The organism is Streptomyces sp. NPDC008139 (assembly GCF_042957025.1).
Classification (GTDB): domain Bacteria; phylum Actinomycetota; class Actinomycetes; order Streptomycetales; family Streptomycetaceae; genus Actinacidiphila.
Window position 1 is genome coordinate 195870 of sequence record NZ_JBIBHM010000005.1, and the last position, 57523, is coordinate 253392.

At 73.1% G+C, this 57523-nt stretch carries 51 protein-coding genes (1 of these 51 running past the window's edge); 30 read left to right on the top strand and 21 right to left on the bottom strand.

Translation table 11 applies throughout. The features are described 5' to 3' along the window. Positions 1 to 288: 288 nt before the first annotated feature. Positions 289 to 879, bottom strand: coding sequence for a MarR family transcriptional regulator (locus tag ACFZBB_RS12170; RefSeq protein ID WP_355336394.1), 591 nt, complete (start codon positions 877 to 879; stop codon positions 289 to 291). A gap of 98 nt (positions 880 to 977) precedes the next feature. On the opposite strand from ACFZBB_RS12170, the gene ACFZBB_RS12175 reads away from it, so the two are divergent. The 5 genes from ACFZBB_RS12175 (at position 978) to ACFZBB_RS12195 (ending at position 10615) form a co-directional block, all read left to right on the top strand. Continuing rightward, positions 978 to 1523 carry a YceI family protein gene (locus tag ACFZBB_RS12175; protein WP_355336395.1) on the top strand — a complete coding sequence of 182 codons (546 nt, stop codon included), beginning with the start codon at positions 978 to 980 and terminating at the stop codon, positions 1521 to 1523. Between the two features lie 281 nt (positions 1524 to 1804). Continuing rightward, positions 1805 to 2518 carry a hypothetical protein gene (locus ACFZBB_RS12180; RefSeq protein WP_391120449.1) on the top strand — a complete coding sequence of 238 codons (714 nt, stop codon included), beginning with the start codon at positions 1805 to 1807 and terminating at the stop codon, positions 2516 to 2518. A 210-nt stretch (positions 2519 to 2728) separates the two neighbouring features. Further along, positions 2729 to 4852, top strand: a complete 2124-nt coding sequence (locus ACFZBB_RS12185) for an SPFH domain-containing protein (protein ID WP_391120451.1) — start codon at positions 2729 to 2731, stop codon at positions 4850 to 4852. 11 nt (positions 4853 to 4863) lie between these two features. Then, positions 4864 to 9792: a DNA repair ATPase gene (locus ACFZBB_RS12190; protein ID WP_391120453.1), complete on the top strand. Its 4929-nt coding sequence runs from the start codon at positions 4864 to 4866 to the stop codon at positions 9790 to 9792. A gap of 76 nt (positions 9793 to 9868) precedes the next feature. Then, complete coding sequence (locus ACFZBB_RS12195) at positions 9869 to 10615, top strand: phosphotransferase (protein ID WP_391120455.1); 747 nt, start codon at positions 9869 to 9871, stop codon at positions 10613 to 10615. A 111-nt stretch (positions 10616 to 10726) separates the two neighbouring features. Here ACFZBB_RS12195 and ACFZBB_RS12200 read toward each other — a convergent pair whose 3' ends face one another. The 3 genes from ACFZBB_RS12200 to ACFZBB_RS12210 form a co-directional block, all read right to left on the bottom strand. Further along, complete coding sequence (locus ACFZBB_RS12200) at positions 10727 to 12145, bottom strand: hypothetical protein (RefSeq protein ID WP_391120457.1); 1419 nt, start codon at positions 12143 to 12145, stop codon at positions 10727 to 10729. Between the two features lie 75 nt (positions 12146 to 12220). Next, positions 12221 to 12823 carry a phosphatase PAP2 family protein gene (locus tag ACFZBB_RS12205; protein WP_391120459.1) on the bottom strand — a complete coding sequence of 201 codons (603 nt, stop codon included), beginning with the start codon at positions 12821 to 12823 and terminating at the stop codon, positions 12221 to 12223. Continuing rightward, on the bottom strand, positions 12820 to 13542 hold the full coding sequence (locus ACFZBB_RS12210) for a VTT domain-containing protein (RefSeq protein ID WP_391120461.1): 723 nt from the start codon (positions 13540 to 13542) through the stop codon (positions 12820 to 12822). The genes ACFZBB_RS12205 and ACFZBB_RS12210 overlap by 4 nt, the downstream gene beginning before the upstream one ends. Positions 13543 to 13655: 113 nt before the next feature. Here ACFZBB_RS12210 and ACFZBB_RS12215 point away from each other — a divergent pair, with 113 nt between their 5' ends. The 3 genes from ACFZBB_RS12215 (at position 13656) to ACFZBB_RS12225 (ending at position 16561) form a co-directional block, all read left to right on the top strand. Next, positions 13656 to 14090, top strand: a complete 435-nt coding sequence (locus ACFZBB_RS12215) for a BlaI/MecI/CopY family transcriptional regulator (protein ID WP_391120463.1) — start codon at positions 13656 to 13658, stop codon at positions 14088 to 14090. Beyond that, positions 14087 to 15013 (top strand): M48 family metalloprotease, encoded by a 927-nt coding sequence (locus ACFZBB_RS12220; RefSeq protein WP_391120465.1) that lies wholly within the window; start codon positions 14087 to 14089, stop codon positions 15011 to 15013. Before ACFZBB_RS12215 ends, ACFZBB_RS12220 begins: the two co-directional genes overlap by 4 nt. A gap of 486 nt (positions 15014 to 15499) precedes the next feature. Then, positions 15500 to 16561 carry a DUF2786 domain-containing protein gene (locus ACFZBB_RS12225; RefSeq protein ID WP_391120467.1) on the top strand — a complete coding sequence of 354 codons (1062 nt, stop codon included), beginning with the start codon at positions 15500 to 15502 and terminating at the stop codon, positions 16559 to 16561. 64 nt (positions 16562 to 16625) lie between these two features. Here ACFZBB_RS12225 and ACFZBB_RS12230 read toward each other — a convergent pair whose 3' ends face one another. From ACFZBB_RS12230 to ACFZBB_RS12245, 4 genes are all read right to left on the bottom strand, one after another. Then, complete coding sequence (locus ACFZBB_RS12230) at positions 16626 to 17873, bottom strand: amino acid permease (protein WP_391120469.1); 1248 nt, start codon at positions 17871 to 17873, stop codon at positions 16626 to 16628. Positions 17874 to 18251: 378 nt separating this feature from the next. Beyond that, a complete protein-coding gene (locus ACFZBB_RS12235; protein ID WP_391120471.1) occupies positions 18252 to 19292 on the bottom strand; it encodes a rod shape-determining protein MreB in 1041 nt (346 codons plus the stop codon). Next, positions 19289 to 19804 (bottom strand): hypothetical protein, encoded by a 516-nt coding sequence (locus tag ACFZBB_RS12240; protein ID WP_391120473.1) that lies wholly within the window; start codon positions 19802 to 19804, stop codon positions 19289 to 19291. The genes ACFZBB_RS12235 and ACFZBB_RS12240 overlap by 4 nt, the downstream gene beginning before the upstream one ends. A 324-nt stretch (positions 19805 to 20128) precedes the next feature. Then, positions 20129 to 20356: a dodecin gene (locus ACFZBB_RS12245; protein ID WP_355336410.1), complete on the bottom strand. Its 228-nt coding sequence runs from the start codon at positions 20354 to 20356 to the stop codon at positions 20129 to 20131. A gap of 161 nt (positions 20357 to 20517) precedes the next feature. Between ACFZBB_RS12245 and ACFZBB_RS12250 the strand changes: the two genes are divergently transcribed. Continuing rightward, positions 20518 to 21621, top strand: a complete 1104-nt coding sequence (locus ACFZBB_RS12250) for a SpoIIE family protein phosphatase (RefSeq protein WP_391120475.1) — start codon at positions 20518 to 20520, stop codon at positions 21619 to 21621. Positions 21622 to 21637: 16 nt separating this feature from the next. Here ACFZBB_RS12250 and ACFZBB_RS12255 read toward each other — a convergent pair whose 3' ends face one another. The 4 genes from ACFZBB_RS12255 to ACFZBB_RS12270 all read right to left on the bottom strand — a co-directional run bounded on the left by ACFZBB_RS12255 (position 21638) and on the right by ACFZBB_RS12270 (position 25640). Then, positions 21638 to 23038 (bottom strand): glutamate decarboxylase, encoded by a 1401-nt coding sequence (locus tag ACFZBB_RS12255; RefSeq protein ID WP_391120477.1) that lies wholly within the window; start codon positions 23036 to 23038, stop codon positions 21638 to 21640. Between the two features lie 134 nt (positions 23039 to 23172). Beyond that, complete coding sequence (locus ACFZBB_RS12260) at positions 23173 to 23697, bottom strand: DUF664 domain-containing protein (RefSeq protein ID WP_391120479.1); 525 nt, start codon at positions 23695 to 23697, stop codon at positions 23173 to 23175. 115 nt (positions 23698 to 23812) lie between these two features. Further along, positions 23813 to 24178 carry a heavy metal-binding domain-containing protein gene (locus ACFZBB_RS12265; RefSeq protein ID WP_391120481.1) on the bottom strand — a complete coding sequence of 122 codons (366 nt, stop codon included), beginning with the start codon at positions 24176 to 24178 and terminating at the stop codon, positions 23813 to 23815. A 55-nt stretch (positions 24179 to 24233) separates the two neighbouring features. Continuing rightward, the gene (locus ACFZBB_RS12270) at positions 24234 to 25640 is read right to left on the bottom strand and encodes an ATP-binding cassette domain-containing protein (protein ID WP_391120483.1); all 1407 of its coding nucleotides are present in this window, start codon (positions 25638 to 25640) and stop codon (positions 24234 to 24236) included. 165 nt (positions 25641 to 25805) lie between these two features. Between ACFZBB_RS12270 and ACFZBB_RS12275 the strand changes: the two genes are divergently transcribed. Both ACFZBB_RS12275 and ACFZBB_RS12280 read left to right on the top strand, forming a co-directional pair. After that, positions 25806 to 26540, top strand: a complete 735-nt coding sequence (locus ACFZBB_RS12275) for a VTT domain-containing protein (protein ID WP_391120486.1) — start codon at positions 25806 to 25808, stop codon at positions 26538 to 26540. Positions 26541 to 26620: 80 nt separating this feature from the next. Next, positions 26621 to 28303 (top strand): threonine/serine exporter family protein, encoded by a 1683-nt coding sequence (locus ACFZBB_RS12280; RefSeq protein ID WP_391121077.1) that lies wholly within the window; start codon positions 26621 to 26623, stop codon positions 28301 to 28303. Positions 28304 to 28386: 83 nt separating this feature from the next. Here ACFZBB_RS12280 and ACFZBB_RS12285 read toward each other — a convergent pair whose 3' ends face one another. After that, positions 28387 to 28881, bottom strand: coding sequence for an inorganic diphosphatase (locus ACFZBB_RS12285; protein WP_188283474.1), 495 nt, complete (start codon positions 28879 to 28881; stop codon positions 28387 to 28389). A gap of 87 nt (positions 28882 to 28968) precedes the next feature. Here ACFZBB_RS12285 and dacB point away from each other — a divergent pair, with 87 nt between their 5' ends. The 15 genes from dacB to ACFZBB_RS12360 all read left to right on the top strand — a co-directional run bounded on the left by dacB (position 28969) and on the right by ACFZBB_RS12360 (position 44875). Beyond that, complete coding sequence (dacB, locus tag ACFZBB_RS12290; RefSeq protein ID WP_391120488.1) at positions 28969 to 30378, top strand: D-alanyl-D-alanine carboxypeptidase/D-alanyl-D-alanine-endopeptidase; 1410 nt, start codon at positions 28969 to 28971, stop codon at positions 30376 to 30378. A 420-nt stretch (positions 30379 to 30798) separates the two neighbouring features. Beyond that, positions 30799 to 31968 carry a zinc-dependent metalloprotease gene (locus ACFZBB_RS12295; RefSeq protein WP_391120490.1) on the top strand — a complete coding sequence of 390 codons (1170 nt, stop codon included), beginning with the start codon at positions 30799 to 30801 and terminating at the stop codon, positions 31966 to 31968. Positions 31969 to 32137: 169 nt separating this feature from the next. After that, positions 32138 to 33133, top strand: coding sequence for a tRNA lysidine(34) synthetase TilS (gene tilS / locus ACFZBB_RS12300; RefSeq protein WP_391120492.1), 996 nt, complete (start codon positions 32138 to 32140; stop codon positions 33131 to 33133). 54 nt (positions 33134 to 33187) lie between these two features. Then, positions 33188 to 33742 (top strand): hypoxanthine phosphoribosyltransferase, encoded by a 555-nt coding sequence (hpt, locus tag ACFZBB_RS12305; RefSeq protein WP_355337280.1) that lies wholly within the window; start codon positions 33188 to 33190, stop codon positions 33740 to 33742. Between the two features lie 258 nt (positions 33743 to 34000). Continuing rightward, positions 34001 to 36052: an ATP-dependent zinc metalloprotease FtsH gene (gene ftsH / locus ACFZBB_RS12310; protein ID WP_355337283.1), complete on the top strand. Its 2052-nt coding sequence runs from the start codon at positions 34001 to 34003 to the stop codon at positions 36050 to 36052. A 145-nt stretch (positions 36053 to 36197) separates the two neighbouring features. Then, positions 36198 to 36806 (top strand): GTP cyclohydrolase I FolE, encoded by a 609-nt coding sequence (folE, locus tag ACFZBB_RS12315; RefSeq protein WP_391120494.1) that lies wholly within the window; start codon positions 36198 to 36200, stop codon positions 36804 to 36806. A 199-nt stretch (positions 36807 to 37005) separates the two neighbouring features. Next, entirely contained in the window at positions 37006 to 38850 is a 1845-nt protein-coding gene (locus ACFZBB_RS12320; protein ID WP_391120496.1) for a phosphatidylglycerol lysyltransferase domain-containing protein, read from the top strand. Between the two features lie 23 nt (positions 38851 to 38873). Next, a complete protein-coding gene (gene folP, locus ACFZBB_RS12325) occupies positions 38874 to 39743 on the top strand; it encodes a dihydropteroate synthase (RefSeq protein WP_391120498.1) in 870 nt (289 codons plus the stop codon). Further along, complete coding sequence (locus ACFZBB_RS12330) at positions 39740 to 40273, top strand: nuclear transport factor 2 family protein (RefSeq protein ID WP_391120500.1); 534 nt, start codon at positions 39740 to 39742, stop codon at positions 40271 to 40273. Before folP ends, ACFZBB_RS12330 begins: the two co-directional genes overlap by 4 nt. A 136-nt stretch (positions 40274 to 40409) precedes the next feature. Further along, positions 40410 to 40769, top strand: coding sequence for a dihydroneopterin aldolase (folB, locus tag ACFZBB_RS12335; RefSeq protein WP_355337295.1), 360 nt, complete (start codon positions 40410 to 40412; stop codon positions 40767 to 40769). Then, on the top strand, positions 40766 to 41389 hold the full coding sequence (folK, locus tag ACFZBB_RS12340) for a 2-amino-4-hydroxy-6-hydroxymethyldihydropteridine diphosphokinase (protein ID WP_391120502.1): 624 nt from the start codon (positions 40766 to 40768) through the stop codon (positions 41387 to 41389). The genes folB and folK overlap by 4 nt, the downstream gene beginning before the upstream one ends. Before the next feature lie 106 nt (positions 41390 to 41495). After that, positions 41496 to 41990 (top strand): DUF3180 family protein, encoded by a 495-nt coding sequence (locus tag ACFZBB_RS12345; protein WP_391120504.1) that lies wholly within the window; start codon positions 41496 to 41498, stop codon positions 41988 to 41990. A gap of 465 nt (positions 41991 to 42455) precedes the next feature. Next, complete coding sequence (locus ACFZBB_RS12350) at positions 42456 to 42983, top strand: cysteine dioxygenase (protein ID WP_391121080.1); 528 nt, start codon at positions 42456 to 42458, stop codon at positions 42981 to 42983. Beyond that, positions 42980 to 43420, top strand: a complete 441-nt coding sequence (locus tag ACFZBB_RS12355; RefSeq protein WP_391120506.1) for a rhodanese-like domain-containing protein — start codon at positions 42980 to 42982, stop codon at positions 43418 to 43420. The genes ACFZBB_RS12350 and ACFZBB_RS12355 overlap by 4 nt, the downstream gene beginning before the upstream one ends. Before the next feature lie 420 nt (positions 43421 to 43840). Continuing rightward, a complete protein-coding gene (locus tag ACFZBB_RS12360; protein WP_391120508.1) occupies positions 43841 to 44875 on the top strand; it encodes a hypothetical protein in 1035 nt (344 codons plus the stop codon). 13 nt (positions 44876 to 44888) lie between these two features. On the opposite strand, the gene ACFZBB_RS12365 is transcribed toward ACFZBB_RS12360, so the two are convergent. From ACFZBB_RS12365 to ACFZBB_RS12375, 3 genes are all read right to left on the bottom strand, one after another. Beyond that, positions 44889 to 45857 (bottom strand): sigma-70 family RNA polymerase sigma factor, encoded by a 969-nt coding sequence (locus tag ACFZBB_RS12365; RefSeq protein ID WP_391120510.1) that lies wholly within the window; start codon positions 45855 to 45857, stop codon positions 44889 to 44891. Positions 45858 to 45937: 80 nt separating this feature from the next. Beyond that, on the bottom strand, positions 45938 to 47080 hold the full coding sequence (locus ACFZBB_RS12370) for an NADH-quinone oxidoreductase subunit D (protein ID WP_391120512.1): 1143 nt from the start codon (positions 47078 to 47080) through the stop codon (positions 45938 to 45940). Between the two features lie 60 nt (positions 47081 to 47140). Next, positions 47141 to 48121 carry an SAM-dependent methyltransferase gene (locus tag ACFZBB_RS12375; protein ID WP_391121083.1) on the bottom strand — a complete coding sequence of 327 codons (981 nt, stop codon included), beginning with the start codon at positions 48119 to 48121 and terminating at the stop codon, positions 47141 to 47143. A 224-nt stretch (positions 48122 to 48345) separates the two neighbouring features. Here ACFZBB_RS12375 and ACFZBB_RS12380 point away from each other — a divergent pair, with 224 nt between their 5' ends. Further along, positions 48346 to 49353 carry a carbohydrate-binding protein gene (locus ACFZBB_RS12380; protein WP_391120514.1) on the top strand — a complete coding sequence of 336 codons (1008 nt, stop codon included), beginning with the start codon at positions 48346 to 48348 and terminating at the stop codon, positions 49351 to 49353. Between the two features lie 19 nt (positions 49354 to 49372). On the opposite strand, the gene ACFZBB_RS12385 is transcribed toward ACFZBB_RS12380, so the two are convergent. From ACFZBB_RS12385 to ACFZBB_RS12395, 3 genes are all read right to left on the bottom strand, one after another. Then, positions 49373 to 50332 (bottom strand): hexose kinase, encoded by a 960-nt coding sequence (locus ACFZBB_RS12385; protein WP_391120516.1) that lies wholly within the window; start codon positions 50330 to 50332, stop codon positions 49373 to 49375. Positions 50333 to 50478: 146 nt separating this feature from the next. Beyond that, positions 50479 to 51639 carry an N-acetylglucosamine-6-phosphate deacetylase gene (gene nagA, locus ACFZBB_RS12390; RefSeq protein ID WP_391120518.1) on the bottom strand — a complete coding sequence of 387 codons (1161 nt, stop codon included), beginning with the start codon at positions 51637 to 51639 and terminating at the stop codon, positions 50479 to 50481. After that, the gene (locus ACFZBB_RS12395) at positions 51639 to 52571 is read right to left on the bottom strand and encodes an ROK family protein (protein WP_355337325.1); all 933 of its coding nucleotides are present in this window, start codon (positions 52569 to 52571) and stop codon (positions 51639 to 51641) included. Before ACFZBB_RS12395 ends, nagA begins: the two co-directional genes overlap by 1 nt. Positions 52572 to 52953: 382 nt before the next feature. Between ACFZBB_RS12395 and ACFZBB_RS12400 the strand changes: the two genes are divergently transcribed. From ACFZBB_RS12400 to otsB, 3 genes are all read left to right on the top strand, one after another. Continuing rightward, entirely contained in the window at positions 52954 to 54204 is a 1251-nt protein-coding gene (locus ACFZBB_RS12400; protein WP_391120520.1) for an extracellular solute-binding protein, read from the top strand. 74 nt (positions 54205 to 54278) lie between these two features. Then, positions 54279 to 54515, top strand: a complete 237-nt coding sequence (locus tag ACFZBB_RS12405) for a DUF3263 domain-containing protein (RefSeq protein WP_391120522.1) — start codon at positions 54279 to 54281, stop codon at positions 54513 to 54515. Between the two features lie 71 nt (positions 54516 to 54586). Beyond that, on the top strand, positions 54587 to 55429 hold the full coding sequence (otsB, locus tag ACFZBB_RS12410) for a trehalose-phosphatase (protein WP_391043051.1): 843 nt from the start codon (positions 54587 to 54589) through the stop codon (positions 55427 to 55429). A 15-nt stretch (positions 55430 to 55444) separates the two neighbouring features. On the opposite strand, the gene ACFZBB_RS12415 is transcribed toward otsB, so the two are convergent. After that, the gene (locus ACFZBB_RS12415) at positions 55445 to 56866 is read right to left on the bottom strand and encodes a trehalose-6-phosphate synthase (protein ID WP_391120524.1); all 1422 of its coding nucleotides are present in this window, start codon (positions 56864 to 56866) and stop codon (positions 55445 to 55447) included. A 117-nt stretch (positions 56867 to 56983) separates the two neighbouring features. Further along, a protein-coding gene (locus ACFZBB_RS12420) for a glucosyl-3-phosphoglycerate synthase (protein ID WP_391120526.1) crosses the window boundary here: on the bottom strand, positions 56984 to 57523 show its 3' portion. 429 nt of this gene lie beyond the right edge of the window; the window shows 540 of its 969 coding nt (coding positions 430-969); its start codon lies off the right edge, out of view; the stop codon is at positions 56984 to 56986.

Here is a 57523-nt window from a genome sequence, read left to right on the forward strand (position 1 = left end):
TGCCCGAGAGCCGTGGCCACCCGGCGGGCGGGACGGCTCGACCGGCGGGGTGGCTCGGTGGGTGCGCTGACGTGGCTGGTGTGCCGACGCGGCGGGTGCGCTGACGTGGACGGGCACGCCTGCCCGAGAGCCGTGGCCACCCGGCGGGCGGGACGGCTCGACCGGCGGGGTGGCTCGGTGGGTGCGCTGACGTGGCTGGTGTGCCGACGCGGCGGCCGTGGCCACGCGCGGGCGGGACGGTTCGGCGGGTGCGCTGCCGTGGCTGGTGTGCCGACGCGCGGGCCGGGGCTACGCGGCCGGCGGGGGCGGTGTCGCGCCGGTGGGTATCGCGGCCGCTCCGGCGGCGCGGGCGGCGGCCACTTCGGCGGCTTCCGCCTCCTGCGTCGGGCAGCTCCGGTCCTCCTCCGAGCGGGCCTCCTCGCACTCCGTCTTGAGCCCGGCGCTGATCGCCCGGCCCGCGTCGCGCAGCGTGGCCAGCTGCTCGGGGGTCAGCACGTCGAAAAGGTGCTCGCGGACGGCCGTCACATGCCCGGGGGCCGCCGCTTCCAGCGCGGCGAACCCGGCGTCGGTGAGCGTCGCCACCCAGCCGCGCCGGTCGCAGTCGGCGGGGCTGCGCACCACCCAGCCCTGTTTCTCCAGCGCGGACACCGCGTGCGAGAGGCGGCTGCGCGAGGACTGCGAGGCCTCCGCCAGCTCGCTCATCCGCAGGCTGCGTCCGGACGCCTCCGAGAGCCGCACCAGAATCTCGTAGTAGGCCATGGGCATGCCGGACTCGCGGCGGAGCTGGCGGTCGATATACGCCGAGAACTCCACGCTCGCGGTCATATACGCACGCCAGATCTCCTGCTCGTCGTCGCTCAGCCAGCGCACATCGTCCATGCCCACCAGCATACGGGTGGTTGAACTCTCAACACCATGGCGTTATGGTGGGTGAGCGCTCAATCAAATACCCCGGTTCACCGCTCAAGGAGCCCCACATGTCCTCCCAGACCGAAGTGATCGACGGCTACGTCGCCGGCAAGTGGACGATCGACGCGGTCCACTCCGATGTCTCCTTCTACGTCCGTCACCTCGGTGTCTCCAAGGTCCGCGGCAGCTTCGACAGCTTCGAGGGCACCATCGAGACCGCCGAGAACCCGGTGGACTCGAAGGTCTCCGCGGTGATCAAGACCACCTCGGTGAGCACCAACAACGAGATGCGCGACAACCACGTCCGCAGCGCGGACTTCCTGGACGTGGAGAAGTTCCCGGAGCTGACCTTCACCTCCACCGCGATCCGCCCCAAGACCTCCGAGCTGTTCGAGGTCGACGGTGACCTGACGCTGCACGGCGTCACCAAGACCGTCACCCTCCAGCTCGAACTGAACGGCTTCGGCACGGCCCCCCAGGGCCACGCCATCGCCGGCTTCTCGGCCGCCACCGAGATCAGCCGCAGCGACTTCGGCGTGACGGGCGGCGCCGCCGGCGCGGCCGTCAGCGACAAGATCCGCATCGCCCTGGAGATCGAGGCCGCCCAGGGCTGAGGCCCCCCCGCGCCCGCTCCTCGCACGGCACGGCGGCTCGCGCCTCCGCAGCACGGCAGATCACGCGTTCTCGCGCCTTCGCACGGCGTATTTCACGGCTCCGGCCGCCTTCCGTACGGGTCACTCCGCGCGGACGGCGGCCGGAGCCGTTTCGGTTGCGGTCGGTTCAGGACGTGTAGACGCGGTGAAGACTGCCGGGAACCGGCAGTGCGACAAAGGTTCCCGGACTGCGACAATCATCGCGGGGCGGGGGAGAGCCGCACAGGGGGGAGGTGTTGGGGATGGGGGAGTTCACCGGCATCGTTCTCGGCTTTCCGACCGTCCTGTTCGGCGGGGCCTTGGTGGTCGTGGTCTGCTTCTGGCTCGTTGTGCTCCTCGGGGGGGCCGATGCCAACGGACCCGGACACCACGGCCCCGACGCCGACTTCGGGGGCGCCGGACACGGCGGCCTCGACGCACACGCGCACGACGCCCCGGACGGCGGCCACGAGGGCCACGGCGGACTCGGCGGCCTGCTGGCCGCCACGGGACTGGACGGCGTGCCCGTCACCGTCGTCTTCTCGCTGCTCACCGCCCTCGCCTGGTTCCTGAGCCTGGCCGGTTCCGCGGCGCTCGACGGCGCCGACCTGCCGGGCCTGGTGCGTACGCTGCTGTCCTTCGCCGTCCTGTGCGGCGCCGTGATCGGCTCCTGGTCACTGACCTGGGTGCTGGTCCGCCCGCTGCGACGGCTCTTCCCGCACGAACGCCCGCCCTCACGCGAGGACTTCGTCGGGCAGCCCTGCGTGATCCGCACCGGACGCGTCACCGGCGCCTTCGGCCAGGCCGAGGTCACCTCGCCGGACGGCTCCACCGCGGTGGTCCAGGTCCGGCAGAGCGGCGAGGACAGGTACGCGGCGGGCAGCACCGCACTGATCTACGCGTACGAGCCCGACGGCGAGTTCTTCTGGGTCGCGCCGTTCGACCCTTACGAACGCATCGGCCCCGCGACGGTCTGAGCGGTTCAACCCCTGAAGGCCGCGACGCCCGAAGGCTTCACCGCCTCAGGGCCGCGACGCCTCGCCGCGCCCGCCCGTCCGCACCCCCCGCCTGAACGTCCCCGCCGGCCGGACCACTTCGGCCGGTCCGCCTCGCCGCGCGGCACCACCCCGCCGTACGGCGGCACATCGTCCCTGCACCACCAGACCCGTAGAACCTGAGGATCTGCCATGGATGCCACCGCTATCGGAATCGGCGTGCTCTTCGGAGTGCTTCTGCTCATCGCCCTCGGAACGCTGTTCACCGTGAGCCGGCTGTTCCGAAAAGTCGCCCAGGGCCAGGCGTTGATCATCTCCAAGGCGAAGCACGTCGACGTCACCTTCACCGGCGCCGTCGTGCTGCCCGTCCTGCACAAGTCCGAGCAGATGGACATCTCGGTGAAGACCATCGAGATCCAGCGGACCGGCCGCGAGGGCCTGATCTGCCAGGACAACATCCGCGCCGACATCCACCTGACCTTCTTCGTCCGCGTCAACAAGACGAAGGAGGACGTGATCAAGGTCGCGCAGGCGATCGGCACCGAACGGGCCAGCCACCAGGGGACGTTGCAGACGCTATTCAACGCGAAGTTCTCCGAGGCGCTGAAGACCGTCGGCAAGCAGCTCGACTTCGTCGACCTCTACACCCACCGCGAGAACTTCCGCGACCGGATCATCCAGGTCATCGGTACCGACCTCAACGGCTACCACCTGGAAGACTGCGCGATCGACTTCCTTGAGCAGACCCCGATGACGCAGCTCGACCCGGCCAACATCCTGGACGCGCAGGGTATCCGGAAGATCACCGAGCTGACGGCGATCGAGCACGTGCGCACCAACGAGTTCCAGCGCACCGAGCAGAAGGAGATCACCCGGCAGAACGTCGACGCGCGCGAGACCATCCTGGAGCTCGAACGCCGTCAGGCCGAGGCCGAGATCAAGCAGCGCCGCGAGGTCGAGACGCTGCGCGCCAAGGAAGAGGCGGCCACCGCCCGCGTGCAGGAGGAGGAACGGCTGGGCGCGCAGGGCGCGTTCATCCGCACCGAGGAAGTGCTCGGCGTCCAGCGCGAGAACCAGCAGCGCGAGATAGCGGTCGCGCAGAAGAACCGCGAGCGGGTCATCGCCGTGGAGAACGAGCGGATCGAGAAGGACCGCGTCCTCGAAGTCATCGCCCGCGAGCGGGAGACGGAGCTGTCCCGGATCTCCAAGGAGAAGGAGGTCGAGTCCGAGCGCCGCGAGGTCGCCGACGTCATCCGGGAGCGGATCGCGGTCGACCGCACGGTGGCCGAGCAGGAGGAGTCGATCAAGGCGCTGCGGCTGGTGCAGGAGGCCGAGCGCGAGCGGCAGGCGCTCATCATCACCGCGGAGGCGCAGGCACAGGAGCAGCTCGTCAAGGACATCAAGGCGGCGGAGGCGTCCGAGCAGGCCGCGCACCACAAGGCGCGCGAGTCGCTGACCATGGCCGAGGCCCGCAAGCAGGCCGCGGAGCTGGACGCCGCCTCCAAGATCCGGCTGGCCGAGGGCATCCGGGCGGAGGCCGCGGCGGCCGGGCTCGCCGAGGTCGAGGTGCGCGAGCGCAGCGCGGAGGCGATCACCAAGGTCGGTCACGCCGAGGCCGAGGCCACCGAGGCCCGGCTCAAGGCGGAGGCGGAGGGCTCGCGGCTGCTGGCGCTCGCCAACGCCGAGGGCACGACCGCGCAGGCCAAGGCCGACGCGGCGATGATCGGCGAGAAGCTGAAGGCGGAGGCCGAGGGCCTGACGGAGAAGGCCGCCGCGATGGCGGCGCTCGACGACGCCTCGCGCGGCCACGAGGAGTACCGGCTGCGGCTCGCCGCGGAGAAGGACATCCGCATGGCCGGGCTCGACACGCAGCGCTCCATCGCGGAGGCGCAGGCGAAGGTGCTGGCCACCGGCCTGGAGCACGCCGACATCCAGATCGTCGGCGGCGACAGCGTCTTCTTCGACAAGCTGCTCGGCGCGGTCTCGGCCGGGCGCAGCGTCGACAACTTCGTGGCGAACTCCGAGACCGTCAAGACGCTCGCGGGTACCTGGCTCGACGGTTCGGGCAACAGCTTCACCGAGGACGCCACGCGCGTGCTGTCCTCGCTCGGGTCCGGTGACGTCGCCAACCTCACCGTCTCCGCGGTGCTCGGCCGTCTGATCGCCGAGGGCGGTCCCCAGGCGGGTTCGCTGAACAAACTCCTCGACCAGGCACGGTCGTTGGGCCTGGCTGACGCGCCGCTGAGCGCTCTGCGCGGTGCCGCGCCCGACGCCCAGCCCGCGGCCTCCTCGGCCAACGGCCTCGTCAAGAAGTGAGGGGGCCGGGCGTGAGCGGGGCGCAGGAGTCGCGGGGCGCGGCACCCGAGAGTTCGCCGGGCGCGGCCTCAGGGGGGCCGCGCCCGGCGGGCGGGTCAGCCGCGGGCGGGCTCGACGGGGACGCGTACGAGGTGCTGCGCGCGCGGCTCACCGCGTCCGCGCGGCTGCTCGCGGACCGGGCGGGGGCGCTCAACTCCCGCCGCCAGGAGGTGTTCGGCACCACCGAGCTGCGCCTGGACGGCACCGAGCGACTGCGCACCGCCCACCCCGCGCAGGCGGCGGACGTGGCCGCCGTCGGCCCGTACCTGCTCTTCGCCTCGAACCCGCCGGAGGTCACCTCGGTCGGCGACGTCTTCCAGGCGCTCCCGGCGGCGTCGGTCGGTGAGGGCGGTGCGAGCGGCGAGAGCCGTGCGGGCGGCGAGGGCGGTGCGAGCGGCGGCTACGCGGGTCCCGTTGGGCTGCTCGACGACCCCGTGTTCGTACGGGAGTTCGGCGAGCTGTACCGCTACTACCGGCAGACGCGGCTGCTACGGCTGCGCGTCGCCGAGGGGCGGCTGCTCGCGGTCTTCAGCACCGGGCCCGGCGTCGGCGACGTCCGCGTGGTCGGCTGGCGGGTCGCGCCCGACGGGAGCTGCGCGTACGAGGGGACCGCGCGCGAGGAGTGGGCCGACTCCGACGGCGGCGTCTACACCGTCACCTGGGCGGCCGTCACCCGCGAGGACCAGGTCGCGGGGCGCGACCCGCACCTCGCGCTGACGGCGGCAGACGGCGGCACCGTCACCGTCGCCACCTCCGGCGGCACGCTCGCCATCGGCGCCGACGAGGCGTCGTACGAGGAGCCCGTCGAGGACGCGCTCCAGGCCCTCGCGGACGCCGACGTCGCCTACGCCACCGTCGGTCCGCTGGTGCTGCTGCGCGTCCGGCCGTACCGCGAGGACGCCGACCGGCACTTCGCGGTCAACACCAGGACCGGCGAGATCGAACGGCTCGACGCCCTCGGCCAGGCGTGCCTGCGGCTCCCCGACGACCAGGGCGTGGTCTTCCCCGGCGGCTACGCGCTCGCCACCGGCGGCACCCGCGCGTACGAAACCGGCCCGGAGGAGCTGGAGTTCGAGCGGATCGTGCGGTCCGCGAACGGCGAGGACGTGCTGTACGTCTTCCTCGCCGCAGACGGCCGCCGCCTGCTGCTGCCGTACAACCTCATCCGCAAGGAGGCCGCGGCGCCGCTGCACGTCCAGGGCGCCGCGCTGTACGAGGACGGCACGCTGCTGACGCTGCGCCCGGCCGACGGCGGCGAGGCGGCCCGGGTGCACATGGTGCAGCGCTGGGAGACGCCGTTCCTGTCCGACGCCTACGCCGCCGCGCAGCCGGTGGGCGGCGGCCCGCTGGAGCGGATCGGCAACCCGGACCTGGTGCGGGCCGTCGCGGACACGCTGTCGGTGGCCCGTACCGCCCTGGCCCTGGAGGCCGCGCCCGCGCTGCCCGGCTACGAGGCGCTGGTCGGCGAGTGCGAGCGGGTGCTCGACCGCTACCACTGGCTCGGCGACATCGAGGAGGACTCCGCTTCGGGGGACGCGGCCTCCGGCGACCTGGTCGCGCCGCTGGCCCAGGTCCGCGACACCGGACGGCAGGTGCTCGCCGAGTACGCGCGGGTACGCGACCTGACCGCGCGCGCCGCGACCGCCGTCGACGAGAGCGCCGCCCGTATCGCCGTCCTCGTCCGGCAGGCGCGCGGCGAGGCCGTGAAATCCGCGGACGAGTGGGTCGAACGGCTCACCGAACTGCGGCGCGCGCAGGGCCACTTGATGTCCCTGCGCGAGATGAGGTACGTCGACGCCGAGCGCCTGGACGCGCTCACCGCGAGCCTGGCCAAGGACCTGGCGGACGCCGCGCGCCGCGCGGCGGGGTACTTCGCCGACGAGCACGCCTTCGACGGCTACCGCGACAGGGTCGCCGCGACCGCCGCCGACGCCGAGGCCATCGGGGCCGCGGCGGACGCGGCCGAGGTCGCCGCCGTCCTGGACGAGCAGGCCACCGGGCTCGCCACCGTCACCGAGATCGTCGGCACCCTGGAGATCGACGACGCGACCGTCCGCACCCGCATCCTGGCCGCCGTCGCCGACGTGCTCGGCGCCGTCAACCAGGCGCGGGCCGTCCTCGACGGCCGCCGCAGGGAGCTGGCCGCCGCCGAGTCCGAGGGCGAATTCGCCGCCGAGAGCGCGCTGTTGGCGCAGAGTGTCAGCGGGGCGCTGGCCGCCGCCGACACCCCGGAGAGCTGCGAGGAACAGCTCGGCCGGCTGCTGGTCAGGATCGAGAACCTGACCACGCGCTTCGCCGCCGACGACACCCGGCTCGCGGCCCTGGACGAGCGCCGCGAGGAGATCCACCAGACCTTCGCCGCCCGCAAGCAGGCGCTCGCCGACGAACGCGCCCAGCGCGCCCAGCGGTTGGCGGCCTCCGCCGAGCGCGTCCTGGCCGGGGTGCGGCGCCGCGCCGCCGCGCTGCCCAGCCTTGACGACGTCAACACCTACTTCGCGTCCGACCCGATGGCCGCCCAACACCGGCGGATCGCCGCGCAGTTGCGGGACCTCGGCGACCCGGCGCGGGCCGCGGAGGCCGAGGCCGCACTGGCCGCGGCCCGGCAGGACGCGGGCCGCTCGCTGCGCGACCGGCTCGACCTCTACGACGCCGACGGCACGGTGATCCGGCTCGGCCGCCACCGCTTCGCCGTCAACACCCAGCCGCTGGAACTCGCCCTCGTCCCGCACGCGGACGGCCTCGCCTTCACCATCTCGGGCACCGACTACCTCGTGCCGGTCGCCGACCCGGCCTTCGCGGCCACCCGCCGCTTCTGGGACCGCCCGGTCGTCTCGGAGTCGCCCGACCTCTACCGCGCCGAATACCTCGCCGCGACCCTGCTGCTCGACGCCCCCGGCGCTCTGACCGACATCCCCGCGCTGGTCAAGGAGGCCGCCGCGGCCCGGCTCGACGAGGGTTACGAGCGCGGTGTCCACGACCACGACGCGACACTGCTGCTGACCGCGCTGCACGAGCTGGACACGGCCGCGGGCCTGCTCCGCCACCCCGCGGCCGACCGGGCCCTGGCCCAGCTCTTCTGGACCCACGGCGCCGTCCCGGCCGCCCGCCTGGCCTGGACCACCAGGGCCCGCTCGCTGAGCAGAGCCGCGTCCGCCTTCGGGGACTCCGCCGCCGCCGTGCCCGCGCTGACCGAGCTGGCTGCCGAACTCGACTCCGCCGTACGGGACTTCGCGGCCCGTGCCGGACTCGGCCGGATCGGCGCGGTGGGGGAGGGGACGCCCGTCGGCGACTACCTGGTGGCCGAACTGGCCGCCGACCGGACCGGTTTCGTCGGCGGCGCCGAGGCGCGGGCGCTGCGGGAGCGGTTCGTCTCCGCGCTCGGCGGCGCGCAGGGCGTGCCGAACAAGGAGTTCCTCGACGACCTCGGGGCGCTCGGCGACGACCTGGGCGCGCGCTGGCAGCTCGTGACGGGCTGGCTCGGCGCCCATGCCACGAGCTCCTCGGTCTCTTCGGCCTCTTCCGTCTCTTCCGTCTCTGCCGCGGATGGTGAACTCGCCGAGGCCGCCGCCGCGTTCGTCTGTGGTCCCGACCTCGCGGTCTACGCCTCGGAGGCCGCCGTCGGCACCACCGTGACCGGGCTGCTGGGCACCCACCCCCGGATCACCGCGCGGCGGATGGCCGTACGCCTGGACGAAACCCTCACCCGTGTACGGCGGTTCAGGGCCGAGGACGTCCCCGCCTACCGCACCTACCAGCGGCACCGCACCTCCGTGGTGGCCGCCGAGCGCGACCGCCTCGACCTGGACGCCTACCGCCCGCGGCCGTTGACCGGCTTCGTCCGCAACCGGCTGCTCGACGAGGTGTCGCTGCCGCTCATCGGCGACAACCTCGCCCGCCAATTCGGCCCGTCCGGCGGCCTGTTGATGCTGATGTCACCGCCCGGCTACGGCAAGACCTCGCTCGTGCAGTACGTGGCCGCGCGGCTCGGCCTCGCCCTGGTGACCATCGACGGGCCCGCGCTCGGCACCGGCGTCACCTCGCTCGACCCCGAGCGCGCCCCCGACGCCACCTCACGCCGCGAGGTCGAGAAGATCAACTTCGCGCTGGAGCTGGGCTCCAACGTGCTGCTCTACCTGGACGACATCCAGCACACCTCGCCCGAGCTCCTCCAGAAGTTCATCACGCTGTGCGACGCGCAGCGCCGCGTCGAGGGCGCGGCGGGCACGTACGACCTGCGGGGCAAGCGGTTCGCGGTCTGCATGGCGGGCAACCCGTACACCGAGTCCGGCCGCCTCTTCCGCGTCCCGGACATGCTCGCCAACCGCGCCGACGTCTGGAACCTCGGTGACGTCCTGACCGGCAGGGAGGCGCTCTTCGCGCTGAGCTACGTGGAGAACGCGCTCACCGCCAACGAGACGCTCGCGCCGCTGGCCGGGCGCGAGCGCGGCGACCTCGAACTCCTCATCCGGCTCGCCGAGGACGACCCCACCGCCCGCGCTGACGACCTCGCCCACCCCTATCCGGCCGCCGAGCGCGAGGACATCGTGGCCGTCCTGCGCCATCTGCTGCGCGCCCGTGCCACCGTGCTGGCCGTCAACGCCGCCTATATCGCGTCCGCGGCCCGCACCGACGCCTCGCGCACCGAGCCGCCGTTCCTCCTCCAGGGCTCCTACCGCACGATGTCCCGCCTCGCCGCCCGTATCCAACCCGCCATGAACGAAGCCGAGTTGGAGGCCGTCATCGACGACCACTACCGCGCCGAGGCCCAGACCCTCGCTTCCGGCGCCGAATCCGCCCTCCTCCACCTCGCCGCCCTCCGCGACCGGCTCACCCCCGCCGAGGCGGCCCGGTGGTCCGCCATCAGGTCCGCCTACGCGGGGGGCGGTACGGCCGTGGGGTAGCGGGACGCGGTCGGCCGCGTCGGCCCACGCGGCAAATCCGGTGACGCCGGGGCCCTCCCCCCGGATACTGCCGCCCATGGACGAGGTCAATGTGGTGGTCGCCCACTCCGAGCGCGCGACCCTGCGCGTCGGCGACGTGTTCTTGAAGGTGGACGCCGATCAGGCGCGTACCGACGTCGAGGTCGAGGCGATGGCCCTGGCGCCGGTCCCGACCCCGGAGGTCCTGTGGCGCGAGCCGCCCGTGCTCGCGCTCGCCGCGGTCCGGGGCACGGCGCTCGGCCGCCTCGGTGAGCCGTCGCCCGCGTCCCCGGCCGCGTGGGCCGCGGCGGGCGCCGCCGTCCGGCGGCTGCACGACGCGCCGTTGCCGCCCTGGCCCGGCCGCCGCCGCCGCGACCCCGGCGAGTTGGCGGTGGAACTCGACGGCGAGTGCGAGGCGCTGGTGACGAGCGGTGTCCTGCCCGCCGACCTGGTCACCCGCAACCGCCGGGTCGCCGAGGCTGCGCTCCGGGCGTGGACGCCGGTGTTCGCGCACGGCGACCTCCAGATCGATCACGTCTTCGTCGACGGCGCCGAGGTCACCGGCATCATCGACTGGTCGGAGGCGGGCCGGGGCGACGCCCTCTTCGACCTCGCCACCTTGACCCTCGGACACGAGGAGCACCTCGGCGACCTCCTCGCCGGCTACGGCACCGACGTCGACCTCGACGCCCTGCGCGCCTGGTGGTCCCTGCGCGCCCTCCTGGGAGTCCGCTGGCTGACCGCCCACGGCTTCGACCCGTTCGCCCCGGGGTGCGAGGTCGACGTCCTGAAATCCCGCATGTAGCCCCGCATGTAGCCCCGTACGCAGGCCCCCGAGTCCGCCAGCCGCGCACGGCGTTCCGCCGCGCCGCGCGGTTCCCCGCGCCTGGAAAGGCGGCCCCGCGTCAGCGCGGGGTCACGGGGGGCTGAGATAGGCGTGGTAGGCGCGGAAGGAGGGGGAGGAAGGAAGGGCGCGGGAGGGCCAGCGGCGGGCGTAACGGGGCGGGTGGGCGGACGGGGGGACGAGGACGGCCACGGGTCGGGTCCTGGCAGCGGCCACCAGCCCGGAAGGGCTGATGCTGGCGTCGGGCCCACCGACCTGGCGGGACGCGCAGCCGACGTAGAAGGCCAGGGGCACGGCGTGGTCGCCGGTCAGCACGCAGGGCGGCCGTACACCGTCGTGGTGCAGCGCGACGGCGACGGACTCGTACGCTCGCCGCATCGCGCGATTGCCGGCCGCGTCGTGGACGGTCACCGACATCTGCACGGCCACGTGCCCGCACAGGGCGAGGACGACGAGGCCGCTCAGGGCGGGCCGCCACGTGAGGAGCCGCCAGAGCCCGTGGCCGACGGGGATCGCCAGCAGCGCGTACGAGGGCAGCAGGAAGCGCGGCGCCGCGTAGCCGATCAGGAAGAGGTAGGGCACGGCCAGGGACGACGCGACCAGGAGCGGGAGGAGCGCGCCGGCGCGCCGCTGGGCCCAGACGCCGAGCAGGGCAAGCGGCGGCAGCGCGAACCACCAGACGGCTGTGACGGGGTGCCGCCAGGGCACGTCGCAGGGACGGCACAGCGCGCGTCCGTCCAGCGCCCTGATCTGGTCGGCCACGGCGAAGTTCCAGCCGGTGCCGCCCTGGATGGCACTGGCCCGGCTCAGCCGTTCCGACAGGCCGCCGTACCGCGCGTACGCCTCGATCACCCACTCGCCGCAGCCGAGTACGGCGCCCGCCGCGAGCGCGGCCCACACCAGCGGGCGCCGCCCGCCGGGGACGCACAGTGCCGCCACGGCCAGCGGGGCCAGCAGCCACAAGGCGTCCGGCGGTCGCATCAGCCCGGTGACCGTCACGCCCGCGGCGAGTCCGACCGGCGCCCAGCGGTCGGCCGGGTCGCGTACCGCCCGCAGGAAGCAGCCGACGGCGGCCAGGGCCCCGTACGCGCTCCACAGGTTGGGCATCACCTGCGGTCCGTAGAACACCGTGATCCACAAGGTGGCGAACAGCCCGCCCGCGAGCGCCAGCACCGGCGCGGGCACCAGGCCGCGCCACACGCGCAGCGCGAGGAAGAGGCCGACGGCGGAGAGCACCGCCATCCACACCCGCAGCGCGGTCATCGAGGACGTCAACTCCGCCACGGGCGCGGCCAGGAAGGAGATGCCGCGGGCGCGCGGGGCGCTGAAGAACGCGGCGGGCACCGAGCCGCTGACCTGACTCGTGTAGACCGTCTCGTCCCACGCGAGGCCGGTACCCGGCACCACCAGGGCCGCTTGGAGGGCGAGGAAGCCGACGCACACGGCCCCCGCCCAGAGCGTCGCGCGCGCTGCCTCTGTTCGCTCCGGCACGCCGGGCCTCGATTCGCCGAACGGGAAGTGAGCGACTACAGGCGTGTAGACGGAAATTTCCGCCAGGGGGTTGCCTTACTCGGCGGGACGCAGGGCGTGGACCAGGGGGCGGAGTCTGGTGGCGCGGAGGCGGTCGACGGCGGGGGCGGCGCGGGGGGCCAGGAGGGAGACGGGCCAGGCGACGAGGGCGCCGACGAGGAGGCCGACGACGACGTCGTGCGGGTAGTGGACGCCGATCCAGACGCGCGAGGCGGCCATGAGGAGGGCGAGGGGGACGGCGAGGCGCAGTCCCAGGCGCCGGTCGGCGAAGAGCAGGCCGACGGCGGCGGCCGCGGCGATGGCGGAGTGGTTGCTGGGGAAGGACCAGTCGCCGAGCGCCGGACACGTCTCGACCGTGACGGTGTGCAGCGTCTGACAGGGCCGCTGCTCGTCGAAGACCGCCTTGACCCCGTCGTTGACGAGGAAGGCGACCACGACGGTGAACGGCACGGACAGCGCCGCCGCCATGGCGGCGGACCCGGCGGGGCGGGCCCGCCACCAGACGATCAGCATCAGGACGGCGAAGAGGCCGAGCCCGTAGTCGCTGAAGAAGCGGACGGTGTCGTCCACGGGCTGCGGGGTGCGCCCCGCGAGGTCGGTGATCCAGCGGTACAGGCCCGCGTCGAATTGCGAGGTCACGGGCGCTCCGGGTCAGAGGCGGCGGGGGTCTTCACGGCGGGGGCGGACGCGGCGGGTACGGCGTCGGCGTCGGCGGCCTTCGCGCCGTTGCGGCGGCTGCGCCGTACCTCCAGGACCAGCGGCGCCAGCGAGACGACCACGATCACCGCGACGATCGGCAGCAGGTACGTGTCCACGTGCGGGATCGACGAGCCGAGCCCGTAGCCGCCGAGCACCAGGCCGACGGTCCAGACGGCGCCGCCCGCGATCTGCCAGACGGTGAAGGTGCGGACCGGCACGTTCAGCGTCCCGGCGAGCGGGTTGAGCACCGTGCGCACGATGGGGATGAAGCGGGCCAGGACGACGGCCTTGGCGTGGCCGTACCGTTCGAGGAGTTCCGCGGCTCTGGCCGCGCCCTCGTGCAGCTTGGCGTTCTTCGTGCGGTTCAGCAGCGCGGGGCCGCCGCGCCGTCCGATCACGTAACCGGTCTGCGCCCCCAGCAGCGCCCCGGCCACGGCGGCGAGCAGCACCTGCCACAGCGAGAGATGCACCACATCGGAGGCGCCGGGCACGCACAGCAGCCCGGCGGTGAAGAGCAGCGAGTCGCCGGGCAGGAAGAAGCCGATGAGCAGGCCGGTTTCGGCGAACATGATGACCGCGATGCCGATGGCCCCGAAGGACGACAGCAGGGAGGTCGCGTCCAGGACGTTCACGGCCTGATCGAGCGCGGGCAGGGGCATGACGGTGGGGCCCTCCCATAATGGGTCCTGGGGTGCCGCGCGGCACCCCACCCGACTACAGTCGTGTAGTCGGTCTACAGAACTGTAGACGAACGAGCGGGAAGGGGCGATCCATGACGGAGGCCAACGCGTCGGCCCGCCGGCCTTCGGGTGAACTCGAGGCGAGCGTCCTGGCCGCGCTGTGGGCGGCCGACGGCCGCGCCCTGACCCCCGCCGACGTCCAGCGCGACCTGGGCACCGCCCTCGCGCGCACCACCGTCACCACGATCCTCGCGCGCCTCTACGAGAAGGGGTCCGTCAGCCGCACCCGTTCGGGGCGCGGCTACGCGTACCTGCCGGTCCAGGACTCGCCGGGCCTGGCCGCCCGCCGCATGCGCACCGAGCTGGACAAGTCCGGTGAGGACGACCGCGGTACGGTCCTGGCCCGCTTCGTCTCCCAGCTCGACCCGGACGACGAACGGCTGCTGCGCGAGCTGCTGGTCCAGGCGGAGGAGGACGACGGGCCGTCCCCGGCCGCCGGCCCCGCCTCGGAGGGCCGCCGCTCGTGAACCTCGCCGTCTGGGCGCCGCTGCTGCTCCCGCTGCTCGCCGTGCCCGCCGCGCGGCGGCTGGCCGACGCGCTGCCGCCGCGCGCCGCGGCCTGGCTGCTCGCCGGGTCCGCCGTCGCGCTCGCCGCGTGCAGCACCACCGCGCTGCTGCTGCTCGCCGGGGCGGGCGCCCTGCGACTCCCGCCGGTCGCCGCCTTCGCGCACTTCGTGCTGCCGGTCGTCGGCGACCAGGTGACGGTGGCTGCCGCGTGCGTCGCCGCCGTGCTGCTGGCCGCCGTCGTCACGGCGCTGGTCCGCACCTCGCGCCGCCACCTCGTGCTCGCCGCGCGGGCCCGCAGGCGCGCCGTCGCGGTCGGTACGGCGGCCGGTGACCTCACCGTTCTCCAGGACCCCGGGCCCGACGCGTACGCGCTGCCCGGACGGCCCGGCCGGATCGTCGTCACCACCGGCATGCTGCGCGCCCTCGGTCCCGCCGAGCGCGAGGCGCTGCTCGCCCACGAGCGGGCCCACCTCGCCGGGCGCCACCACATCTTCCTTGCCGCCTTCGCCCTCGCCTCCTCCTGCCACCCCGCCCTGCGCGGCCTGCGCGGGCCGCTGTCCTACGCCCTCGAACGCTGGGCCGACGAGTCCGCCGCCCTCGCCGTCGGCGACCGCCGCCTCGCCGCCCGCGCCATCGGGCGCGCCGCCCTGGCCTCCCGGCCCGGCGTCCGGCCGCACGCCGCCCTCCCGGCCGCCACCGGGCCCGTGCCGCGCCGCGTCGCCGCCCTCCTGGCCCACCCCCCGACCACCCCCCACCTCCGCGCCCGCGCCCCCCGCGCCATAGCCCTCGTGCTGGCCTCGTGCCTCGCCCTGTCCGCCGCCAGCGCCCTCCAGGCCGCCCACGACCTCCACGGCTCCATCGAAGTCGCCCAGGGCGAACGCTGACCCCTCGCCCGAGGGCCCCGGCCCTCGGGAGGTGGCCCATTTCCCGCGCACCGGCACGCGGTGACCCGTGCCTTCCGCGTTCATGCGAACGGCACCCCGGCCGGAGGAGCGCGACCGGGGTGCCGTACCGGAATCGCGGGTGGTGCCGCTGTCCGGTCAGGGTGTGCCGAGGGTCAGGAGACCAGGGCCTGCCAGGTGTCGGGGCCGACGATCCCGTCGGCGGTGCGGTCGTCGGCGCTGGGAGTCGGGGTGGGGGTGTCGGACCTGTGAGCGGCCGGTGAGCCCCGGTCCGGGCGGCGTCACCAGAACACGGACAGCACATCAACTCCTCTGCGCGCGGGCTGTGTCGACGCGCGTCAACCTCAGGGGACGGATTGGCATGGCCGCAACACATTCCGGCCCTCGGGGCCCGTACGAGTGACCGCGTACGCGCTCGGTCCGCGGGGGCCGGCGAGCGGCGCGCGCCGCGTCGGCGACCATAGATCCGTGGACGAGTTCGAGCGGGCGTATGCGGCGGCGGTGGCCGCCGGCGCGGGGGCGACGGCGGAGGAAGCCGCCGTGGACGCGGCGGCGTCGGTGCTGGCCGCCGCGGGTGAGCGGTGGGAGGGCGCGGCCGGGAAGCTGGCCGGGCGGGTGGTACGGGAGTGCGGGGCGCGCGGGTGGGAGCCGCGGGACCTCGTACGGATGGCGGGCCGGGAACTCGACGCGCGGCACGAGCGGTTGGCGCGGGCCGCAGGGGACGGCAAGGAACCCTTCCTCGCGGAGTTCGCCCGCACCGAGCGGCTCGACCGCTTCAGTACGGCGACGGCCCTCGTGGAACTGCTCTGCCTGTACGGACGCCTGCCCCGCATCACCCCCCTGACGCCGGGCCCGGCGTCGGCGCCACCGGCCACCGGCCCGCACTCCAAGATGCTCGCCCGCATCCGGGCGCTGCTGGCGAAGGCCGAGTCCACCGGCTTCCCCGAGGAGGCCGAGGCGCTGTCGGCGAAGGCCCAGCACCTGATGGCCAGGCACAGCATCGACGAGGCGCTGGTCGCGGCCACGGGAGCGCCCGGGTCGCCGGGCCGGGGCCCCGGCGCGTGCCGGATCGGGGTGGACCGGCCGTACGAGGGAGCGAAGGCCCTGCTGCTGGACGCCGTCGCGGCGGCGAACCGCTGCCAGGCGGTCTGGGCGGCCGACTTCGGCTTCTCGACGGTGGTCGGTTTCGCGACCGACCTGGAGGCCGTCGAACTCCTCTACACCTCGCTGCTCGTCCAGGCCGACCACGCCCTGCGCGGCGGCACCTCGCGCTCGCGCGACTTCCGCGAGTCCTTCCTGATCGGTTACGCGGGCCGCGTCCGCGAACGCCTGGCCGCCGCCACCCGGGAGGCCCAGGCCGAGACCGCCATCCCGTCCGCCGACCTGCTGCCCGTCCTCGCCGCCCGCGAGGTCGACGTACGCGACGCGACCCGCCGCATGTTCCCGTCCACCACCACCTCACGCCTCAAGGGCCGCGACGCCGAGGGCTGGCGCCACGGCGAGGCGGCGGCCGACCGCGCCCGCTTCTGAACCCCGGCCCACCGCTCGTCCGAGGGGAGCCCGCTTCCCCGGCCGGTGACCGCCCCCCCGCGCCCTAGCGGCGCGGGGTCACCGCGTACGCCACCGCGCCGGCCGCCGTCACGCCGAGACCGGCCAGCACCGAGGCCGGGGGGAGGCTCGCGGCCAGCACCGCGCAGCCGGTCAGGCCGACCACGGGAACGGCCGGGTGCGGCCGGTGCTCGTCCGCGCCCAGCCGCAGGGCGCTGGCGTTGGCGACGGCGTAGTAGACGAGGACGCCGAAGGACGAGAAGCCGATCGCCCCGGTCAGACCGGTGGTCGCGGTGAGCGCCACGACCAGGGCGCCGACCGCCGCCTCCGCCCTGACCGGGGTCTCGTGGCGCGGATGCACGGCGGCGAGCGCGTACGGGAAGTGCCGGTCGCGTGCCATCGCCAGGGTGGTACGGGAGACGCCGAGGATCAGCGCCAGCAGGGAGCCGAGGGCGGCCACGGCCGCGCCGACGCGGACCACCGGGGCCAGACCCGGCACCCCGGCCGTACGGACGGCGTCGGTGAGCGGCGCGGCCGAGCGGGCCAGGGCGTCGGGCCCGAGAACGGTCAGCAGGGCGACGGCGACAGCCGCGTAGACCACGAGGGTCACGCCGAGCGCCAGGGGGATCGCGCGGGGGACGGTCCGCGCCGGGTCCTTCACCTCCTCGCCGAGCGTCGCGATCCTGGCGTACCCCGCGAAGGCGAAGAAGAGCAGGCCGGCGGCCTGGAGCAGGCCGTGCGGGCCGGAGGCGGCACCGTCCCACGCCAGCCGTCCCGCGTCGGCCTCCGTACTGGCCAGGCACGCGGTGACCGCCGCCGCGAGGACCGCGAGGGTCACCGCCACGATCAGCCGGGTCAGCCAGGCGGCCTTCCGTACGCCCAGGCAGTTCACGGCCGTCAGGGCCACCACGGCCGCGACCGCCACCGCGCGGCGGTGCTCGGGCCACGCGTACGCCCCCACCGTCAGCGCCATCGCCGCGCACGAGGCCGTCTTGCCCGCCACGAAGCTCCACCCGGCCAGGTAGCCCCAGAGGGGGCCGAGCCGCTCCGTGCCGTACACATACGTCCCGCCGGAGCGCGGGTGGCGGGCCGCCAGGCGCGCCGAGGACGTCGCGTTGCAGTACGCCACGACGGCCGCGACGGCCAGGGCCGCGAGGAGCGCGGTGCCCGCGGCGCGGGCCGCGGGAGCGAACGCCGCGAAGACCCCGGCGCCGATCATCGCGCCGAGGCCGATCACCACGGCGTCCCCCACACCGAGGCGCCGCCTCAACTCTCCCGCCGCCGTACCCGTCACGCCCGCATGCTCCCAGCCCCCTGGCGCCCCCCGCGATCCCCGCCGACCACATTTCCACCCCCGGTCACGCCGTGTTCACCTCCGGCGGGCGCGGCGGCGGGAGCCGTGAGGACCCGCGCCGGTCACTGGCGAGCGACGGGCCCCGGCCGGTGCAACTGGCGCCGCGCGCTGAAGGCACGTCCTGGGAGGGCACCCGCCGTGGGGGAGGGTGCCCTCGGACGAAGCCAGGACCTGTTGTGTGGATCTCCGCGGCGTCCCGGCGCCCGGCGCGCACGTCTGCCGCGTTGTCGTCGGTCGGCGACGCTCCGCGTCGTCTCCCTCCTCCGCCTCGTATCCGCACGCACCGGCACGTGTCACCAACGCTCGTGATCAATACACCTAGGGCGTCAGGGGATCGAGAACCATGGGGCGGACCCGGCCCTCGATCATGGCGCCGAGGCCCTGGACGGCGACGGTGTCGGGGCGGGGGGCGATGTGGACGGGCATGCCGGTGGCCTGGCCGAGCATGAGGTCGAGGCCGGGCATGAGGGCGCTGCCGCCCGCCAGCATGATGCCCCGGTCGGCGAGGTCGGCGACCAGGTCGGGCGGGCAGGCGCGCAGCACGGTGGTGATGGCGTCGAGCACGGAGGTGAGCGGGGTGCGCATCGCGTGGCGCACGCCCTCGGTCTCGACGAGGACGGAGCGGGCGAGGCCGCTGACGACGTCGCGGCCGTGGACCTCGGTGGTGACCGTCCCGCCGGTGCCGGGGGAGCCGAGCATCTGGTGCAGCGGCCGTACCGACTGGCTGGGCAGCATCAACTCGTGGTGGTTGCGCAGGTGTTGGACGACCGCGCGGTCGATGGCGTCACCGCCGACCGGCACCGTCTCCGCGGCCACGATGGACCCCAGCGACAGGACGGCGACCTGCGTCGTACCGGCGCCGCACACCACGATCATCGTGGCCTCGGGGTGCTCGACGGGCAGCCCGCAGCCGACCGCCGCGGCGATCAGCGTGTCCACCAGCTCGACCTTGCGCGCCCCGAGCCCGTACAGCGTCTCGATGGCCGCGCGCCGCGCGATCGGCTCGCTGCCGTGCGGCATGCACACCGCGGCGCGCAGCACCGGCATGCGCCGCCACCGCTTGCCGAGCTTGTCGCCGAGCACGTGCCTGAGCATGCGCCGCGCCATCTCGATGTCGACGACCGCGCCGCCCGCGACGGGCCTGGCCACCCGGATGTGCCCGGGGGTGCGCCCGGCCATCTGCTCGGCGCGCTCGCCGACCGCGATCAGGGCGCCGGTGCGTACGTCGACCGCGGCCACGCTCGGCTCGTCGGCGACGACGCCGACGTTGCGGACGTAGACGCGGGTTCGGGCGGCGCCGATGTCGACGGCGACCGTGCAGCGGCGGAGCTGTTCCAGCGTGGGGCTCGTGTACGTCACAGCCGGCCCCCGGCGCCCGGGGCGGAGGTGCCGTGCCGCCCGCCGTGCGAGCCGCCGTGCGACCCGTGACCGTGCCCGGCCGGTTCGTACGTGGCCAGCGCCCAGATGATGAAGATGTCGATGGCGATCATGACCACGGCCCAGACCGGCTGGTACGGCAGGAACATGAAGTTCGCCACCAGGTTGAGCCCGGCGATCAGGATGCCGCCCCAGCGCGCCCAGGCGGAACCGGCCAGCAGGCCGAAGCCGACGAGGACGGCGACCACGCCGAGCGCCAGGTGGATCCAGCCCCAGGACGTGACGTCGAACTGGTAGACGTAGTCGCGCGTGGAGACGTACACCGAGTTCTTCCTGATGCCGACGATCCCCTCCAGGATCGCCAGCGCGCCGCCGAACACCAGCATCATCCCGGCGAAGACGGTGCCACCTGCGGCCCACGCGGACTCGCGGGGCGTGGGCGGCGGGGGCGTGTACCCCGGCGGGGGCGGCGGGGTGGGCGTCTCCTGGCTCATAGCGGGCTCCCGAGAGTGCGTCAGCGTCCACGGCGGGGGCCGAATCCGGCTATGACCCGCCTTAATGACAAAAGGATCTGACGCCCTGTCGGATATGGCGACCGGTGATACGCCGAACGGGGGTGGGGCCGCGCCGAGCGGGTGACGCCGTACGGCTGACGGGGTGATGCCGTGCCGACCGCTGCCGTCGGGGGTGGTGCCGTAACGGCCGTAGCGGCTGAAACGGTCGAAAGGGACGGCCGGGAGAGGGCGAGCCGCGCCACCGACGGGCGCACGTCCGCGTCAAGCCGCGCCCCTGACGGGGCGCGCCTCGTGCGTCGGGCGCTACCCGGCGGAGCCGTCCGTGTCCTCCAGGCGGAAGCCCACCTTCAGTCCCACCTGGTAGTGCTCGACCTCGCCGTCCACGATGTGCCCGCGGACCTCGGTGATCTGGAACCAGTCGAGGCCGCGCAGCGTTTGCGCGGCCCGCTTGACGCCGTTCCTGACGGCGGCGTCCACGCCTTCGTGCGAGGTGCCGACGATCTCGGTGACTCGATAGGTGTGCTCGGCCATGACGGACCTTTCCTTCGGAGGTCCCTCCACCGTGCCGCAGACGGGCGCGGCCCGCATCACCGCGGGACGCGCCCGTCCCGTTCCGTCCCGGACGGCTCCGCCGGGGCATCCCCTTCACCGCGAATCGGGCATATTATCCTCAAGTGGACGATGTGCGGACTGTGACCCCTTGGCCCACCGCCATGATGCGCTGGGTCCCGGCCGCCATGATCGTCGGCGGATTGGTCTTCGACCTCGTCACGCCCAATCCCTACACCGGCGACACGATGCTGGCCGGAGCCTGTGTACTGGCCGGCGCGATCCAGTCCGCCCGCATCGCGGTCCTCACCTGTCTGGCGTCCCTGGTGGGCGTCTTCGTGCTCACCGTCCACGGCGGCATCATCCGCGAGGGCGTCGGCGTGGCCGAGATCCTGAACGTGGTGCTCTCCTCCGTCATCGGCCTCGCAGTCAACCGGGCGCTGACCCGTTCGGGGCGTCGGCTCGCCACCGTGCGGGACGTCGCCGAGTCGGCCCAGCGCGCCCTGCTGCCCGACCCGCCGCCCCGGATCGGCCCGCTGGCCATAGCCGCCCGGTACGAGGCCGCCCAGAGCGGGGCGCGGATCGGCGGTGATGTGTACGCGGCCGAGCAGACCCGCTACGGCGTACGGCTGCTGATCGGCGACGTGCGCGGCAAGGGGATGGGCGCGGTCGCCAGCGTCGCGGTGCTGCTCGGCGCCTTCCGCGAGGCGGCCGACGAGGAACCCGACCTGCCGGGCCTCGCGCGGCGCCTGGACCGGGCGCTGGACCGGGACCGGGAGCGGCGGGACAGGGGTGGCGAGGAGTATCTGGAGGGATTCACCACCGGGCTGCTGGCCGAGTTCGTCCACCGCCCCGAGGACCCCGACGAGGTGTGCGACACCCTGCGGCTGCTCAACCGCGGCCACCCGCCGCCGTACCTGCTCGACGGCGGCACCGTACGTACCCTCGAAGCCGCCGCCCCCGACGTGCCGTTCGGCATGAGCGAGCTCGGCGGTCTGCGCACGGTGCCCGACGAGGTGGTCTTCCCGCCGGGCGCCACGCTGCTGCTGGTCACGGACGGCGTGACCGAGACCCGCGACCGCGAAGGCGTCTTCTACGACCCCGAGGTCCGGCTCTCCGGCCTCGGTCCGATGACCGGCCCGCAGCACGCCATCGACGTCCTGCTGCGGGACCTGGTCACCTGGACCGGCGGCGCGCCCGTCGCCGACGACCGCGCGGTGCTGGCGGTGAGCCTCAGCCAGCCGTGAGGCCCCCGGGCGCGCCCTAGTGGTGGAAGGCGGTCGCCACGTTCTCCGGGCGGTTCAGCGGGTGCGGCTGGCGGCGCAGCTCCGGCAGCAGGCGGCCCAGGTCCTCCATCAGCAGGTCCGCGAGGTCCTCGGAGAAGCCGTTGCGGCAGACGATGCGCAGCACCGCGAGATCGGTGCGGTCGGCCGGATAGGTGTACGCCGGGACCAGCCAGCCGCGCTCGCGCAGCCGCCGCGACACGTCGAAGACGTCGTAGTTCTCCACCCCCGGCGCGGTGGTGAAGGCGAAGACCGGCAACTGGTCACCCGCGCTGACCAGCGTGAAGTCCTCCAGCTTCGCGATCCGCGCCGCCAGCGACATCGCCACGTCCCGGCTGGCCTGCTGCACCGCGCGGTAGCCGTCCCAGCCCAGCCGCAGGAAGGAGTAGTACTGCGCCACGACCTGCGCGCCCGGCCGCGAGAAGTTCAGCGCGAAGGTCGGCATGTCACCGCCGAGGTAGTTCACCCGGAAGACCAGCTCCTCCGGCAGCGCCTCGGCGTCCCGCCACAGGGCCCAGCCCACGCCCGGGTACACCAGGCCGTACTTGTGGCCCGAGGTGTTGATCGAGGCCACCCGCGGCAGCCGGAAGTCCCACACCAGGTCCTCGTCGAGGAACGGCGCGATCATGGCGCCGGACGCGCCGTCGACATGCACCGGGATGTGCGTACCGGTCCGCTCCTCGTACGCGTCCAGCGCCGCGCAGATCTCCGCGACCGGCTCGTACGACCCGTCGAAGGTCGAGCCCAGCACGGCCACCACACCGATGGTGTTCTCGTCGCACAGGGCGAGCGCCGACTCCGCGTCCAGGTGCAGCCGGTCGCCCTCCATCGGCGCCAGCCGCGCCTCGACCTCCCAGAACGCGCAGAACTTCTCCCAGCACACCTGCACGTTCGCGCCCATCACCAGATTGGGCCGCGCGGTCGCCGGATAGCCGGGCGTGCGCCGCATCCAGCGGCGCTTGAGCGCCATCCCCGCGAGCATGCACGCCTCGGACGAGCCGGTGGTCGAACAGCCCACCACCGAGCTGGGGTCCGGCGCGTTCCACAGGTCGGCGAGGATCGCCACGCAGCGGCGCTCCAGCTCCGCCGTACGCGGGTACTCGTCCTTGTCGATCATGTTCTTGTCGGCGCACTCCGCCATCAGCACACCGGCCTGCGGCTCCATCCACGTCGTGACGAACGTCGCCAGATTCAGCCGCGAATTGCCGTCCAGCATCAGCTCGTCGTGCACGATCTGGTACGCGGTGTGCGGCGGCATCGGGCCGTCCGCCAACTTGTGCTTGGGCGGAGCCGTCATCCGGCCGTCGACCGGGTCCGCCTCGCCGAAGAACGGGTTGACGGCGATGTTGCGGGCGGAGTCCGTGCCTTTGTGCAGTGACATGTCAGCCTTCCGTGGCGAGCCCGGTCCCGCGTGCGCGGGCGTCTTTCCCGACCCACCCAGCCTGCACCCGCCCGCCGTCCCGCGCCCGCTCCCGCCCCGGAACTTCCCCCAGGAGACTGGGTCGGGAGTCCGGCTCAGGACTCGGTGAGCACGAGCCACTTCCTGCCGTCGATCAGCTCACGGACGGCGTCCAGGTGACCCGCGTGGCAGGCCGTCTCCACCGTGACGTGCAGGATCGCCTCGCGCAGGTCCCGAACGCCGCCGTCGGGCCCGAAGAGTTCGGTCGGCCACCAGGCCGGGGCGGCGCTGGGCGCCGTCGAGGTGATCACGGCGTCCGCGAGCGCCGTCTCCTGGCGGTAGAGGTCGAGCACGCCCTTGGCCGAAACCTCCGGGCCCACCTTCCACGCGTCGTCGGGGCCGGTCAGCGCCGCGTCGATCACGGCCTTCTCCCCGGCCACCACCCCGCGGAACCAGAAGCGCTCCACGTCCAGCGCGAGGTGCCGCACCAGCCCCGCGCAGCTCCACCCCGACGGCAGCACCGGCCGGTGCAGCGCCTCCTCGTCCAGCCCCTCCAGAATCCCCAGCACGTGACGCCGCTGGGCGTCCAGGTACGACAGCAGCATCGTGGTCTCGGGGTCCGGGGACGAGGTGTCCTGCATGGCATCCTCCTTGAGGTCGGCGACGCCCAGCATTCCACCGGGGTACGACGAAACCCCGGACCGGGCGCCGCCCCTCGGGTGTCCCGGACCTCATGCGCCCCGGCGGGCGGGGCCGCTACTCGCGGGCGAGGACCACGGCGGTGCCGTACGCGCAGACCTCGGTGCCGAGGTCCGCGGCGTCGGTGACGTCGAAGCGCATCATGAGCACGGCGTTGGCGCCGCGCGCCTTGGCCTGTTCGACGAGGCGCTCCATGGCCTGGTTACGGGTCTGCACCAGCGTCTTCGTCAGGCCCTTGAGCTCGCCGCCGATCATGGACTTCAGCCCGGCGCCGATCTGACTGCCCAGGTGTCGCGAGCGGACGGTGAGGCCGAAGACCTCACCGATGACCTGCTCGACCCGGAAGCCGGGCACGTCGTTCGTCGTGACGACAATGATCTCGGCGCCCTGCTCCTGGCCGCCGCCGTACTCTTCGATACCCATATCGGCAGCCTGCCCCGCACCTCCCCGCCCCGCACCCGCGAATACGCCGATGCGGCTATTCCAGGCGGGGGGCCTGGACCGGGGCGGGACAGATGCGCTGGCCCTCGTGGTCGAAGACGTACAGGTGGGCGAGGTCCACCAGCAGGGGCACGCGGTCACCGCGGCGGACGCGGATGTCGGGGCCGGTGCGGACCACGAGGTCGCCGGTCTGGGTCTCGGGCGCGCCCAGGGGGCGGTCCATCACCGTCACCGGAGCGCGGCCGGGCGCGTGGTTGGGCCGCGGCGGGACGCCGCCGCCGTTGGAGCCGCCGTCCCGCGCCGGCACCGACGCCTGGATGCGCCGCGCGGCCTTCTGGGCGAGCTTGCCGAGGCTGGTGCCCGAGCCGTTCGCCGCGCGCCGGGCGCCCGAGCGGGACGGCGCCTGCGCGGGCCGCGGGGCCTCCAGCTCGGGGACGACGGCGGGCCGCGACCCGGTGTTGAGGTGCACCAGGGATTCGTGGCCCTGGTACTCCACGTGCTCGACGATCCCGCTCAGCACGACCTCGCCCGCGTGCGCCTGACTCGGCTGCGCGATGCGCACGGCCTCCGAGCGCAGCCCGACGATGATGCGCCGCCCCTGCTGGATGCGGAGCATCTGGTGGTCGAGGCTGAGCGGTTCGGGCATGCCGAGCCGCTGGCGGCCGAAGTCGATCCACATGCCGCCGCCGAGCGGCGCCAGGACCGTCGCCTGGAGCAGATTGATCCGGGGCGTGCCGACGAAAGCGGCGACGAACACGTTCTCCGGCAGGTGGTACGCCTCACGCGGCGTGCTGATCTGCTGGAGGACACCGCTGCGCATGATCGCGACGCGGTCGCCCAGCGACATGGCCTCGGCCTGGTCGTGCGTCACGTACACCGTCGTGACGCCCATGCCGTGGGTCAGCCGGGCGATCTCGGCGCGCAGGTGCGCGCGCAACTTCGCGTCGAGGTTGGACAGCGGCTCGTCCATGAGGAAGACCGAGGGGTGCCGGGAGATCGCCCGGCCCATGGCGACCCGCTGCCGCTCGCCGCCGGAGAGCTGTCCGGGGTAGCGGTCCAGGATCTCCTCGATGCCGAGGATGCGGGCGGTCTCGTCGACCCGGGGCCCGTGCTCCTCACCGGGCATCTCGAAGCGCAGCGGGAACCCGATGTTCTCCCGGCTGGTCATGCTGGGGTACAGCGCGAAGTTCTGGAACACCATCGCCATCCGGCGGTCGCCGGGTGCGAGGTCGTTGGAGTACTCCCCGTCGAGCAGCAGCTCGCCGGTGGTGATGTCCTCCAGACCCGCGATCATGCGCAGGACCGTGGACTTGCCGCAGCCGGACGGGCCGAGCAGCACCAGGAACTCTCCGGGTGCGATGTCGAGCGAGAACCGGTCCACAGCAGGCGACGGCTGCTTCGGGTAGTACTTGGAAACTTCGTGCAGTGCGATGGCGCGAGTCATAACGGGAGCCGCCAGGTGGTCGGACGCGGTGACGGGGCACGTGGGGGGAGAGATGCCAGACTTGCGAAACTTAGGGTGGTGCGTGGATGACGCTGCGGAGAAGGTAGTGCACCAACCGCAGGTTGCGGAACGTTTGTATCAACACTGGATTGATAGTTTTGGTCCGTGACGACCATCGCGCTCGGCCCGAGCTGGCTCGACCCGGACCATCTGATCAACACGTACGGCCTGTGGGGCGTACTGCTGATCGTGTTCGCCGAGTCCGGGCTCCTCATCGGTTTCTTCCTGCCCGGAGACTCACTGCTGTTCACGACCGGTCTGCTGGTGGCGACCGGCACGCTGCACCAGCCGCTCGCGCTGGTGGCCGCGTTGATCGCGGTGGCGGCGGTGCTCGGCGAACAGGCGGGATATCTGTTCGGCCGCAAGGTCGGACCCTCGCTGTTCCGCAGGCCCGACTCACGCTTGTTCAAGATGGAGAATATCGAGAAGGCACATGCCTTTTTCGAGCGCCATGGACCCAAGGCGATCGTGATGGCCTGCTTCGTGCCCATCGTACGAACGTTCACCCCCATCGTCGCAGGCGTCAGCCGAATGAACTACCGCACCTTTGTCACCTTCAACCTCATCGGCGCAACGCTGTGGGGTGCGGGTGTCACCGTACTCGGATACTGGCTCGGCCAGATCGAATTCGTGCACAAGAACATCGAAGTGATGCTCGTCCTGGTCGTGCTCCTCTCGGTGGTGCCGATCGGCATCGAATACCTGCGGTCGCGCGGCAAGGCGAAAAAGGAATCCGCGATTCCGGGTGCGGCCGCCGGTACGGGCCCGGCGGCGGGCGACCCCGAGCCGGTTCCCGCCACGCCGCGGACCCCCGGCCGGCACCGCGCACAAAAGCGCTGACCTGCGGGAACCGACGCCGTAACGGGGGAACGGGGGCGTCGGCGGGATTCCCGTGATTCACAGGATTCACAGAAACGCAGATTGCGGAAAGGAGAGCACGACCGGTGTCCGACGACGGAAAACCTGAGTCGGACGAGGTCCGCTCCGAATTCACACCCCCCACAGGCACCACATTCCCCCCGGTCGTCACGGGCAGCGCATTCGCCCCGCCCGGCGGAACGGCGGGAACAGCGGGAACGCCCGGAGCAACAGGAGCACCGGGAACAGCCGGAGCTTCCGGAACAACGGGTACTACGGGTACTACGGGCACGACAAGCCTCACCAGCACCACCGGGAGCATTCCGATGGTCGTCCTGCCGCCCACCGACGCGCGGTGGCAGGACCGGATGCGGGCCATGGTCCGCATCCCCGTCACCGAGCGCCCCGCACCCGAAACCCCCGCGGACCGTCAGGAAACCGCGTACCTGGTCCCCGTACCGCGCGTCCTCGACCTGACCCTGCGCATCGGCGAACTGCTGCTCGCGGGCGGTGAGGGCGCCGAGGACGTCGAGGCCGCGATGCTCGGCGTCAGCTACGCGTACGGACTGGCCCGCGTCGAGCCGAACGTCACCTTCACGCTGCTGGGCATCTCCTTCCAGCCCTCGCTCACCGACCCGCCGCTGACCATGAGCCGCACGGTGCGCCGCCGCGGCACCGACTACACCCGGCTCGCCGCGGTCTTCCAGCTCGTCGAGGAGATCACCGCCCACGAGGCGACGCTGGAGGACGCGTACCGCCGGCTCGCCGAGATCCGCCGCAACCGGCACCCGTACAGCTCCTGGGCGCTCACCGGCGCCGCCGGGCTGCTCGCGGGCGCGGCCAGCGTCCTGGTCGGCGGCGGGCCGGTCATCTTCGCCGCCGCCGCGCTGGCCGCGATGCTCGGCGACCGGCTCGCGTGGCTGCTCGCCGGGCGCGGGCTGCCGGAGTTCTACCAGTTCGCGGCTGCGGCGATGCCCGCCGCCGCGATGGGCGTCCTCATCGACCGGTACGCGCACTGGATCCCCGGCGCCAACGGCGTCCAGGCGTCGGCGGTGATCACCGGCGGGCTCTTCGCGCTGCTGCCGGGCCGCGCGCTGGTCGCCGCCGTCCAGGACGGCCTCACCGGCTTCTACATCACCGCCTCCGCCCGGCTGCTGGAGGTGATGTACCTCGTCGTCGGCATCGTCATCGGCGTCACCGTCATCCTCTACGCGGGCTTCACCACCCTCGGCGCCGACCTCAACCCCGACCAGGCGCTGCGCGCGTACGACCACCCATGGGTGCAACTGCTGGCCGCGATGGTGCTGACCCTCGCCTTCGCGGTGCTGCTCCAGTGCGAGCGCGGCGTCCTGCCGCTGGTCACCCTCAACGGCGGCATCGCCTGGACGGTCTACGGCGTCCTGCACCAGCAGGCGGGCGGCAACCAGGTCGCGGCCACCGCCGCCGCGGCCGGACTCGTCGGCCTCTTCGGCCAGTTGATGGCCCGCTACCGGTACGTGTCCGTGCTGCCGTACGTCACCGCCGCCATCGGCCCGCTGCTGCCCGGATCCGCCACGTACTTCGGGCTGCTCGCCCTCACCAACAACCACTCCGACCAGGCGTTCACCCTGCTCACCCGGGCCGCCGCCCTCGCCCTGGCCATCGCCATCGGCGTCAACCTCGGCGGCGAGCTGGCCCGCCTGGTCCTCAAGCCGCCGGGCCCCGCCGCCCCGCGCGGCGCGGCCAAACGCACCCGCGGCTTCTGACCCCGCTCGGGCACGAAAACGCCGGGCGGCCGACACGTCATCAGCGACGTGTCGGCCGCCCGGCGTTCAGGGGCGGCGGGGCTTCAGTGGCCCGGGCCCTGCTCCTTCAGACGGCGGAAGGACTCCTCGATCTCCGTCTCGGCCTCGGTGCGGCCGACCCAGTTGGCGCCCTCGACGGACTTGCCGGGCTCAAGGTCCTTGTAGACCTCGAAGAAGTGCTGGATCTCCAGCCGGTCGAACTCGCTGACGTGGTGAATGTCACGCAGGTGCTCCACGCGCGGGTCCGACGCGGGCACGCACAGCACCTTGTCGTCGCCCCCGGCCTCGTCCGTCATGCGGAACATGCCGATCGCCCGGCACGTGATGAGGCAGCCGGGGAAGGTCGGCTCATCCAGGATGACCAGTGCGTCCAGCGGGTCGCCGTCCTGGCCGAGGGTGTTCTCGATGAAGCCGTAGTCGGCCGGGTAACTGGTCGAGGTGAAGAGCCTGCGGTCCAGGCGGATACGACCGGTCTCGTGGTCCACCTCGTACTTGTTCCGCGAACCCTTCGGGATCTCGATCGTGACGTCGAACTCCAAGGCCCTACTCCTCCATGATCAGCGCATACTGCGGGTGATTAAGTGTCTCCCACGCATGTGGGTGGTCGCGAAAGGGGCTGGTCGGGGGTGCCGCACGGCAAGACGTGGCAGGTCGTGGCGGGGTCGGCCGCGATAGGTCTGGCGGTGGCGGCCGGGGCGGTGGCCGCGGCAGGCCCGTGGGACGCAGGCCAGCGTACGGCCGAGCGCGGGCACGCGGCCGACCGGGACCACGTCGTGGCCTCGGGACCGCGCACCGCCGCGCCCACGCCCCGGATCACCCCGCCCGCGCCGTCCGCCGCCCCCGTACTGGCCCCGGTGCCCGCCGCCGCGCCCGGTACGGGCAAGGGCTCGTCCGCCGGTACGCCGCCGGACCCGGCCGCCCTCAAGGCCCTCCTCGACCCGCTGATGAACGCCGACGGGCTCGGCACCGTACGCACCGGGACCGTCATCGACGTGGCCACCGGGACCGTCGTGTACGACCACCGGGCCGGTACGCCGTCCACCCCCGCCTCCACCACCAAGCTCGCCACCGCGACGGCCGCGCTCGGCACGCTCGGGCCCGGCCGCCGCCTCACCACGACCGTGGTGGTCACCGCGGCCGGCCGGGTCGTCCTGGTCGGCGGCGGCGACCCGACCCTCGAACTCGGCGGGCTCGCCGACGACACCGCCGCCGCGCTCAAGGCGCGCGGCACCACGTCCGTACGGCTCGGCTACGACACGTCCCTGTTCAGCGGCACCACGCTCCACCCCATCGGGCCCAACGAGAACCTCGCGCCGGTCACCGCGCTCATGGTCCGCGAGGGGCGGCTCGACCACAGTTCGAGCGGGCCCGCGCAGCGGGCCGACGATCCGGCCGAGTCGGCCGCCGACGCCTTCGCGGACCTGCTGCGGGACCGGGGGATCAGGGTCAAGGGCGAGGCGGCGCCCGCCAGCGGGCACGGGGGTACGCGGCTGGCGGCCCATCAGTCCGCGCCGCTGTCGGAGCTGGTGGAGCGGATGCTGACCAACAGCGACAACGACGTGGCCGAGGCGCTGGCCCGGCATGTGGCCCGCGCGCTCGGGCGGCCCGCCAGTTTCGCCGGGGCGGCGAGCGCCCTTCCCGACGCCCTGCGGCGGCTCGGGGTGCCGCTCGCCGGTGCCGCCTTCCACGACGGGAGCGGGCTCGACGGGGACGACGCGCTGTCGGCCACCACGCTGGCCCGGATTCTCGCGCTCGCGGCGAGTCCCGCGCATCCCGAGATGCGGTCCGTCCTGACCGGGCTGCCGGTCGCCGGTTTCACCGGCACGCTCGCCGACCGCTTCCGGGGCGGTGGGGGCGCCGGGGTGGTCCACGCCAAGACCGGGACGCTCACCGGGACCAACACGATCGCCGGCACCGCCGTGTCCCCCGCGGGGCGCCTCCTCGCCTTCGCGTTCCTCACCCACGGCACGGATTCGCCTGGCGGCGCGCAGAAAGCCCTCGACCACCTCGCCGCCGCCCTGACCACCCACCCCTAGCCCACGTCCCCGATGTCCTCAATCGCCGGACGGGCTTGAAGAATCGGGCGCGGGCCACTGGCCGGTGTCCTCGAACGCCGGACGGGCGTGAAGAATCGGGCGCGGGGCACTGGCTGGTGTCCTCGAACGCCGGACGGGCGTGAAGAATCGGGCGCGGGGCACTGGCTGGTGTCCTCGAACGCCGGACGGGCTGAATCGGTGCTTCTGGCGCGCCCGCCAGCCCCTGGCTTCGTCCTCGAACGCCGTCCCCGGCTGGGGTGCCCCCCGGTAGGGGAAGGGGCGGGTGGGTGGGGGAAACAGCCCCGCCGGCGTTTGAGGCGGCGTTAGCCGGAGGGGCTGAAGCCGTATTTCGGGGGCGGCCGGAGGGGGAACCTGTTGGTGGGGGAGCCCAAAGGGGGAGCGGCAACGTACCGTGAAGGCATGACGAGCATCGGTGGAAGCGAGATGGTCGACTGGAACCTCGCCGTGGCGACCGCGCAGCGGTTGACGCGGCCGGGGCCTGAGGTGAGCCGGGACGAGGCTCGGGCCATCGTGGCGGAGCTGCGGGCGCACGCGCAGGAGTCGGAGGCGCACGTCAGGGAGTTCACCCGGATGTACGGGGACGCGGAGGCGCCACCGCACGGCACCCCGGTGCTCATCGTGGACCGGGCGGGCTGGGTGAAGGCCAACGTGGCCGGGTTCCGGGAGGTGATGAAGCCCCTGCTCGGGAAGATGCAGGCGCGCCGCCCCGGCGGCCCCGGCGGAGTCGTGCTCGGCACGGTCGGCGGCAAGGTGACCGGCGTCGAGGTCGGCATGCTGCTGAGCTTCCTGTCCTCGCGGGTGCTCGGCCAGTACGAGACCTTCGCGCCGCCGAGCCGCGACATGCCCGCGGGACCGGTCAAGCCGGGCCCCGGCGAGTCCCGCGCCGGACGGCTGCTGCTGGTCGCGCCGAACATCGTGCACGTCGAGCGCGAGCTGGACGTCGACCCGCACGACTTCCGCCTGTGGGTGTGCCTGCACGAGGAGACGCACCGCACCCAGTTCTCCGCGGTGCCGTGGCTGCGCGACCACATCGAGGGCGAGATCCAGGCGTTCCTCGGCGAGACCGAACTGGACGCCTCGACGGTGATCGAGCGGGTCAGGGAGGCCGTGCAGTCCTTCACCGGCTCCGGCGGCGGCAAGGAAGAAGACGCCGACAAGGGCCGCGACGAGGACCGCAGCCTGGTCGACCTGGTGCAGACCCCCTCCCAGCGGGAGATCCTGGCCCGGCTGACCGCCGTGATGTCGCTGCTCGAAGGCCACGCGGACTTCGTGATGGACGGCGTGGGGCCCGAGGTCGTGGCGACCGTCGCCGAGATCCGGGAGAAGTTCAGCCAGCGCAGGGCCAGCGGCGCGGGCCGCCTGGACCAGGCGCTGCGCAAGCTCCTCGGCCTGGACGCCAAGCTCCGCCAGTACCGCGACGGCGAGCGCTTCGTCCGTGCGGTCGTCGACGAGGTCGGCATGGACGGCTTCAACCGGGTGTGGACCTCGCCCAACACGCTGCCCACCAAGTCGGAGATCGCCAAACCCGCCGAGTGGGTCGCGCGGGTGCACAGCCGTAGCGAATCGTGAGGGCGTAACCGCTCATGAAGGCCGTGTCCGCCCTCGGGTTCACCCGTCCGAGGGACCGTAGGCGCAGGGTAGCGCGTGCGATGCTCGGGTAAGCCCCGAGCTTCTGTCACCATCTGGATACCCTGCGTCACTTCGGCGCTTCATAGCCTCCTCAGGAGGGAAACCGGACATGGGACCCCACCCCACGGTCGCGGCGATACGCCTGGCGGTCCGCCGCGTCCTGCACGACGTCCTCACCGCGTCCACCGACCCGCACCCGTTGGTGCTCGCCGCGTGCAGCGGCGGAGCCGACTCCATGGCGCTGGCCGCCGCCCTCGCTTTCGAAGCACCCCGGCTCGGCGTGCGCGCCGGAGCCGTCACCGTCGACCACGGCCTCCAGGCGGGCTCCGCCGGCCGCGCCCAAGAGGTCGCCGGGCGGCTGCGCGGCCTCGGCCTCGACCCGGTCGACGCGATCGGCGTCACCGTCGGCCGCCAGGGCGGTCCCGAGGCCGCCGCCAGAGACGCCCGGTACGCGGCGCTCGACTCCGCCGCCGAATCGCACGGCGCCGCCGCCGTCCTGCTCGGCCACACACGTGACGACCAGGCAGAAACGGTGCTCCTGGGCCTCGCCCGCGGCTCCGGCACCCGCTCGCTGGCCGGTATGGCCGCGGTCTCCGGCGCCGGCGGCCGGTACCGGCGGCCCTTCCTGCTGCTTGACCGCGACACCGTACGCAAGGGCTGCCTCGCCCAGGGCATCACCGTGTGGGAGGACCCGCACAACCACGACCCCGCGTACACCCGCTCCCGCGTCAGACACGAAGCCCTGCCCGTCCTGGAGAAGTCCCTCGGCAAAGGCGTCGTCGAGGCGCTGGCCCGCACCGCGCAGCTCTCCAGGGACGACGCCGACGCGCTGGACCAGTGGGCCGCGGACGCCGAGGCCGGCGCGGCGGGCGACGACGGCAGCCTGGACGCGCGGCGGCTGCACGGCCTGCCCGCCGCCGTACGCCGCCGCGTCCTGCGCCGCGCCGCCATCGCCGCCGGCTCGCCCCCCGGCTTCCTCTTCGCCCGGCACATCGAGGAGGTCGACCGGCTGGTCACCGGCTGGCACGGGCAGAAAGCCCTCAACCTGCCGGGCGGCGTCGCCGTTCTCAGGGCCAATGGCAGACTGGTGTTCTCGCCGTCGTAGAGCTGCCGTCGCCCAGCGACCCGGGAGCCGACTACTTGAGGGACATACCGCGCAGTGAACGAGAACGACATGGGCGCCGATCTTGAGAAAGTGCTCATCTCCAAGCCAGAGATCGACGCGAAGCTCAGCGAGCTCGCCGCGCAGATCGACCGGGACTACGCGGGCAAGGACCTGCTGATCGTCGGTGTCCTCAAGGGCGCCGTGATGGTGATGGCGGACCTCGCACGGGCGCTGTCGAGCAACGTGACGATGGACTGGATGGCGGTGTCCTCCTACGGCGCCGGCACCAAGTCCTCGGGTGTGGTGCGCATCCTCAAGGACCTGGACACCGACATCGCGGGCCGTGACGTCCTGATCGTCGAGGACATCATCGACTCCGGGCTGACGCTGTCCTGGCTGATCAGCAACCTGGGCTCGCGCGGCCCCGCCTCCCTGGAGGTCTGCACGCTGCTGCGCAAGCCCGAGGCGGCCAAGGTCCAGCTCGACGTGAAGTACACCGGGTTCGACATCCCCAACGAGTTCGTGGTCGGATACGGCCTGGACTATGCGGAGAAGTACCGCAATCTCCCGTTCGTGGGCACACTCGCCCCGCACGTATACGGTGGCTGACTCCCGTCGGCCCGCCGCCGGCGGTCAGACGCGGCACACTCATGACGTCGGCCACACCCCGTTCGGCCCCGGGAACCCCAGTCGGTTTCCCGCCGTTGGAGCAGGGGAAGGCGGGATTGTTAACGGTCGGCGGCAACCTCGGGTGACAATGCTGGGGTACCGTCCGAAGGTCGGGTCATACACCGGCATGCACGCGCGGCCAGCAGGCGGCGGTGCCTCACTGTGGCAGGAGGGACGGGGCGACTTCGCCCCGCATGGATGGACGTGAAGCGCTATTTCCGTGGGCCAGTCATGTGGATCGTGCTGGCTGTCCTCGCCGTGGTCGTGTTGATGCAGGTCGTCGGGTCCGGCGGCGGCTACAAGACGGTGGATACCGGCGAGGTTCTACATGCGATCGAATCAAACCAGGCCAAGTCCGCCGAGCTGACGACAGGCGACGACAACTCCATCAAGATCCAGCTCAGGGACGGATCCAAGGTCGAGGGCAGTTCCAAGGTCCGGGCCAGCTACATCGGCAACCAGGGCTCGGCCATCGCCGCGGAGCTGCAGAACATCGTCGACGGCAAGGTGAAGGGGACCACCCTTCCCGACGGTTACACCGTCTCGCCGTCGAAGCAGAACGCTTTTGTCGGCATTCTGCTGTCGCTGCTGCCGTTCGTGCTCATCGTCGTGGTCTTCCTGTTCCTGATGAACCAGATGCAGGGCGGCGGCTCGCGCGTCATGCAGTTCGGCAAGTCCAAGGCGAAGCTGATCACCAAGGACACGCCGAAGACGACGTTCTCCGACGTGGCCGGCTGTGACGAGGCGGTGGAGGAGCTCCAGGAGATCAAGGAATTCCTCCAGGAGCCCGCGAAGTTCCAGGCCGTCGGCGCCAAGATCCCCAAGGGCGTGCTGCTTTACGGCCGTCCGGGTACCGGCAAGACCCTGCTGGCCCGCGCTGTCGCGGGTGAGGCGGGCGTGCCGTTCTACTCGATCTCCGGCTCCGACTTCGTCGAGATGTTCGTGGGTGTCGGCGCCAGCCGCGTCCGCGACCTGTTCGAGCAGGCCAAGGCGAACGCCCCGGCCATCGTCTTCGTCGACGAGATCGACGCCGTCGGCCGGCACCGCGGTGCGGGTCTGGGCGGCGGTCACGACGAGCGCGAGCAGACCCTCAACCAGCTCCTGGTCGAGATGGACGGCTTCGACGTGAAGGGCGGCGTGATCCTCATCGCCGCCACGAACCGGCCCGACATCCTGGACCCGGCGCTGCTGCGTCCCGGCCGTTTCGACCGGCAGATCGCGGTCGACCCGCCGGACCTCCAGGGGCGCGTGGAGATCCTCAGCGTGCACCAGAAGGGCAAGCCGGTCGCACCGGACGTCGACCTCATGGCCGTCGCCCGCCGCACCCCCGGCTTCACCGGCGCCGACCTGAGCAATGTGCTCAACGAGGCGGCGCTGCTGACCGCGCGCAGCAACAAGAAGGTCATCGACAACGCCACGCTGGACGAGGCGATCGACCGCGTCGTTGCCGGTCCGCAGAAGCGCACCCGGATCATGTCGGACAAGGAAAAGAAGATCACCGCGTACCACGAGGGCGGACACGCCCTGGTCGCGGCGGCCTCGCCGAACTCCGACCCGGTCCACAAGGTGACGATCCTGTCCCGCGGCCGTGCGCTGGGCTACACGATGGTGCTGCCCGACGAGGACAAGTACTCCACGACGCGCAACGAGATGCTCGACCAGCTCGCCTACATGATGGGCGGCCGAGCGGCGGAGGAACTGGTCTTCCACGACCCGACCACCGGCGCGTCGAACGACATCGAGAAGGCCACCGCGACCGCCCGTGCCATGGTCACGCAGTACGGCATGACCGAGCGGCTGGGCGCGATCAAGTTCGGTTCCAGCGACTCGGAGCCGTTCCTCGGCCGTGAGATGGGTCACCAGCGCGACTACTCGGAAGAGGTCGCCGGGCTGGTGGACGAGGAAGTGAAGAAGCTCATCGAGACGGCGCACAACGAGGCGTGGGAGATCCTGGTCGAGAACCGGGACGTCCTGGACAACCTCGTTCTGAACCTGCTGGAGAAGGAGACGCTGAACAAGGAGCAGATCGCCGAGATCTTCGCTCCGATCGTCAGGCGTCCTCCGCGTCCGGCCTGGACGGGCTCCGCCCGTCGTACGCCGTCCACCCGCCCGCCGGTGCTCTCTCCCAAGGAGCTGGCACTGACCAACGGCTCGCAGCCGGCCAACGGCATCACGACGGGTTCGGTCAGCACGACCAAGCCCGTCGCGGAGCCGGTCGACCGTCCCGAGGACGGCACGCCGGAGAGCTGACCGGCGCGAGCCGGTCAGGCACGAGAACAGGCAGTCCGGGCCGGGCCCGGAATGCAGGCAGCGGCCCCAGGGTTTTAACCTTGGGGCCATTGCCGTTTTTGGGCCGGCTTTCCCACTTCGCCGAACTTCGGAGGAACGAGGCACCATGACCGACCCCGTGACGATCGACGGCGAGCGTTCGATCGGCGAGTTCGACGAGAAGCGGGCCGAGGCCGCGGTGCGCGAGCTGCTGTACGCGGTCGGCGAGGACCCCGACCGGGAGGGCCTGCGGGAGACCCCGGCGCGGGTCGCGCGCGCGTACAAGGAGATATTCGCCGGGCTCTGGCAGACGCCGGAGGACGTGCTGACCACCACCTTCGACCTCGGGCACGACGAGATGGTGCTGGTGAAGGACATCGAGGTGATGTCGTCCTGCGAGCACCACCTGGTGCCGTTCGTCGGCGTCGCGCACGTCGGCTACATCCCGGCCGTCAGCGGCAAGATCACCGGCCTGTCCAAGCTGGCCCGGCTGGTCGACGTGTACGCCCGCCGCCCGCAGGTGCAGGAGCGGCTGACCACGCAGGTCGCCGACGCCCTGATGCGCATCCTGGAGCCGCGCGGGGTGATCGTGGTCATCGAGTGCGAGCACATGTGCATGACGATGCGCGGGGTCCGCAAGCAGGGCGCCAAGACCATCACCTCCGCCGTACGCGGCCAGCTCCGCGACCCCGCGACCCGCGCGGAGGCGATGAGCCTGATCCTCGGGCGCGGCTGACCGGGCACGGACTGCCTCCTCCGGGCACGGGGCTGCTCGGGCACGGCCCCGGTAGGCACGATGCGGTACGGGGCCGCCGTAGCCGTTACGTAGACGCGCCGTAGCTGTCACAGTTGCGTTGCCCGCGAAGGAACCCATAGACAGGGTTTCGCGTCCTACTGGGCGCCACTCACTCGCTCGTACTGGACCCTGGTGAAGCATGTCCGCTGACCGTGCCTGTGCCCCGCGTTCGCGCCGCTGGCGGCTGCGACCCTCCGCCGTCCCGGGGATCATCGGCAGCGCCGCCGCGGTCATCGGGCTGCTGGACGTGGTCTCCGCGGTCTTCCCGGCCTTCCGCAACGGCCGGATGCACCACATGGCCGCGGTCTTCCCCGGCACCGTCAGCTCGCTCGCCGCCGCCACCGCGGTCGTCACCGGCGTCCTGCTGCTGATGCTCGCGCACGCGCTCAAGCGCGGGAAGGTCCGCGCCTGGTGGGCGGCCGTCGTGCTGCTGCCGGTCGGCGCGGCCACCCAGCTCGTCTACCGGCACTCGATCTTCGGCGCGCTGGTCTCGCTCGGCCTGCTGTGGGTGCTGATCTCCTACCGCGACGAGTTCACCGCGCTGTCCGACCCGCGCACCCGCTGGCGGGCCCTGCTGAACTTCGTCGGCCTCAGCACCGTCGCCTTCTCCCTCGGCCTGGTCATCACCAGCGCCCACCCGTCCTCCGAGCGCGGCAACCCCGGCTTCCTCGACCGCTGCGAGCACGTCCTGCTCGGCCTGTTCGGCTTCGAGGGACCCGTCACGTACACCAGCGACCGGGTCAACGACCTGGTCGGCTACTCGCTGGGCGGCCTCGGCCTGCTCATCGCGATCTCCACCGCCTTCCTCGCGCTGCGCCCCGGACGCCCGGTCGCCGAGCTGAGCGAGGCCGACGAGGACCGGCTGCGCGCCCTGCTGGCCCGGCACGGCGCCCGCGACTCGCTCGGCCACTTCGCACTGCGCCGCGACAAGTCCGTGGTCTTCTCGCCCAGCGGCAAGGCCGCCGTCTGCTACCGCGTGGTGTCCGGCGTCATGCTCGCCAGCGGCGACCCGATCGGCGATGTCGAGGCGTGGCCCGGCGCCATCGAGCAGTACATGGAACTGGCCCGCGCGCACGCCTGGCTGCCCGCCGTCGTCGGGTGCAGCGAGACCGGCGGCGAGGTGTGGACCCGCGAGACCGGCCTGGACGCCCTGGAGCTGGGCGACGAGGCGATCGTCACCACCTCCGCCTTCACCCTCCAGGGCCGCGCCATGCGCAATGTCCGCCAGATGGTCAAGCGCATCGAGCGGTCCGGATACGTGTGCCGGGTACGGCGGGTGCGGGACCTCAGCGAGGACGAGAAGCACCGCGTACGGCTGGCCGCGGACGCCTGGCGCGGCACCGACACCGAGCGCGGCTTCTCCATGGCGCTCGGCCGCTTCGGCGAGGAACTGGACGGGGACTGCGTGGTCGTCACCGCGCACAAGGACCGCGAGCCCGGCTCCCCGCACCCCGAACTGGGCGACCTGCGGGCCGTGCTGCACTTCGTGCCCTGGGGCGCGGACGGCATGTCCCTGGAGCTGATGCGCCGCGACCGGGCCGCCGACCCCGGTCTGAACGAACTGCTGATCGTCGCCGCGCTCCAGGAGGCGCCCGCCCTCGGCATCGCCCGCGTGTCGCTGAACTTCGCGATGTTCCGCTCCGCGCTGGCCCGCGGCGAGCGGATCGGCGCGGGCCCGGTGCTGCGCGGCTGGCGCGGTCTGCTGGTGTTCCTGTCCCGCTGGTTCCAGATCGAGTCGCTGTACAAGTTCAACGCGAAGTTCCAGCCCGAGTGGGTGCCGCGCTTCCTGGTCTTCCCCAACTCCCGTGACCTGCCCAGGATCGGCTTCGCCATCATGCAGGCCGAGGGCTTCGTCACGCTGTCCCTTCCGCTGCCCGACGCCGTCCAGCGTTTCCTGCCCGGGCGCGCCACACGCCCCCCGCACCGGCACAAGCCCGGCTACGCGACGTCGGTGGACGCGACCGAGCGGAGTGCGGTGGCGTAGGGCGTAGCCCCTACGCTGGGCGCATGAGTACGTTGCTGGGCCGCGTCAGGCCCGTCGGACTGCCGGAGTGGGACCGCTGCGCGGTCATGGGCGTGGTGAACGTCACGCCCGACTCGTTCTCCGACGGCGGGCGGTGGTTCGACCCGGAGCTGGCCGTCAAGCACGGCCTCGATCTCGTGGCGCAGGGCGCCGACATGGTCGACGTGGGCGGCGAGTCCACCCGGCCCGGCGCCAAGCGGGTCGACGAGGCGGAGGAGCTGCGCCGGGTCGTGCCGGTGGTGCGTGAGCTGGCCGCGGCCGGGGTGCTGGTGAGCGTCGACACGATGCGCGGCTCGGTCGCCGAGCAGGCGGTCGCCGCGGGCGCCCGGCTGGTCAACGACGTGAGCGGCGGCCTCGCCGACCCCGCGATGGTCCCCGCGGTCGCCGCCGCCGGGGTGCCGTTCGTCGTCATGCACTGGCGCGGCCAGAGCATCGACATGAACAACCGGGCCGTCTACACCGACGTGCTCGGCGAGGTGGTCACCGAACTGCGCGCGGGCCTGGACCGGGCGGTGGCCGGCGGCATCGACCCCGGCCTGGTGATCCTCGACCCGGGCCTGGGCTTCGCGAAGACCGCGGACCACGACCTGACGCTGCTGGCCCACCTGAGCGCGCTGCGCGAACTGGGCCGTCCGCTGCTGGTCGCCGCCTCCCGCAAGCGGTTCCTCGGCCGCATCCTGGCCGGTGACAACGGCGAACCGCCGCCCGCCAGGGAACGCGACGCGGCCACCGCGGCCGTCACCGCCATCGCCGCCCGCGAGGGCGCCTGGGCGGTCCGCGTCCACGAGGTGCACGCCAGCGCCGACGCCGTCCGCGTCGCCCGCGCCATCGAGATCGCGGGGGTCCGCGCATGACGCCGCGCACCGCGGAGGCCCGCGCCGTCGAGCGGGCCAACCAGGCGTTCTACGACGCCGTGGAGACCTCGGACCTGGACGCGCTGGAGTCGGTGGTCCTGGACGGGCCGCTGGCCGAGTCGGTGGCCGTGGTGCACCCCGGCTGGCCGGTGCTGCGCGGACGCCGCGAGGTCATGCGGTCGTACGCGCTGATCATGGCCAACACGGACTACATCCAGTTCTTCCTGACCGACGTGGAGGTCGCCGTCGACGGCGACAGCGCGGTGGTCACCTGCACCGAGAACATCCTGACCGGCGGCCCCGCCGAGGAGGACGGCTCCGCGGGCTCGCTCGTCGGCGGCCTGGTGGTGGCCACCAACGTCTTCCGCCGCACGGCCGACGGCTGGCGGATGTGGGTCCACCACGGCTCGCCGGTGCTGGCCGAGGACGACGACGAGGACGACGAGGACGGCGAGGGTCCCGGCGGATCCGGCGGTCCCGGCGACGATCTGCTGGACGACGAGGGCTTCGACGGGACGTCGGGACCGTGACCGCGGGGCGCCCGTGATCGGCTCTGTCGGTGACCGACGGTAGATTCGGAGCAGACGACGGGGCGGATCGCCCCGTCCGCCGTCGGCCGGGACACCCCGGACGGCGGCCGTCCGACCGACCGGCGGGAGAGAGTTCGTGGATCGTGTCACGCTGCGGGGCCTGAAGGCCCTGGGCCACCACGGTGTGTTCGAGCACGAGCGCGAGGACGGCCAGGTCTTCGTCGTGGACCTCGTGCTGGGCCTCGACACGGCCCCCGCGGCGGCCGATGACGACCTCACCAGAACCGTGCATTACGGTGTGGTCGCCGAAGAGGTCACGGCCGTCGTCTCCGGCGAACCGGTCGACCTCATCGAAACCCTCGCCCAGCGCATCGCCGACACGTGCCTGGCGCACGACGTCGTGCAAGAGGTCGAGGTGACCGTGCACAAACCGGACGCGCCGATCACCGTGCCCTTCGACGACGTGACCGTGACCATCACCCGGAGGCGCCCGTGAACTCCCCCCATCAAGAGCACGTCCACAAGCCCGCGTTCGACCCGACCGTGCAGCCCGTACCGGCCTCCGTGGTCGCGCAGGTCGACGCGGCGGACTTCACCCTGAACAACCCCAAGACCGCCGTGATCGCCCTCGGCGGCAACCTCGGCAACCGGCTGGAGACCCTGCAAGGCGCGGTCGACGCGCTGGAGGACACCCCCGGCGTCCGGGTCAAGGCCGTCTCGCACGTGTACGAGACCGAGCCCTGGGGCGTCCCCGAGGGCTCCCAGGCCACGTACTTCAACGCGGTGGCGCTGGTGCGCACCACGCTGCCGCCCGAGTCGCTGCTGGAGCGCGCCCAGGCCATCGAGGAGGCGTTCCTGCGGGTGCGCACCGAGCGCTGGGGGCCGCGCACCATCGACGTCGACATCATCGCGTACCAGGACGTGGCCTCCGACGACCCGGCGCTGACACTTCCGCACCCGCGCGCCCACGAGCGTGCCTTCGTGCTCGTGCCGTGGTACGACGTGGACCCGGCGGCCGAACTGCCGGGGCACGGCCCGGTCGCGGAACTGATCGGGGCGGTCGGCTCCGCAGGGGTGCGACGGCGCACGGACGTGGAACTCCGGCTGCCCGAATAATCGTTGGGACCTGCGTACCGCGCATCCGCCACGGGCGGGCGCGGGCGGACGAGCGCACACAGGCGCGCGGACGGCGCACTGCACAGAAAGTGGAGGCGGGCACTCGGTGAGGACGCTGCGGATCAGGACGCTGGCGGGGCTCTTCGCGGTGGCGGGCGTGCTCTCATGGGCCGCCGCGCGACTGTGGGACCACGTCGGGACGCTGCCGGGCGTGCCGGTCGCCGCGCCGATCGTGCTCGCGCTGATCGCCGTCGCGCTCCTGGCCACCGCGCTGTCGCTGCGCGCCCGGCTCAAGGCGCAGCGCGAACGGCACCCCGGCGCCAAGGGCGTCGACCCGCTGGCCGCCGCCCGCGCGGTCGTCTTCGGCCAGGCCAGCGCCCTGGTCGCGGCCCTGGTCGTCGGCATGTACGCCGGCACCGGTCTCTACCTGGTGATGTACGACCTCGACATGGACCCGCGCCGTCAGCAGGCCATCTACGCGGGCCTGGCCGTCGTCGCCGGGATCGCGGTGATCGCCGCCGCGATGTTCCTGGAGCGGGTCTGCCGCCTCCCCGAGGACGACGACACGGTGCCGCACGGGACGACCCCGCACCGCCGCTGACCCGCGCCCGAGGTGCGCTCGCGTCCCGGCCGCACCTCCCGCCACCGGGTACGTATCCCGCATCCTGAGACTTATCAGACACCCGTGGTCCCCCGCCGTTCCACGCCGACGCCACCACTCGGACGTCCGGCTTGACCGGTGGGCGGGTGGCATGGTTCAGTCCGCTACGTGAGCGAACCCGGATGGCATCTGCACCGGAAGGTCCACCTGGACCTCGTCCGGTACGCGGGCTGCATCTGTACGACCGCGCGCTGACGCGCGCCTCCGACGTCCTTCGTTCAACTTTCGCGTCGTAGCCGCAGCCCCGGCCTGATTTTCGTACGAACCCGGCACGCTTCATTCTCAAGGGATCTCTCGTACGCACGCCCCCGCTGCCCGCCGACGCGGCGTATCCCCGGGTGGTGTCCCTTGAATTCCGCTGCTCCCTCGTCCGAACCCGCCGCCGCTTCCGCCTCCGCCTCCGCCGTGTCCACGGTCTCCACCGCGCCCTCGACCGCTCCCGCCGCGCCCACCGCCGCCGATCTCCTCGACTTCGCCCGTAAGGTGGCCGCCGACCCCGCCGTCGTCGGCAATCTGCCGCTCGACCCCGAAGGCCGCACCTGGGTACGGCTGGAGGGCCCCGGCGGCGCGGAGGCGTGGCTGATCGGCTGGCCGCCCGGCGCCGAGACCGGCTGGCACGACCACGGCGGCTCGTACGGCGTCTTCGTCACCGCCGCCGGTGAGCTGACCGAGCAGTCGCTGTCCGTGCCGCTGCCCTCCGAGGGCTGGCGCTCCCTGGAACTGGCCGAGGGCCTGGACCGCAAGCGCGTGCTGCCGGAAGGCGTCGGCCGCGCCTTCGGCCGCAACCACGTCCACCAGGTCACCAACAGCTCCCCGTCCTCGCACGCCGTCTCGGTGCACGCCTACTACCCGCCGCTGCCGCTGATCCGCCGCTACAGCCGCAAGGGCAGCACGCTGCGCCTGGAGCTGGTCGAGCGCCCGGAGGAGTGGTGACCGCGCTCGACGCGCGCCTGGCGGCCGTACGGGCTCGGCTGGACCGGCTGGGCCCCGAGGCCGCCGCCCGCGCCGCCGAGCACGACGGCGCCCTCCTGGTCGACATCCGCTACGGCGCGCTGCGCGACCGCGACGGCACGATCCCCGGCGCCGTCATCGTCGAGCGCAACGAACTCGAATGGCGGCTGGACCCCGAGGGCACCCACCGCCTCCCGCAGGCGACGGGCGCCGGCCTGACCGTCGTCGTGATCTGCAACGAGGGGTACGCGTCCTCGCTCGCCGCCGCCTCCCTCCAGGACCTCGGGCTGCGCGCGGCCACCGACCTCGACGGCGGTTTCCAGGCGTGGCGCGCGGCGGGCCTGCCGGTCACCGCCCCGGACGGCACCCCGACGGTCCCCACCGCGCACATCGCGGCACAGGCCGAAGGCGCTTTCTGATCCCCCTACTGATCGCGCTACTGATCGCGGCACTGATCCCGTCGCGGGGTGGCTCAAGATCAAATTCCCGGAGTGCGCCGGGGAATACCCCAACACACCCTTCCGTGAACCGGAGTTGACGTCGTACCCAGGTGGCCGAACCTGGGTATCGGCGTCGCCGTAATCGCCCGTGCGGGTCCGGCACCGGGCCCGGCCCCGGGCCCAACGGGGGCGGCCCCGGGGCCCGGTGGGGCGGCGCGGGCGGGCCTCGGCGCCGCCGCGGCGGCACATGAGGACGGCATTGGCCAACGGCACATTGGGGGACACATCGTGCAGCGCCGAATGCCCTCCGTATTCGGCGGACGAATCGCCGTGAGAATCCGCCCAGATATTCGGGACCCGCCTCCCCACGATCCCTTCACACACGCTAAATTTCTGGCCATGCCCCGTGGACGTCACCGCCATTCGCAGCCGCTGCACCGGATGCTGCCGCCGCTGACCGTCGCCGGCAGCGCCGCGGTCCTCGCCGCCGCCGCCCTGTTCTCCGGCGATACGGGCGTGATCCGGGTGCTCACCGTCGCCACCGCGCTGACCGCGTGCGCGGGCGCCGCCCTCGCCCGCACCTGGGACCGCTCCGCCGGCCGTACGGTCGCCGAACTCGAAGCGGCGCGCGTCCGCGAGGAGTGGCGGACCGACGAGCGGGCCGCCGAGTTGGAGACGGACCTGGAGGAGTCCCGCGAGATACGCGGGCGCCTGGAGAAGAAACTCCGGGCCAAGCGCGGGGAATTGGCCAGGCTCCGCACCGAGCACGCCGATCTGCTCCGCCGGTACGCCACCGCCGAGAGCGAGCGCGCCCAGGTGCTGGAGAGCCGCCGCCAGCTCCAACTGGACTCCGCCCCGCGGCAGCTCGCCCTCACCGGCGGTGCCTCGCCGGTCGGCCCCGCCGCCTTCCTCAAGGCCGATCAGGCGCTGAAGGACCTCGGCCGCAACGCCGCCCGCCAGCAGGCCAGGCGCACCGTCGAGGACGCCCGCCGCCGCGACACCGCGGGCCCCGAGGACGAGCCGCAGGGCCGCCACGCGGCGGAGGTCGAGAGCCACACCCGTACCGCCGCGCCCGCCACCTCACCGGCCGGTCTGCCGGTCCGCGAACACCGCCTCGTCCCGGCCGTCGCCGCCGCCGTCCTGCCCTACGCGCAGCCCCAGCGCTCGCCGGGCGCCCCCGGTGGCAACGGCAGCCGGGCCATCGGCGGCTTCGACTTCTTCGGCACGCAGAAGCCCGCGGGCGGCGTGGACCCGGAGGACGTCTCCGAGGTGGACGCGCTGGACGATGTGGCCGACCTGGACGACGTCGTGGGTGACGAGGCCGTCGCGGAACACGCCCAGGCCGCCGCGGAGTCGGGCCCCGAGGTCATCGACCTCACGGCCCACGACGAGACCGAACAGCTCGACATGTCGGAACTGCGCGCCCAGGCCTGACGGCGCGGGGGATTCACGCCAGCGGGCGCACGTCCAGCGCGGCCAGCCGCCCCGGCTCGGTGACGATGTCGACGGCCGTGATCCGCCCGTCCGCCGCCGAGACCGCGAAGGTCAGGACCCGCGCCTCCGCGGTGTCCAGGTCCACCGCCGCCGCCACGAGCCCGTCGACCAGTACCAGCCGCGCCGTGGAGGCCATCGCGGCGTAACTGACCGCGCCCCGCGCGACGTTGGCCGCGCCCCGGCGGGTGGAGGTGACGCCGGGCCGCCCGGGGACGTCGGAGCGGACGGTGACCTCGGGGTCGAGGACCGCGAGGAGCGCGTCGAAGTCCCCGTCGCGCGCCGCGGCGAGGAACGCCTCGACGGCCGCGCGCCGCAGCGCCGGGTCGGCGTCGGAGACCTCGGTGCCGCCCTGGACGCGGCGCCGGGCCCGGCTGGCGAGCTGGCGGGCGGCGGCGGGGGTGCGCTCCACGATGGGCGCGATGTCGTCGAAGGGCACGGCGAACATGTCGTGCAGCACGAAGGCGAGCCGTTCGGCCGGGTCCAGGGTCTCCAGGACGACGAGCAGGGCGAGCCCCACCGAGTCGGCCAGCAGGGCCTGTTGCTCGGGCCCCGGCGCGGGCAGCGTCACCGCGCCCACGTACCCGTACTCGTATCCGTCCGGCGCGGTGATCGGCTCCTCGCGGCGGGTGCGGCGCGAGCGCAGCATGTCCAGGCAGACCCGGCCGACCACCGTGGTCAGCCAGCCGCCGAGGTTGCGGACCTCGGCGGTGTCGGTGCGGTTCAGCCGCAGCCACGCCTCCTGGACGGCGTCGTCCGCCTCGTCGGCCGAGCCGAGCATCCGGTAGGCCACGGCCCGCAGATGGGCGCGGTTCGCCTCGAACCGCGCCGCCAGCAGCTCTTTGTCGTCCTTGCCGTCTTCCAGGCCGTCGTGCCTGCCGTCGTGCCCACCGTCGTCCAAGCCGTCGTCCATGGGTGCGTCCATCGGTCGGTCCTCCGTCACATGTGGTCACTCACCTGACGGACCAGTGACCCCGAATGTGACGCGCGGACCGCCCGGCGGCGCTACTTGTCGACGTCGCCGACCACGAAGAACATCGACCCGAGGATCGCGACCATGTCCGACACCAGCGTGCCCGGCAGCAGCACCGCCAGCGCCTGGATGTTGTTGTACGACGCGGAGCGCAGCTTCAGCCGGTACGGCGTCTTCTCGCCCTTCGACACCAGGTAGTAGCCGTTGATGCCGAGCGGATTCTCGGTCCACGCGTAGGTGTGCCCCTCGGGGGCCTTGAGCACCTTCGGCAGCCGCTGGTTGATCGGCCCCGGCGGCAGCTCCGCCAGCCGGTCCAGGCACGCGTCCGCGAGGTCCAGCGCGTTGTGCGTCTGCTCCAGCAGCACCTCGAAGCGCGCCAGGCAGTCGCCCTCGGTCCTGGTGACCACCTTCAGGGTGTCGCCCAGCTCCCCGTACGCCAGATACGGCTCGTCCCGCCGCAGGTCGAAGTCGACGCCGGAACCGCGCGCGATCGGCCCGCTGACGCCGTACGCGTGCACGGCCTCGCGGGACAGGACGCCGACACCGCGGGTCCTGCCGCGGAAGATCTCGTTGCCGAGCACCAGGTCGTCGAAGCGGCCCATCCGCGACCGCACCCCGGCGACCGCCTGGCGCACCCGCCCCTGCCAGCCGTTGGGCAGGTCCTCCTTCAGGCCGCCGACCCGGTTGAACATGTAGTGCATCCGGCCGCCGGAGACCTCCTCCATCACGTGCTGGAGGTTCTCCCGCTCGGAGAAGGCGTAGAAGATCGGCGTGATCCCGCCCAGCTCCAGCGGGTACGAGCCCAGGAACATCAGGTGGTTCAGCACCCGGTTCAGCTCCGCGAGCAGCGTCCGCGTCCACACCGCGCGCTCCGGCACCTCCATGCCGAGCATCCGCTCGACCGACAGCACCACACCCAGCTCGTTCGCGAACGCCGACAGCCAGTCGTGCCGGTTCGCCAGCATCACGATCTGCCGGTAGTCCCGCGCCTCGAACAGCTTCTCCGCGCCCCGGTGCATGTACCCGACGATCGGCTCCGCGCTGCGGATCCGCTCCCCGTCCAGCACCAGCCGCAAGCGCAGCACCCCATGCGTGGACGGGTGCTGCGGCCCGATGTTCAGCACCATGTCGGTGCCCTCGGCCGCCCCGCCGACTCCGATCGTGGTCTCCGTCATGCCGCCCATCCTCTCAGGACTCCCCGCCCGTATCCCACGGGCGGTGCCGGGCCCGCGGGCTCAGCGCGCCTCCGGCGACTCCCGTGCGTCCGCCGGGCCTTGAGCCGCCGCCAGGACGCCGGTCACGCCGACCTCCGTCACCAGCCAGGTGAAGTCGCCGAGGCCGCCGCGGGCGGTCAGTTCGGCGGCCTCGCCGGCGGCGGCGAGACCGCGGACGTAGGCGGCCGGGTCGGTGGCGGCCAGGGCGAGCGGGGGGCGGGCGGGGGAGAGGCCGAGGGAGCGCAGGGCGGCGCGTTGGGGGAGCGCCGTGCCCGGCAGGGCGTCGACGGCGACATGGGCGGTGAGGTCGCGGGAGCCGTCGGGGACGGCCTCCACCTGGCGGCCGTCGCGGTAGCCGGTGAGCGTGCCGTACGGGGGCCGGGCCGCGCGTGTGTGGGCGTAGTCGACGGCGACGGCCGCCCCGGCGTCCAGCGAGCCGACCGCCTCGGCCCAGGCGGCCTCGCGCGGCAGCCCGATCTCGGCGCGGGCGCCGGGCTCCGGCGACAGCGGCCACCACCGCTCCAGCCACCGCGCGTCGGCGCCGCGCACCGGCTCGCCGAGGCGCTCCGCGCCGTCGGCCGGGCGGACCAGCACCTGGCGGGGCACGCCCGCCTCGTCGGTCCCGGCGACGTCGAGCGGCACATTGTCCAGCCACTCGTTGGCGAAGAGCAGTCCGCGCACACCGCGCGGCGGCCGGTCGCACCAGGTGATCCGCGGGTCGAGCCCCGGCGGGCGCGGCGCGCGTTCGACGGCGTGGACGCGTACGCGGCCGGCGACCCGCGCGGGGAGCGCGGCCAGCACCCCGGAGCACAGCTCCGCGCGGCCCGCGCCCATGTCGGTGAAGGCCAGCTCGGCCGGGTGCCCGAGGGCCGCGTCGACCCGGACCAGCAGTTCGGCGACGGCCCCCGCGAAGAGCGCGGAGGCGTGCACGGAGGTGCGGAAATGCGCCGCGGGCCGCTCCCGTACGAAGAAGCCGTCGGGGCCGTACAGAGCGCGGTCCATGGCCTCCCGCCAGGGCACCCACCGCTCCCGCCACTCGCTGTCCACGGGGTTAACGGTACGTGTCCGGTGAAGTGTGCCTGCTCACAGGGGAACCTTCCTGACCTGGAGATGCGTCGAAGGCTTGAGCGGTGTGTCACTCAGGGCCGGTAGTGTTCCGGAGATACCACAGGCGCCGCGACGGCGTGTGCAGCGTGTGTGCAGTGCAGTGAGGGAGTGGACAGCGGATGACTGCCGGAAACGACGGCGCCCCTGAGAACGACGACCCGTTCGGTTATCTCTACCGGTCGGAGGGGGGCGAGCAGCAGCCCGAGCAGGCCCCGGTGCAGCAGCCGGGCATGCCGCGTACCTCGCACCACCAGATCCAGCGGGTCGGTGAGCGCCGTCCGCAGCCGCCGCAGACCCCCTCGGGCTACGGCTACCCGCAGCAGCAGTCGCCCTCCGGATACGGCTATCCGCAGCAGACCCAGCAGCAGACGCAGGCGTACGGCCAGCAGCCCGGCCAGCAGCAGTACGGCGGCCAGCAAGGGCAGCAGGGATATCCGGGCCAGCAGCCGCCCGCGCAGCCCCCGCACACCCGTCGCGCGGGCGGCGGCGGCCAGCAGGGCGGCGGCGCGCCCAACCGCAAGGGCCTGCTGATCGCGGCGGTCGCCGTGGTCGCGGCCGTGGCCATCGGCATCGCCTTCGCGATGACCAACGGCTCGGGCGACGGCGACAAGAAGGCCAGCGACAAGCCGTCCAGCCCGGCGGTCACCTCGGCCGCGCCCACCGAGACGACGCCTTCGGCCTCCGCGGAGCCGACCCCGTACGACTCGAAGAAGACCGACGCCTCGACGCTCGTCCTGACGGGCGGCGCGCAGACGAGCACCGAGCACCCGGGCGCGAGCGCGGCGGGCGGCACCTATGTCGACCACCTGACGCAGGTCGGCGCGACCGTGACGTGGACGGTGACGGTGCCGAAGGACGGCCCCTACACGCTCTTCACGTACTACGGGAACGCGGGCGACGACGCGACGCTCACCCTCGGGGTGAACGGCACGCCGCGCAGCGGCCCCGTCAATCTGAAGAACTACGGCCACTACACCGACTGGGCGAAGGCGTGGAACAACCACACCTACTCCTGGATCGACCTCAAGAAGGGCTCCAACACCGTGACGCTGAGCTGCCAGCAGGGCAATCAGTGCGCGGTCAACCTGGACCAGTTCGAACTCAAGCAGGGCCAGGTCACCGAGTAGCCGCCGCCGGAGCCCGGCCTCACACCGCCGCGCCGGGCTCCGCGGGCACCACCTTCACCTGCGGCAGCAGCTCCGCGTAGACGGCCGCGTCGAATTCGCCCGCCGCGGGAGCCGCGACCGTGGCCGCCGACAGCGCGACCGCCCGCGCCAGCCGCCGCGGCCACGTCAGGCCCTCCGCGAGCCCGGACAGCAGCCCCGCCACCGCCGAGTCGCCCGCGCCCGTCGGATTGCCCGCCAGGCGCGCGGGCGGCAGCGCCTGCCAGCCGCCCTCCTCGGTCAGCGCCAGCATCCCGTCCTCGCCGAGCGAGGCGGCCACCGCGCGGGCGCCGCGCCGCCGGGCGTCACCGGCCGCGCGGGCGGGCTCGGAGAAGCCGGTCAGGCCGGTCAGCTCCACCGCGTTCGGCTTGATCAGGTCGGGGCGCGCGGCCAGCCCGCGGCGCAGCGGCTCCCCGCTGGTGTCCAGCAGCACGAACACCCCGGCGGCCCGCGCCTCGCGCACCAGCTCCGCGTACGCGCCCACCGGCAGCCCCGGCGGCAGGCTGCCGCACAGCGCCACGGCCGTCGCGCGGCCGTCGGCGAGCAGCGCGCGGTAGCGCTCCAGGAACCCGCCCCACTCGCGCGGGGTGACCGTGGGCCCCGGTTCGTTGAACATCGTCGTGTCGCCGGTCGTGTCGTCCACGACGCCCACCGTGCGGCGGGTGGTGCCCGCGATGGGCACCAGCGCGTCGGTCAGCAGCCCGTCGTCGTACTCCGCGGCCCGCTCGGCGAGCCGTTCGCGCAGCTCGGCTCCGACCGGGCCGCCGACGAAGCCGGTGACGACGGCGGGGCGGCCGAGCGCGGCCAGCACGCGGGCGACGTTGAGCCCCTTGCCGCCGGGGCGTTCCGCGGTGTGGGTGACCCGGTGGGTGGAGTGCGGTCGGAGCGACGGGACCCGGTAGGTCACATCGAGGGCGGCGTTCAGCGTGACGGTGATGATCACCTGACGATGATGACAAAAGTACGGCGGTCGGCCCAGTGCGCGCCGACCGCCGTTACGCAGCTTTTAGCGAGAATCCGCGAAAATCGGGTGAACTCACCGCCCGGACGCCACCGAACACACCTCCCGGGCGCACCCTCCGGCGACGGCTAGGGCCTGACGATCCACTCGCCCTTGCGCATGACGCCCACCAGGTCGTACGCCGCGTCCAGCACCACCAGGTCCGCGTCCTTGCCGGGCTCCAGCGTGCCGATGCGGTCGTCCAGGCCGAGCAGCCGCGCCGGGTTGGTGGAGATGGCGCGTACGGCGTCGGTCAGCGACAGCCCGTCCAGCGTGACGGCCCGCTTGAAGGCGGTGTCCAGGGTGAGCGTCGACCCGGCGATCGAGCCGCCCTCGACCAGCCGCGCGACCCCGTCGAGCACCTCGACCTTCATCGGGCCCAGGTCGTAGTGGCCGTCGCCGAAACCGGCCGCGTCCATCGCGTCGGTGATGAAGGCGACCCGCCCGGCGCCCGCGCTCCCGAAGGCCAGCTCCAGGACGGCCGGGTGCAGATGCGTACCGTCGTTGATCAGCTCGACGGTCACCCGCTCGTCCTCCAGCAGCGCAGCGATCGGGCCGGGCGCGCGGTGCTGGAGCGGCGGCATCGCGTTGAACAGGTGGGTGGCCACGGTCGCGCCCGCGTCGATGGCCTCCAGCGTCTGCTCGTACGTGGCGTCGGTGTGGCCGATCGCCGCGATCACGCCGAGGTCGGCCAGCAGCCGTACGGAATCGATTCCGCCGGGCAGTTCGGCCGCCAGGGTGACCATCCGGGCGGCGCCGCGGCCCGCCTCGACCAGCTTGCGCACATCGGCCGGGTCGGGGTCGCGCAGCAGCGCCTCGTCATGCGCGCCCTTGCGGCACGGCGAGATGAACGGGCCCTCGTAGTGGATTCCGGCGAGGTCGCCCTGTTCCACCAGCTCGGACAGCAGCCCGGCCTGCTTGGCCAGGACGTCCAGCGCGTTGGTGACGGTCGAGGCGACCACCGTGGTCGTGCCGTGCGCGCGGTGGGTGCGCACACCGGTGAGGATGTCGTCGGCGGTGCCCGAGGTGAAGGACGCGCCGCCGCCGCCGTGGTTGTGGATGTCCACGAAGCCGGGCACGACGGTGTGGCCCGCGAGGTCCACGGTGGCCGTCGAGACGTGCTCGTCGGCCTCGTTCGCCGCGATCCGGGTGCCCTCGACGGTCAGCCGGCCGCCTTCCACCACACCTGACGGCAGGACCACACGGGCACCCGCCAGCACCGTGCGCTGCGTTGTCGTTACGGGGGCCATCAGGCGGTTACCTCCACGGAGAGTAGATCCCAGGCGAGCAGGCCGGCGCCCAGGCATCCAGCGGTGTCCCCCAGCGCGGCGGGGACGATGAGGGGGAGTTTCTGGAAGGTGATACGTGCCTCCACGGCCGCGCGCAGCGGTCCGAAGAGGGTGTCCCCGGCCTCCGCGAGCCCGCCGCCGATGATCAGCACGCGCGGGTCCAGAAGGGTGAGCCCGGTGACCAGGCCGTCGGCCAGCGCGCCGATCGCCTCGCCCCACACCGCGAGCGCCCGCGGGTCGCCGGTCTCGACGGCGCGCGCGCAGTCCGCGGCGTCCGCGTCCGGGTCGCCGCTCGCCTCGGCCCAGGCGCGCGAGACCGCGCCCGCCGAGGCCAGCGCCTCAAGACAGCCGCGCTGCCCGCAGCCGCACTCCGGGCCGCCGGGGCGGACCACGATGTGCCCGATCTCGCCCGCGTAGCCGTGCGCGCCCGCCTCGATCCGGCCCTCGATGCCGATGGCGCCCGCGATGCCGGTGCCCAGCGGGAGGAAGAGGAAGCGGTCGGCGCCGTTGCCCGCGCCGATCCGGCCCTCGGCGAGGCCGCCGGTGCGGACGTCGTGGCCGAGCGCCACCGGTACGCCGTCCAGCCGCTCGGACATCAACGCCCGCAGCGGGACGTCCTTCCAGCGGAGGTTCGCGGCGTAGACGGCGATCCCGTTGACGTCGTCGACGATGCCGGGCACCGCGACCCCGGCCGCGGCGGCCGGTTCGCCGTACTCGCGCACGCCGTGGTCGCGCAGTTCGGCCGCGAAGTCGAGGATCGCGGCGACCACGGCGTCGGGGCCGCGTTCTCTGCCGGTCGGACGGCGCGCCTGGTGCAGGAGCGTTCCGTCCGCGCCGACCAGCGCGGCCTTCATTCCGGTGCCGCCCACATCGAGAGCGATGACATGTCTCACGGGGACAGTGTCGCGGCTAACCCCTAAAAAGGTCTAGTCCACTCGGCGAGGAAAGATCACGCGTCAGGCGGCGTTTGCGGAGCAACGGGACACTCCGGCGCGCCGCGACGGACATCCGGGGGACACACGACGGACGCCCGCAGGACGTACGCCGGTTCCGTGCCGCTTTCCGGGCCGGTCCGGTGCAGGTTGCGTGCCGGTCTCCTGCCGGTCCCGGAGCACACCCGTCGCCGGTCCGCGCGCGGACCCGTTGCGCAAGCGATACCACTCATGGTGTAGACCTTGGGCAAAGGTGTGGGGAAGACTCGACGCTTCCGTAGCGGTACGCGAGCAAGTGTGCAAGAAGGCGGTAGGAACGGTGCAGCGGCGACGACTTCACGGCTTGGCGGCGATCGGCATCACGTCGGCCCTGGCGATCACCACTCTTACGGCGTGCGGCAACAGTTCACCGCTGAACAGCGACGTCACCCTGCACTTCGTCGCCGCGGACTACGGCGACCCGAAGACGAACAACAGCTCCAAGACGTACTGGGACGACCTCGCGCGCTCCTTCGAGGCGCGCAACCCGCACATCAAGATCAACGTCGAGATCATCGACTGGGACCACGTGGACGACAAGGTCGCCCAGATGGTCAAGGCGAACAAGGCCCCCGACGTCGCGCAGATCGGCTCCTACGCGGCCTACGCCGCCGGCAAGCAGCTCTACAGCGCCGACGAGCTGTTCCCGATCAGCATGCAGTCGGACTTCATCCCCTCGATGGTCAACGCCGGTTCGGTCGACCGCACCCAGTACGGCATACCCTTCGTCTCCAGCTCGCGCATGTTCTTCTACAACAAGAAGCTCTTCAAGAACGCGGGCATCAAGCACGCCCCCGAGACCTGGGACGAGCTCAAGGCCGACGCGGTCAAGCTCAAGGCCGACGGCGTGAAGGTGCCCTACGGACTGCCGCTGGCCCCCGAGGAGGCGCAGGCCGAGTCCCTGATGTGGATGCTCGGCGCGCAGGGCGGCTACACCGACACCGTCGGCAGCTACACCTTCGACTCCGCGCCCAACGTCGAGGCGTTCGCCTGGGTCAAGAAGAACCTCGTCCAGACCGGCCTGGTCGGCCCGACCGACCCCGCCAAGACCAACCGCCGCGACACCTTCGCCGCCTTCCTGGCCGGCAAGGCGGGCATGGTCATGGGCCACCCCACCCTGCTCACCCAGGCCAAGGCCGCCGGTATCGACGTCGGCGTCGTCCCGCTGCCCGGCCAGAGCGGCCCCAGCAGCGACACCCTCGGCGTCGCCGACTGGATGATGGCGTTCAAGCAGAACGGCAACCGGGACGCGGACGGCAAATTCCTCCAGTTCGTCTTCAACGAGCAGAATTCGCTGAAGTTCCTCAACGAGTACGGGCTGCTGCCGGTGACCATCACCGCGTCCCAGGCGATGCGGAAGAACCCGGCCAACAAGGACCTGGTCCAGTTCCTGAACCTGCTGCCCGACGCCGTGTTCTACCCGGTCAACAAGACCTCGTGGGGCCCGGTCAGCGACGAGGTCAAGAAGAACATCGGCCAGGCCGTGCACGGCGACCCGAAGACGGTCCTGTCCGACCTCCAGCGCTTCGCGCTCACGACGGACTCCGGCAAGTAGCGGCCCGCGGCGGTACGGTGACGGCCGTCGGGTACGCCGACGGCCCGACCGCACCGGCAGGGGAGAGGGGCGCCATGACACGGGAAGAACCGCTCTCCCCGCGCGACATCGCCGTCCTGGCCATCGCCGCCCGCACCTGGACCGGACCGGGACCGCGCGAACGGGCGATACGCGAACGCCTCGGCATGTCCCCGACCGCGTACTTCCAGCTCCTCAACGCCCTGCTGGACGACCCCCGGGCCGTCGCCCACGACCCGGTGACGGTCAACCGGCTGCGCAAGGAGCGCGACGCCCGCCGCGACCTGCGCTGACGGCTCGCGCGGGGCGCGCGTGCGACCGTACGCCGGGCATGCGCCCGGGGGACGCGGGTAGGGTCGGCTGCATGGCCTCCGCCGACATCCCCGCCCCCACCACGCCCGAGGGAAAGGAAGGTCTCGCGGCGCTGCTCGCGCGGCCGGAACGCGCCGTCGTCGCCCTTGACTTCGACGGCACCCTCGCCCCGATCGTGCCCGACCCCGAGCAGGCCCGCGCCCACCCCGGCGCCGTCCCCGCCCTCGTCAGGCTCGCCCCGCACCTCGCCGCCGTCGCCGTCGTCACCGGCCGCCCGGCGGGCGTCGCCGTACGCTACGGCGGCTTCGCCGGGGTCGCGGGACTCGAACACCTCGTCGTGCTCGGCCACTACGGCGCCGAGCGCTGGGACGCGCCCACCGGCTCCGTCCACACCCCCGGCGACCACCCCGGCGTGACCTCGGTCCGCGCCGAGCTGCCCGGCTTCCTCGACCGCAACGGCGCCTGGCGCGGCACCTGGGTCGAGGACAAGGGCCGCGCGGTCGCCGTGCACACCCGCCGCGCCGAGGACCCCGACGCCGCCTTCGAGGCGCTGCGCGGTCCGCTGGCCGAACTCGCCGCCCGGCACGGCCTCATGGTCGAGCCCGGCCGCTTCGTCCTCGAACTGCGCCCGCCCGGCGTGGACAAGGGCGTCGCCCTGGCCGCCTACCTCCGCGAGGTCGGCGCCGGCTCGGTGCTCTACGCGGGTGACGACCTCGGCGACCTCGCCGCCTTCGCCGCCGTCCAGGCCCTGCGCGAGGACGGCCTGCCCGGCCTGCTCGTCGCCAGCGCCGCACCCGAGACGCCCGAGGAAGTCCTCCGCGCCGCCGACCTCGCGGTCCCCGGGCCCGAGGGCGTCGTCTCCCTCCTCGACGCCCTCGCGGACGCCCTGGACTGAGCCCGGACCCGGTGCTCAGCCGTCCAGGGCGTGCAACTGGTCCAGGAACCAGCGGGACGGGGGGAGCGCGGTGGCCGCGTCGGCGAGGCGCTTGGTGCGCTCGGCGCGGTCCGCCTCCGGGAGGGTGAGGGCCGTGTGCAGGGCGGCGGCGGTCTCGCGGATGTCGTACGGGTTGACGACGATCGCGTCGTCGCCCAGCTCGGCGAAGGCGCCCGCCTCGCGGGACAGCACCAGGGCCACCCCGTTGTCGGAGACGACGGGGACCTCCTTGGCGACGAGGTTCATGCCGTCCCTGATCGGGTTGACCAGGGCCACGTCGGCGAGCCGGTAGGCGGCCAGGGAGCGGGCGAAGTCGTCGTCGACCTTGAGCAGGACCGGCTGCCAGTCGGGCGTGCCGAATTCGGCGTTGATCTCCTCGGCCAGCCGGGCGACCCCCTCGGTGTACTCGCGGTAGACCGCGAGATCCTGCCGGGAGGGGTAGGCGAAGGCGACGTGGACGACCCGGCTGAGCCATTCGGGGTGCTCCTGGAGGAGCTGCCGGTAGGCGAGCAGGCCGCGCACGATGTTCTTGGACAGTTCCGTACGGTCCACGCGCACGATGAGCTTGCGGTCAGGACCCGTCTCCGACCGCAGCCGGGTGATGCGCTCGGCGACGTCCGGGCGGTGCGAGCGCTCGCGCAGGAAGTCGCCGTCGGCGCCGAGGCCGTGCACGCCGAGCCGGGTCGTACGGCCGCGGTGGGTGACCGCCCGGCCGTCGTCGGAGAGCGTGGCGCCCAGCACGCTGACGCAGCACGCGGCGAAGGCGTCGGCCCAGCGGCGGGTCAGGAACGCGGCGCGGTCCGCGCCGAGGATGCCTTCGAGCAGTTCTGCGGCGATGTCGTCGGGCAGCAGCCGGAAGTAGTCCGGCGGCGCCCACGGGGTGTGCGTGAAGTGGCCGATCCGCAGGTCGGGGCGGCGGGCCCGGAGCAGCGCCGGGACCAGCGACAGGTGGTAGTCCTGCACCAGGACGTGCGCGCCGTCCGCCGCCTCCTCCGCCAGCGCCTCGGCGAACGCCTCGTTGTACGCCTCGTACGCCGCCCACTGGCCGCGGAAGTCCTCGTCGAAGAGCGGCTCGAACGGCGTCTGGTAGAGCAGGTGGTGGACGAACCACAGCACCGAGTTGGCGATGTCGTTGTACGCGGCCTCGAAGACGCTCTCCTCGACGGCGATCATCCGGGCGCCCGGCTCGCCGACCCCGCGCCGTACCGCCTCACGGTCGCCCTCGCCCAGGGCCGCGCACACCCACACCGCGTCCGCCTCGGGGCCGATCGCGCTCAGGCCCGACACCAGGCCGCCGCCGCCGCGTCTGCTGCTCAGCTCCCCGTCGTCCCCCAGCGCATACGAAACCGGCCCCCGATTCGAAGCGACCAGAATCCGTGCCGCACGCGTTTCGACCATGCCGCCAGCCTAGCCGCGTGGGCTCCGCCCCAAACGTCCCGGACCCTCCTCCTGCGCGGGAGATCGCGCCGGTCAGCCCCGCGGCCCTGGGGGCACAGGCGCCTGGTGGGGGAGCCGTCAGGCGGCGCGGCGGGCGAGGTATTCGGGGAGGTGAGCCATGGGCGGGCGTTCGTCGACGTCGACGGGGTGGGTGAGCGGGGTGAACCCCCCGGAGGGGTCCCGGTGGAACTGGGTGAGGCGGGGGCGGACCAGGGGCGCCCGGGACAGCCGCAGGCTCGCCGTGCGATAGATGGCGGCCGACATCCGCCCGAGCGCCTGCCCGTCCTGATGCCGGTGGTGCCGGACGCCCACGTCCACCTGCCCGAGCGCGTCGAGCCCCGCCAGGGACAGGGCGTCGATGAGCATGCCCAGCTCCACGCCGTACCCGACGGGGAACGGCAGCCGCTCCAGCAGCGAGCGCCGCGCCGCGTACTCCCCGCCCAGCGGCTGGACGAAGCCCGCCAGCCGCGGCCAGTGCAGATTGAGCAGCGGCCGGGCGACCAGCTCGGTGACCCGGCCGCCGCCCGCCGGCACCACCGCGCCGCCGGTCTCCAGCGGCCGGTCGTACATCGCCTTGACCAGCTCCACGTCCGGCTCGGTGAGCAGCGGCCCGACGAT

Coding starts and splice junctions, on each gene's coding strand:
- nagA (WP_391120518.1), bottom strand. CDS start 51,639: ATGGCCCCCGTAACGACAACGCAGCGCACGGTGCTGGCGGGTGCCCGT.
- ACFZBB_RS12170 (WP_355336394.1), bottom strand. CDS start 879: ATGGACGATGTGCGCTGGCTGAGCGACGACGAGCAGGAGATCTGGCGT.
- ACFZBB_RS12175 (WP_355336395.1), top strand. CDS start 978: ATGTCCTCCCAGACCGAAGTGATCGACGGCTACGTCGCCGGCAAGTGG.
- ACFZBB_RS12405 (WP_391120522.1), top strand. CDS start 54,279: ATGACACGGGAAGAACCGCTCTCCCCGCGCGACATCGCCGTCCTGGCC.
- ACFZBB_RS12330 (WP_391120500.1), top strand. CDS start 39,740: ATGACGCCGCGCACCGCGGAGGCCCGCGCCGTCGAGCGGGCCAACCAG.
- ACFZBB_RS12210 (WP_391120461.1), bottom strand. CDS start 13,542: ATGCCCCTGCCCGCGCTCGATCAGGCCGTGAACGTCCTGGACGCGACC.
- ACFZBB_RS12415 (WP_391120524.1), bottom strand. CDS start 56,866: ATGGTCGAAACGCGTGCGGCACGGATTCTGGTCGCTTCGAATCGGGGG.
- ACFZBB_RS12260 (WP_391120479.1), bottom strand. CDS start 23,697: ATGCAGGACACCTCGTCCCCGGACCCCGAGACCACGATGCTGCTGTCG.
- ACFZBB_RS12370 (WP_391120512.1), bottom strand. CDS start 47,080: ATGACGGAGACCACGATCGGAGTCGGCGGGGCGGCCGAGGGCACCGAC.
- folP (WP_391120498.1), top strand. CDS start 38,874: ATGAGTACGTTGCTGGGCCGCGTCAGGCCCGTCGGACTGCCGGAGTGG.
- ACFZBB_RS12270 (WP_391120483.1), bottom strand. CDS start 25,640: ATGACTCGCGCCATCGCACTGCACGAAGTTTCCAAGTACTACCCGAAG.
- ACFZBB_RS12180 (WP_391120449.1), top strand. CDS start 1,805: ATGGGGGAGTTCACCGGCATCGTTCTCGGCTTTCCGACCGTCCTGTTC.
- ACFZBB_RS12375 (WP_391121083.1), bottom strand. CDS start 48,121: ATGGACCGCGCTCTGTACGGCCCCGACGGCTTCTTCGTACGGGAGCGG.
- ACFZBB_RS12360 (WP_391120508.1), top strand. CDS start 43,841: ATGCCCCGTGGACGTCACCGCCATTCGCAGCCGCTGCACCGGATGCTG.
- ACFZBB_RS12295 (WP_391120490.1), top strand. CDS start 30,799: ATGACGAGCATCGGTGGAAGCGAGATGGTCGACTGGAACCTCGCCGTG.
- ACFZBB_RS12185 (WP_391120451.1), top strand. CDS start 2,729: ATGGATGCCACCGCTATCGGAATCGGCGTGCTCTTCGGAGTGCTTCTG.
- ACFZBB_RS12365 (WP_391120510.1), bottom strand. CDS start 45,857: ATGGACGCACCCATGGACGACGGCTTGGACGACGGTGGGCACGACGGC.
- ACFZBB_RS12195 (WP_391120455.1), top strand. CDS start 9,869: ATGGACGAGGTCAATGTGGTGGTCGCCCACTCCGAGCGCGCGACCCTG.
- ftsH (WP_355337283.1), top strand. CDS start 34,001: ATGGACGTGAAGCGCTATTTCCGTGGGCCAGTCATGTGGATCGTGCTG.
- ACFZBB_RS12255 (WP_391120477.1), bottom strand. CDS start 23,038: ATGTCACTGCACAAAGGCACGGACTCCGCCCGCAACATCGCCGTCAAC.
- ACFZBB_RS12215 (WP_391120463.1), top strand. CDS start 13,656: ATGACGGAGGCCAACGCGTCGGCCCGCCGGCCTTCGGGTGAACTCGAG.
- ACFZBB_RS12245 (WP_355336410.1), bottom strand. CDS start 20,356: ATGGCCGAGCACACCTATCGAGTCACCGAGATCGTCGGCACCTCGCAC.
- ACFZBB_RS12265 (WP_391120481.1), bottom strand. CDS start 24,178: ATGGGTATCGAAGAGTACGGCGGCGGCCAGGAGCAGGGCGCCGAGATC.
- ACFZBB_RS12240 (WP_391120473.1), bottom strand. CDS start 19,804: ATGAGCCAGGAGACGCCCACCCCGCCGCCCCCGCCGGGGTACACGCCC.
- otsB (WP_391043051.1), top strand. CDS start 54,587: ATGGCCTCCGCCGACATCCCCGCCCCCACCACGCCCGAGGGAAAGGAA.
- folE (WP_391120494.1), top strand. CDS start 36,198: ATGACCGACCCCGTGACGATCGACGGCGAGCGTTCGATCGGCGAGTTC.
- ACFZBB_RS12320 (WP_391120496.1), top strand. CDS start 37,006: ATGTCCGCTGACCGTGCCTGTGCCCCGCGTTCGCGCCGCTGGCGGCTG.
- tilS (WP_391120492.1), top strand. CDS start 32,138: ATGGGACCCCACCCCACGGTCGCGGCGATACGCCTGGCGGTCCGCCGC.
- ACFZBB_RS12380 (WP_391120514.1), top strand. CDS start 48,346: ATGACTGCCGGAAACGACGGCGCCCCTGAGAACGACGACCCGTTCGGT.